The sequence below is a fragment of the Embleya sp. NPDC056575 genome, assembly GCF_042793325.1.
Taxonomy (GTDB): Bacteria; Actinomycetota; Actinomycetes; order Streptomycetales; family Streptomycetaceae; genus Embleya.
On record NZ_JBHTVA010000065.1, the window covers coordinates 1 to 56,708 of the forward strand.

The 56,708-nt window shown below is 70.1% G+C and carries 51 protein-coding genes; 22 read left to right on the forward strand and 29 right to left on the reverse strand.

From position 1 onward, the window contains the following. Window positions 1-72 precede the first annotated feature (72 nt). Window positions 73-1,785: a cytochrome c oxidase subunit I gene (gene ctaD / locus ACFRCG_RS37145; RefSeq protein WP_380039882.1), complete on the forward strand. Its 1,713-nt coding sequence runs from the start codon at window positions 73-75 to the stop codon at window positions 1,783-1,785. Between the two features lie 153 nt (window positions 1,786-1,938). Further along, window positions 1,939-2,139 (forward strand): DUF5988 family protein, encoded by a 201-nt coding sequence (locus ACFRCG_RS37150; protein ID WP_380039783.1) that lies wholly within the window; start codon window positions 1,939-1,941, stop codon window positions 2,137-2,139. 71 nt (window positions 2,140-2,210) lie between these two features. On the opposite strand, the gene ACFRCG_RS37155 is transcribed toward ACFRCG_RS37150, so the two are convergent. The 3 genes from ACFRCG_RS37155 to ACFRCG_RS37165 all read right to left on the reverse strand — a co-directional run bounded on the left by ACFRCG_RS37155 (window position 2,211) and on the right by ACFRCG_RS37165 (window position 4,740). Further along, complete coding sequence (locus ACFRCG_RS37155) at window positions 2,211-3,320, reverse strand: CapA family protein (RefSeq protein ID WP_380039785.1); 1,110 nt, start codon at window positions 3,318-3,320, stop codon at window positions 2,211-2,213. Between the two features lie 330 nt (window positions 3,321-3,650). Further along, the gene (locus tag ACFRCG_RS37160; protein WP_380039787.1) at window positions 3,651-4,190 is read right to left on the reverse strand and encodes a TlpA family protein disulfide reductase; all 540 of its coding nucleotides are present in this window, start codon (window positions 4,188-4,190) and stop codon (window positions 3,651-3,653) included. Between the two features lie 4 nt (window positions 4,191-4,194). Continuing rightward, entirely contained in the window at window positions 4,195-4,740 is a 546-nt protein-coding gene (locus tag ACFRCG_RS37165) for a MauE/DoxX family redox-associated membrane protein (protein WP_380039789.1), read from the reverse strand. Between the two features lie 298 nt (window positions 4,741-5,038). On the opposite strand from ACFRCG_RS37165, the gene ACFRCG_RS37170 reads away from it, so the two are divergent. From ACFRCG_RS37170 to ACFRCG_RS37190, 5 genes are all read left to right on the forward strand, one after another. Further along, a complete protein-coding gene (locus tag ACFRCG_RS37170; protein ID WP_380039791.1) occupies window positions 5,039-5,227 on the forward strand; it encodes a hypothetical protein in 189 nt (62 codons plus the stop codon). After that, the gene (locus ACFRCG_RS37175) at window positions 5,224-5,394 is read left to right on the forward strand and encodes a hypothetical protein (RefSeq protein ID WP_380039793.1); all 171 of its coding nucleotides are present in this window, start codon (window positions 5,224-5,226) and stop codon (window positions 5,392-5,394) included. Before ACFRCG_RS37170 ends, ACFRCG_RS37175 begins: the two co-directional genes overlap by 4 nt. A gap of 181 nt (window positions 5,395-5,575) precedes the next feature. Then, complete coding sequence (locus ACFRCG_RS37180; RefSeq protein WP_380039795.1) at window positions 5,576-7,450, forward strand: ABC transporter ATP-binding protein; 1,875 nt, start codon at window positions 5,576-5,578, stop codon at window positions 7,448-7,450. After that, window positions 7,447-7,989: a S26 family signal peptidase gene (locus ACFRCG_RS37185; RefSeq protein WP_380039797.1), complete on the forward strand. Its 543-nt coding sequence runs from the start codon at window positions 7,447-7,449 to the stop codon at window positions 7,987-7,989. Before ACFRCG_RS37180 ends, ACFRCG_RS37185 begins: the two co-directional genes overlap by 4 nt. A gap of 221 nt (window positions 7,990-8,210) precedes the next feature. Then, complete coding sequence (locus tag ACFRCG_RS37190; RefSeq protein WP_380039799.1) at window positions 8,211-8,975, forward strand: endonuclease I family protein; 765 nt, start codon at window positions 8,211-8,213, stop codon at window positions 8,973-8,975. Window positions 8,976-9,607: 632 nt separating this feature from the next. Here the strand turns inward: ACFRCG_RS37190 and ACFRCG_RS37195 are convergent. Beyond that, entirely contained in the window at window positions 9,608-11,218 is a 1,611-nt protein-coding gene (locus tag ACFRCG_RS37195) for a hypothetical protein (protein WP_380039801.1), read from the reverse strand. A 340-nt stretch (window positions 11,219-11,558) separates the two neighbouring features. Here ACFRCG_RS37195 and ACFRCG_RS37200 point away from each other — a divergent pair, with 340 nt between their 5' ends. Then, window positions 11,559-12,062: a hypothetical protein gene (locus ACFRCG_RS37200; protein WP_380039803.1), complete on the forward strand. Its 504-nt coding sequence runs from the start codon at window positions 11,559-11,561 to the stop codon at window positions 12,060-12,062. Between the two features lie 269 nt (window positions 12,063-12,331). On the opposite strand, the gene ACFRCG_RS37205 is transcribed toward ACFRCG_RS37200, so the two are convergent. Both ACFRCG_RS37205 and ACFRCG_RS37210 read right to left on the reverse strand, forming a co-directional pair. Then, window positions 12,332-13,624, reverse strand: coding sequence for a glycosyl hydrolase family 28-related protein (locus tag ACFRCG_RS37205; RefSeq protein WP_380039805.1), 1,293 nt, complete (start codon window positions 13,622-13,624; stop codon window positions 12,332-12,334). A 360-nt stretch (window positions 13,625-13,984) separates the two neighbouring features. Continuing rightward, window positions 13,985-15,319 (reverse strand): erythromycin esterase family protein, encoded by a 1,335-nt coding sequence (locus ACFRCG_RS37210; RefSeq protein WP_380039807.1) that lies wholly within the window; start codon window positions 15,317-15,319, stop codon window positions 13,985-13,987. Between the two features lie 719 nt (window positions 15,320-16,038). Between ACFRCG_RS37210 and ACFRCG_RS37215 the strand changes: the two genes are divergently transcribed. Then, window positions 16,039-16,488 carry a hypothetical protein gene (locus tag ACFRCG_RS37215; RefSeq protein ID WP_380039809.1) on the forward strand — a complete coding sequence of 150 codons (450 nt, stop codon included), beginning with the start codon at window positions 16,039-16,041 and terminating at the stop codon, window positions 16,486-16,488. Between the two features lie 230 nt (window positions 16,489-16,718). Next, window positions 16,719-17,900 (forward strand): M48 family metallopeptidase, encoded by a 1,182-nt coding sequence (locus tag ACFRCG_RS37220; RefSeq protein ID WP_380039811.1) that lies wholly within the window; start codon window positions 16,719-16,721, stop codon window positions 17,898-17,900. Between the two features lie 112 nt (window positions 17,901-18,012). Here the strand turns inward: ACFRCG_RS37220 and ACFRCG_RS37225 are convergent, their stop codons facing one another. After that, the gene (locus tag ACFRCG_RS37225) at window positions 18,013-18,165 is read right to left on the reverse strand and encodes a hypothetical protein (protein ID WP_380039813.1); all 153 of its coding nucleotides are present in this window, start codon (window positions 18,163-18,165) and stop codon (window positions 18,013-18,015) included. Window positions 18,166-18,500: 335 nt separating this feature from the next. Between ACFRCG_RS37225 and ACFRCG_RS37230 the strand changes: the two genes are divergently transcribed. The 5 genes from ACFRCG_RS37230 (at window position 18,501) to ACFRCG_RS37250 (ending at window position 25,346) form a co-directional block, all read left to right on the forward strand. Next, the gene (locus ACFRCG_RS37230) at window positions 18,501-20,117 is read left to right on the forward strand and encodes a serine/threonine-protein kinase (RefSeq protein WP_380039815.1); all 1,617 of its coding nucleotides are present in this window, start codon (window positions 18,501-18,503) and stop codon (window positions 20,115-20,117) included. A 126-nt stretch (window positions 20,118-20,243) separates the two neighbouring features. Next, window positions 20,244-21,527 carry a serine/threonine-protein kinase gene (locus ACFRCG_RS37235; RefSeq protein WP_380039817.1) on the forward strand — a complete coding sequence of 428 codons (1,284 nt, stop codon included), beginning with the start codon at window positions 20,244-20,246 and terminating at the stop codon, window positions 21,525-21,527. A 102-nt stretch (window positions 21,528-21,629) separates the two neighbouring features. After that, the gene (locus tag ACFRCG_RS37240; protein ID WP_380039819.1) at window positions 21,630-22,079 is read left to right on the forward strand and encodes an RrF2 family transcriptional regulator; all 450 of its coding nucleotides are present in this window, start codon (window positions 21,630-21,632) and stop codon (window positions 22,077-22,079) included. 99 nt (window positions 22,080-22,178) lie between these two features. Continuing rightward, complete coding sequence (locus ACFRCG_RS37245; protein ID WP_380039821.1) at window positions 22,179-23,369, forward strand: globin domain-containing protein; 1,191 nt, start codon at window positions 22,179-22,181, stop codon at window positions 23,367-23,369. Between the two features lie 1,218 nt (window positions 23,370-24,587). After that, window positions 24,588-25,346 carry a DUF2637 domain-containing protein gene (locus tag ACFRCG_RS37250; RefSeq protein ID WP_380039823.1) on the forward strand — a complete coding sequence of 253 codons (759 nt, stop codon included), beginning with the start codon at window positions 24,588-24,590 and terminating at the stop codon, window positions 25,344-25,346. Between the two features lie 101 nt (window positions 25,347-25,447). Here ACFRCG_RS37250 and ACFRCG_RS37255 read toward each other — a convergent pair whose 3' ends face one another. From ACFRCG_RS37255 to ACFRCG_RS37280, 6 genes are all read right to left on the reverse strand, one after another. Continuing rightward, window positions 25,448-26,173, reverse strand: a complete 726-nt coding sequence (locus ACFRCG_RS37255) for a DUF981 domain-containing protein (RefSeq protein ID WP_380039825.1) — start codon at window positions 26,171-26,173, stop codon at window positions 25,448-25,450. A gap of 127 nt (window positions 26,174-26,300) precedes the next feature. Further along, on the reverse strand, window positions 26,301-26,471 hold the full coding sequence (locus tag ACFRCG_RS37260; RefSeq protein ID WP_380010502.1) for a hypothetical protein: 171 nt from the start codon (window positions 26,469-26,471) through the stop codon (window positions 26,301-26,303). A gap of 239 nt (window positions 26,472-26,710) precedes the next feature. After that, window positions 26,711-27,565 (reverse strand): lasso peptide biosynthesis B2 protein, encoded by an 855-nt coding sequence (locus ACFRCG_RS37265; RefSeq protein WP_380039827.1) that lies wholly within the window; start codon window positions 27,563-27,565, stop codon window positions 26,711-26,713. Next, window positions 27,562-29,520, reverse strand: coding sequence for an asparagine synthase-related protein (locus ACFRCG_RS37270; RefSeq protein WP_380039829.1), 1,959 nt, complete (start codon window positions 29,518-29,520; stop codon window positions 27,562-27,564). Before ACFRCG_RS37270 ends, ACFRCG_RS37265 begins: the two co-directional genes overlap by 4 nt. Next, window positions 29,517-29,681, reverse strand: coding sequence for a lasso RiPP family leader peptide-containing protein (locus ACFRCG_RS37275; protein ID WP_380039831.1), 165 nt, complete (start codon window positions 29,679-29,681; stop codon window positions 29,517-29,519). The genes ACFRCG_RS37270 and ACFRCG_RS37275 overlap by 4 nt, the downstream gene beginning before the upstream one ends. Before the next feature lie 308 nt (window positions 29,682-29,989). Next, on the reverse strand, window positions 29,990-31,246 hold the full coding sequence (locus tag ACFRCG_RS37280; protein ID WP_380039833.1) for an ROK family transcriptional regulator: 1,257 nt from the start codon (window positions 31,244-31,246) through the stop codon (window positions 29,990-29,992). Window positions 31,247-31,688: 442 nt separating this feature from the next. Here ACFRCG_RS37280 and ACFRCG_RS37285 point away from each other — a divergent pair, with 442 nt between their 5' ends. Continuing rightward, window positions 31,689-32,906, forward strand: coding sequence for a serine hydrolase domain-containing protein (locus tag ACFRCG_RS37285; RefSeq protein ID WP_380039835.1), 1,218 nt, complete (start codon window positions 31,689-31,691; stop codon window positions 32,904-32,906). Window positions 32,907-33,020: 114 nt separating this feature from the next. On the opposite strand, the gene ACFRCG_RS37290 is transcribed toward ACFRCG_RS37285, so the two are convergent. From ACFRCG_RS37290 to ACFRCG_RS37310, 5 genes are all read right to left on the reverse strand, one after another. Beyond that, entirely contained in the window at window positions 33,021-33,956 is a 936-nt protein-coding gene (locus tag ACFRCG_RS37290) for a PDR/VanB family oxidoreductase (protein ID WP_380039837.1), read from the reverse strand. Window positions 33,957-34,108: 152 nt separating this feature from the next. After that, entirely contained in the window at window positions 34,109-34,975 is an 867-nt protein-coding gene (locus ACFRCG_RS37295; protein WP_380039838.1) for an alpha/beta fold hydrolase, read from the reverse strand. A 53-nt stretch (window positions 34,976-35,028) separates the two neighbouring features. Then, window positions 35,029-35,904, reverse strand: coding sequence for a VOC family protein (locus tag ACFRCG_RS37300; RefSeq protein WP_380039840.1), 876 nt, complete (start codon window positions 35,902-35,904; stop codon window positions 35,029-35,031). Window positions 35,905-35,925: 21 nt separating this feature from the next. Next, window positions 35,926-36,462 (reverse strand): aromatic-ring-hydroxylating dioxygenase subunit beta, encoded by a 537-nt coding sequence (locus tag ACFRCG_RS37305; RefSeq protein WP_380039842.1) that lies wholly within the window; start codon window positions 36,460-36,462, stop codon window positions 35,926-35,928. Next, window positions 36,455-37,750: an aromatic ring-hydroxylating dioxygenase subunit alpha gene (locus ACFRCG_RS37310; protein ID WP_380039844.1), complete on the reverse strand. Its 1,296-nt coding sequence runs from the start codon at window positions 37,748-37,750 to the stop codon at window positions 36,455-36,457. Before ACFRCG_RS37310 ends, ACFRCG_RS37305 begins: the two co-directional genes overlap by 8 nt. Before the next feature lie 326 nt (window positions 37,751-38,076). Here ACFRCG_RS37310 and ACFRCG_RS37315 point away from each other — a divergent pair, with 326 nt between their 5' ends. Further along, complete coding sequence (locus ACFRCG_RS37315) at window positions 38,077-38,940, forward strand: helix-turn-helix transcriptional regulator (RefSeq protein WP_380039846.1); 864 nt, start codon at window positions 38,077-38,079, stop codon at window positions 38,938-38,940. Window positions 38,941-39,119: 179 nt separating this feature from the next. Here the strand turns inward: ACFRCG_RS37315 and ACFRCG_RS37320 are convergent, their stop codons facing one another. Beyond that, window positions 39,120-40,445, reverse strand: coding sequence for a M14 family metallopeptidase (locus tag ACFRCG_RS37320; protein ID WP_380039848.1), 1,326 nt, complete (start codon window positions 40,443-40,445; stop codon window positions 39,120-39,122). Between the two features lie 658 nt (window positions 40,446-41,103). On the opposite strand from ACFRCG_RS37320, the gene ACFRCG_RS37325 reads away from it, so the two are divergent. Further along, window positions 41,104-42,339, forward strand: a complete 1,236-nt coding sequence (locus ACFRCG_RS37325) for a hypothetical protein (RefSeq protein ID WP_380039850.1) — start codon at window positions 41,104-41,106, stop codon at window positions 42,337-42,339. Window positions 42,340-42,375: 36 nt separating this feature from the next. Here the strand turns inward: ACFRCG_RS37325 and ACFRCG_RS37330 are convergent, their stop codons facing one another. From ACFRCG_RS37330 to ACFRCG_RS37360, 7 genes are all read right to left on the reverse strand, one after another. Next, window positions 42,376-44,331, reverse strand: coding sequence for a dynamin family protein (locus ACFRCG_RS37330; protein ID WP_380039852.1), 1,956 nt, complete (start codon window positions 44,329-44,331; stop codon window positions 42,376-42,378). Continuing rightward, window positions 44,328-45,056 (reverse strand): hypothetical protein, encoded by a 729-nt coding sequence (locus tag ACFRCG_RS37335; protein ID WP_380039854.1) that lies wholly within the window; start codon window positions 45,054-45,056, stop codon window positions 44,328-44,330. The genes ACFRCG_RS37330 and ACFRCG_RS37335 overlap by 4 nt, the downstream gene beginning before the upstream one ends. A gap of 4 nt (window positions 45,057-45,060) precedes the next feature. Next, on the reverse strand, window positions 45,061-46,482 hold the full coding sequence (locus ACFRCG_RS37340) for a GTPase domain-containing protein (protein WP_380039856.1): 1,422 nt from the start codon (window positions 46,480-46,482) through the stop codon (window positions 45,061-45,063). Then, complete coding sequence (locus ACFRCG_RS37345) at window positions 46,479-48,500, reverse strand: Hsp70 family protein (protein WP_380039858.1); 2,022 nt, start codon at window positions 48,498-48,500, stop codon at window positions 46,479-46,481. Before ACFRCG_RS37345 ends, ACFRCG_RS37340 begins: the two co-directional genes overlap by 4 nt. Window positions 48,501-48,885: 385 nt before the next feature. Continuing rightward, window positions 48,886-49,398 carry a hypothetical protein gene (locus ACFRCG_RS37350; RefSeq protein WP_380039860.1) on the reverse strand — a complete coding sequence of 171 codons (513 nt, stop codon included), beginning with the start codon at window positions 49,396-49,398 and terminating at the stop codon, window positions 48,886-48,888. A 182-nt stretch (window positions 49,399-49,580) separates the two neighbouring features. After that, window positions 49,581-49,952, reverse strand: a complete 372-nt coding sequence (locus tag ACFRCG_RS37355) for a fic family toxin-antitoxin system, toxin component (RefSeq protein WP_380039862.1) — start codon at window positions 49,950-49,952, stop codon at window positions 49,581-49,583. Between the two features lie 2 nt (window positions 49,953-49,954). Then, window positions 49,955-50,167: a hypothetical protein gene (locus ACFRCG_RS37360; RefSeq protein ID WP_380039864.1), complete on the reverse strand. Its 213-nt coding sequence runs from the start codon at window positions 50,165-50,167 to the stop codon at window positions 49,955-49,957. Window positions 50,168-50,439: 272 nt separating this feature from the next. Here ACFRCG_RS37360 and ACFRCG_RS37365 point away from each other — a divergent pair, with 272 nt between their 5' ends. The 3 genes from ACFRCG_RS37365 to ACFRCG_RS37375 all read left to right on the forward strand — a co-directional run bounded on the left by ACFRCG_RS37365 (window position 50,440) and on the right by ACFRCG_RS37375 (window position 53,598). Continuing rightward, window positions 50,440-51,006, forward strand: coding sequence for a dihydrofolate reductase family protein (locus tag ACFRCG_RS37365; protein WP_380039866.1), 567 nt, complete (start codon window positions 50,440-50,442; stop codon window positions 51,004-51,006). 226 nt (window positions 51,007-51,232) lie between these two features. Beyond that, a complete protein-coding gene (locus ACFRCG_RS37370; RefSeq protein ID WP_380039868.1) occupies window positions 51,233-52,576 on the forward strand; it encodes a radical SAM protein in 1,344 nt (447 codons plus the stop codon). After that, window positions 52,573-53,598, forward strand: a complete 1,026-nt coding sequence (locus ACFRCG_RS37375; RefSeq protein WP_380039870.1) for an aspartate aminotransferase — start codon at window positions 52,573-52,575, stop codon at window positions 53,596-53,598. Before ACFRCG_RS37370 ends, ACFRCG_RS37375 begins: the two co-directional genes overlap by 4 nt. Window positions 53,599-53,666: 68 nt before the next feature. Here ACFRCG_RS37375 and ACFRCG_RS37380 read toward each other — a convergent pair whose 3' ends face one another. The 3 genes from ACFRCG_RS37380 to ACFRCG_RS37390 all read right to left on the reverse strand — a co-directional run bounded on the left by ACFRCG_RS37380 (window position 53,667) and on the right by ACFRCG_RS37390 (window position 55,383). Beyond that, a complete protein-coding gene (locus ACFRCG_RS37380; RefSeq protein WP_380039872.1) occupies window positions 53,667-54,482 on the reverse strand; it encodes a hypothetical protein in 816 nt (271 codons plus the stop codon). A 159-nt stretch (window positions 54,483-54,641) separates the two neighbouring features. After that, window positions 54,642-55,040 (reverse strand): hypothetical protein, encoded by a 399-nt coding sequence (locus tag ACFRCG_RS37385; RefSeq protein WP_380039874.1) that lies wholly within the window; start codon window positions 55,038-55,040, stop codon window positions 54,642-54,644. Between the two features lie 199 nt (window positions 55,041-55,239). Next, window positions 55,240-55,383 carry a hypothetical protein gene (locus ACFRCG_RS37390; RefSeq protein WP_380039876.1) on the reverse strand — a complete coding sequence of 48 codons (144 nt, stop codon included), beginning with the start codon at window positions 55,381-55,383 and terminating at the stop codon, window positions 55,240-55,242. Window positions 55,384-55,550: 167 nt separating this feature from the next. Between ACFRCG_RS37390 and ACFRCG_RS37395 the strand changes: the two genes are divergently transcribed. Continuing rightward, on the forward strand, window positions 55,551-56,540 hold the full coding sequence (locus ACFRCG_RS37395; protein WP_380039878.1) for an ArsR/SmtB family transcription factor: 990 nt from the start codon (window positions 55,551-55,553) through the stop codon (window positions 56,538-56,540). Window positions 56,541-56,708 lie beyond the last annotated feature (168 nt).

Here is a 56,708-nt window from a genome sequence, read left to right on the forward strand (position 1 = left end):
GAGCGGACCCGCTCCGGGCCCTCGCCGGTCGGGAGGACTGACGTGAGTGTGAGTCGGGAAGCCGAACGCGACGTGGCATCGCTCCTGCCCCCGGGTGGTGAACGGGCGGGCGTCGGGGCCCGAGTGGTCGGCTGGTTGACCACCACGGACCACAAGGTGATCGGCTACATGTACATCACCACGTCGTTCGGGTTCTTCCTCGTCGGGGGAATCCTGGCGCTGTTCATCCGCGCCGAACTCGCCCGACCGGGCAGCCAGATCCTGTCCAACGAACAGTTCAACCAGGCGTTCACGCTGCACGGCACGATCATGTTGCTGCTCTTCGCGACACCGCTGTTCGCCGGATTCGCCAACGCCGTCATGCCGCTGCAGATCGGTGCACCCGATGTGGCGTTCCCGCGCCTGAACATGCTCTCGTACTGGCTGTACCTCTTCGGCGCCCTGATGGTCCTGGCAGGTTTCCTCACCCCGCAGGGCTCGGCGGCCTTCGGGTGGACGGGCTATGCGCCGCTGTCCGGCGTGATCCGATCGCCGGGTGTCGGCGCCGATCTGTGGATCATGGGTCTGGTCCTGTCCGGATTCGGCACGATCCTCGGCTCGGTCAATTTCATCACCACGATCATCTGCATGCGGGCGCCGGGCATGACCATGTTCCGCCTGCCGATCTTCTGCTGGAACGTGCTGCTGACCGGCTTCCTGGTGCTGATGGCGTTTCCGATCCTGGCCGCCGCGCTCCTCGTCCTGGAGGCCGACCGCAAGTTCGGCGCGCACGTCTTCGATCCGGTCAACGGCGGACCGCTGCTGTGGCAGCACCTGTTCTGGTTCTTCGGGCACCCCGAGGTGTACATCATCGCGCTGCCGTTCTTCGGCATCATCAGCGAGGTCCTGCCGGTGTTCTCGCGCAAGCCGATCTTCGGCTACCTGGGCCTGGTCGGCGCCACGATCGCGATCGCGGCGCTGTCCTCGGTGGTGTGGGCGCACCACATGTTCGTCACGGGCGCGGTGCTGCTGCCGTTCTTCTCACTCCTGTCGTTCCTCATCGCGGTGCCCACCGGGGTGAAGTTCTTCAACTGGATCGGCACGATGTGGAACGGCTCGCTGTCGTTCGAGACTCCGATGTTGTGGTCCCTCGGCTTCCTCGTCACCTTCTTGTTCGGCGGGCTGACCGGGGTGATCCTCGCGTCGCCGGCGCTGGACTTCCACGTCTCCGACACGTACTTCGTGGTGGCGCACTTCCACTACACGGTCTTCGGCACCGTGGTCTTCGCGATGTTCGCCGGCTTCTACTTCTGGTGGCCGAAGTGGACCGGGAGAATGCTCGACGAACGCCTGGGCCGGGTGCACTTCTGGTGCCTGTTCGTCGGCTTCCACACCACGTTCCTGGTACAGCACTGGCTCGGCGTCCAGGGGATGCCCCGTCGGTACGCCGACTATCCGGCCGGCGACGGCCTCACGGCCCTGAACTCGCTGTCCTCCATCGGGGCGTTCCTGTTGGGCGCTTCGACCCTGCCGTTCCTGTACAACGTGTGGCTGACCTACCGGACCGGCCGCAAGGTCGCCGTCGACGACCCATGGGGGTACGGGCGTTCGTTGGAATGGGCGACCTCGTGTCCGCCACCCCGGCACAACTTCACCGCGCTGCCGCGCATCCGCTCCGAGTGCCCGGCCTTCGACGCGCGGTATCCGGAGATCGTCATGCTCGGCGTGCGCGGAACCCCGACGGTGGGTGACGAGATCGACGGCTCGAATCCGAGCCCCGGATCGGACTCGGGCCGGGGCTTGTGAGGATCCGGCGCCTCCCGGGCACACCCCCGCCCCGTCGGCGGGCGGGCCGGGGCGGTGTGGTCGTGGCCGGTGGAGGTGGCGCGGTCCCGGGGCGCGCGAGCCCCAAGACCGACGCCGGGGATTGGAACCCGGAGTACGTGGGATAGGCCGGACATGAGCCAACGCGCATACCTCGAGGGTGGACCGGACGACATGCCGGAGCGGATCGTCACGATCACTCCGCCCGGAATCGAGCTGAAGATCCCGTTCCGCAATGGATACGAGCACTTCAAGAGCACCTCGCGACACCAGGAGACCCCGGAGGGCAGGTTGCCTGTCTACGAGTGGTGGGAAAGGACCGAGGTCGCCGACTGACCACGGCGAACGGAAGCGAGTGGCGACCGACGACGGCTCGCTCCGACGGCCACGGCCGCGAACGCGTGCGGTCAGTGGTGGAGCGTGAGGCGGTTGTCGGGCTCCGGGGTCACCTCGGTCCCGAAGGGGCGGCCGGCTCGGGTCAGCGTGGCCGCCAACCACTCGGCATCGACGCGTGAGGCGCGCCCGAGACGCATTTTGACGGCCCGCAGGGGTGCCATGCGCAGACCGGACAGTTCTCCCGTATCGCGCGCCACGGTGGCGAAGTACAGGAGTCGCAGGTCGTCGCGGTAGAACTCGTAGCCGCGGATGCCTTCGTAGTCGTCGACGCAGTCGCCGCAGCCGTACAGGATCAGTTTGTTGCGGTACACCTCGATCGCGCGCGGATGGTGCGAGGAGTGACCGTGCACGACGTCGACGCCGCCGTCGATCAGGCGGCGCGCGTACCGAATCCGCGATGCGGGGACGTCGTAGCCCCAATTCGAACCCCAGTGCATGGACGCGACCACGATGTCCCCCGGGAGTTTCGCCCGACGCACCCGTGCGACGAGTTCCTCGGCACCTCGCTCCGACGTGTCGTGGGTGAAGTCGACGCCGGCACGGTTCTCGGTCGCGGCCCAATCGGGCGGCACTCCGCTGGAGGGCGCCCCCTGGGCGAAGACCACCACCCGCCCGCCCTCCCCGACGGGCACCACCGCAGGACGCCGGGCCTCCTCGATGCCGCCCCCCGCGCCGGCGGTGCGCAGCCCGGCCCGGTGCAGCGCGTCGAGGGTATCCGCCAGGCCGGCACGGCCGAAGTCGAGGACGTGGTTGTTCGCCAGGACGCAGACATCTGGCCGGATCGCCTCGAGGCACGGGATGTTGTCGGGGTGCATCCGGTAGTGCACCGCCTTGAACGGTTCGAAGTCGTCACTGGTGGTGATGCCGGTCTCCAGGTTCAGGACCCGGACGTCGGGTGCCTCGGCGTCGAGGATGGCCGGCGCGTCGCCCCAGGGCCGGCCGAATCCCACCGGTCGAGGAATCGGCCCGTTGGCCTCCTCCGCCAATCGCACGTATTCGCCGGCGTCGCCGACGAATGCCTCCCGCAGCGCCGGATCACCCGGGTGCGGAAGAATCTGGTCGATGCCGCGGCCCAGCATCACGTCTCCACACAGGCACAGCGTCACGTGGCGTTTCTTCATACTTCCAGGGTTCCACCGCGGGCGCGGGTGTGATGTCGGCTCCGCCCCGAGCGCGCCGGCCACCCGGGCGCCCGGCCCGGCACGCGGGTGGCGGGGGCGCCCGGGGTCGGGCGGTTCGATGATGGGCCGACCGCGGCCTCCGCGTCCCGGAGCGGGCGGTGGGAGTGCGCCGAAGGTGGCGAGGAACAGGTCGTACGCGGCGAGTGACAGGGCGACCCGGGAGACGTGACCGGCGGCCGGCGGCGAGCCGGTTGAACCACGCGGTCGGTCGTCCGATGCGCATGCGTCGATGGTGAGCCGACCCGGGCCCGGCGCCGCGGTCGTGTCCGGTCAGGTCGTCGAGTGGTCGGGCGTGGTGAGTCGTTCGGGGTCGAGGCCCGTCGCGGTCACCGTTCCGTGGGCGTCGATCAGCCCGAACGCGGGATAGCCCGTGATCGCGAAGGCGGTGCCCAGCGGTCCGTCGGGTGACGCCTCGACCACGACGCGGGCGACGTCGCGTAGGGCCGCCGCCTGTGCGCGGGTCGCCGCGTCGTCGCCGTGGAGCACGGCAAGCACGGCGAGCGCCCTGCGACCGCTCTCGCGTCGGGCCGCCTCGACGAACCGCGGCAGACGCTCGGTACACGCGGGGCAGTTCGGCGAGAAGAACCCGAACAACGTTTCGCCCAGGCCCTCTCGCGTGATGGTCTCTCCGGTCGTCGTCACGGCGGAGAAGTTCGGCGCGGTCGAGCCGACGGGCAACACGAGAGCGGCGGGCCCGGGGCGCGAATGGTCACGCTGTGCGCGGAGTTTGCGGACGATCCCGAACGTCAGCAGCAGATTCAGCAGGCACAACACGGTGAGCACCACGACGGCGGCGATCAGGAACGGCATGGCGTTACCTCCCTGGAGAGCCGGGCGCGGAGCCGAGATCGAACAGTTCGGCCAACTCGTCGGTGGAGATCACCACGAGTGCTCCGATCACCGCGCACGACACCGCCGCCAGGGCGCCGGGGAGGTGCGTCGACGTCGCCGCTCCGGCCGCGCCGAGGGCAAGTCCGGTTGCGGCGACCGTGATCAGCACGGCGTTGCGCACCACGTGCCGGCGGCCGATCGGTGTCGCGGACGCGCCGAAGCACGCGCACGACGCGGTCGTTCCCCGGCGCAGCGCGCCGAGGATGGCGATCGTGAAGACCCCCAACAGGGGCAGGGCGACGGCGAATCCCGCGAGCCCACGCGGTGTCGCCGCGAGCGACAGCGCCGCGGCGATCTCGCCCGCGACCACGGCGATCGCGATCGAGCGCGCCCACGGGGCCGGCACGCCGAACTCCCTCGTGGCGGCGACGAACGCGCGAAATGCCCTGCCACCGCGTAGCTTCCCGCCTGCGGAGGCCACCAGTACGAGGCCCAGGAGCACGCGGCACGCAAGTAACGCGTATCCCATCGATCGCCCTCGCTTCCCTCCACCGGACCGACCGATCGAGGCAATGTAACGCGTTGGGCAGCGTTCCCGACAGGGTCGGTGAACGCCGTGTCCGGGTGCCGGCCGAACTGCTCGGCGATATATCAACTCGCTTGTGTGGCAGGTGAGTTCGTGGCATACGCCGTTCCGCTACAGGGCCGCGGCGGGGCGGCGCGGCCGCGGGCCCGCCGTACTCGTCGGGCCCGCCGGGGCGCTCGCGAGCATACGTTCGACGGCCCTATTGCGGTCCGCCGACCGCACGCCCTAACGTCTCGTTCCGGTGAAGTCGCTTGCCGACTCTCCCGGTTCCACCCGCGCCGGAACGTCCGCGATCAACCGTGTGATCGAAACCCCGGGTGATGAAACCGGCGTGATCGCTTTTCGGAACGACCGTTCGGGCACGTCCCCGATCACGATCGGCGTGGTCGCGTCGATCGACTGGACGACGGACTTCGGAGGTTCACGATGAAGGGCACCATCGCAAGGCTCGGCGACCGGCTCCTGGAACTCGCCCTCGGCCGGGAGCGCGCCGGCGCCTGCTACGACGACATGGGCCAGACGTGCGCGTGTGTCGACGGCTACGAGTATCGCTACGACTGCTGGGACCGCTGCCTCCCGACCCGCTTCCCCTGCTGAGGGCGGGCACGGTGGGGGCGATCGTGGCAGGGCCCGGCGACCGGCTCCGGGAACTCGTCCCGGGAGGTGAGCGGACCGGCGTGTGCGTCGTGGACATGGGCGAGGCGTGCGCGGATCGGGGCGGCGAGGAGTACCGCCGCAACCGCCGCGGAGCCCGCGTGGCAACCGGATTCCCCCGCTGATGTCGACCTCGGCCGGCGCCGGCGAGGGTGACACGTCCCCGGCGGCCCGGCTGCGGCCCCGGGCGGTGAAAGTCGCCCTGACCCTCCAGTTCCGGGCGGCGCCGGTCGGGGCGACGCTCCTGTTCGCCGCGACGGTGGCGGTCGGCATGCTGCCGGCCACCGCCGCGTGGCTCACCAAGCTCCTGTTCGACGAACTCACGCGCGGCGATCGCATCGACAACAGTCGTGTCGTCGCGCTCGCGGTCACGCTTGCCGGGATCGGCGCGGTCACTGCCGCACTCGTGCAACTCATGGGCTATCTCAACGAGTTGGTGCGACGCAGACTGGTCGCGGCGGTCGAGCGCGACCTGTTCGCCAAGGTCGACGAGTTCCGGGGCCTGCGCCGGTTCGAGGATCCCGCGTTCCACGATCGCCTGCGGCTCGCGCGGCAGGCGTCGGAGGACGCTCCCCACAACATCACCATGTTCACGCAGGAGGTGCTGCGCTCGGTCGCGTCCCTGGGCGCGTTCGTCGGCGTGCTCTTCGCGGTGTGGCCGCCGATGGTCGGGTTGCTCCTGCTCTGCGGCGTCGCCGCGCTCCTGGCCCGACTGTCGATGGCACGGCGTCAGGTCACGGTCTGGGAGATGACGGCCGGGCGCCAACGCCGGCGGTTGTTCTACCGATCGTTGCTGATCGACCCCCGCGCGGCCAAGGAGATCCGGCTGTTCGGGCTCGGCGGCTTCCTGCACGCGCGGCTGGTGCGCGCGCTCGCCGACGCCACCGACGCCGAGCTCGCGGTCGCGCGCCGCACCGCGCTCGTGCAATCGGGATTCGCCGCGCTGAACGCGCTCGTCGCGGGTCTCGGCCTGGTCGTCGTCGTGGTCGGCGCCGCCGACGGCCGATTCGGCGTCGGGGACGTGACGCTCTTCGTCGCCGCGTCGGCCGGCGTGCAGGGCGCGTTCACCGGGGTCGTCATGCAGGCCGGCCCGGCCGCGTCGGGAGTCCGTCTCCTCGGCCATTACCTCGCGCTCATGGACACGCCCGACGACCTGCCCGGCGGCACCGGTCCGGTACCCGCCCTGCACGACCGCATCGAGTTCCGCGACGTGTGGTTCCGCTACGACGCCGACGGGCCGTGGGTGTTGCGCGGCGTCGATCTCGTCGTCCCGGCCGGCCGCGCGATCGGCCTCGTGGGGCGCAACGGCGCCGGCAAGAGCACACTGGTCAAACTCCTGTGCCGGTTCTACGACCCCGAACGCGGCACGATCCGGTGGGACGGTGTCGACATCCGCACGATGAGCGTGGTCGAACTGCGCCGCCGCGTCGGCGCGACCTTCCAGGACTACATGGCGTACGACCTGACCGCGGCCGAGAACATCGGCGTCGGCGACATCGCGCACCGCGACAACCGCGAACGGGTGCGCGAAAGCGCGAACCTGGCCGAGATCGACGCCGACCTCGCGCGCCTTCCCGACGGATACGACACCCAGCTCAGCCGCGTCCATCGCGACCGGGACGACGCCGGGGACGGCGTCACGCTCTCGGGCGGACAGTGGCAGCGGGTCGCGCTGGCCCGGTCGCTGATGCGCCGAAACGCCGACCTGCTGATCCTCGACGAGCCGAGCGCGGGTCTGGACCCGGAGGCCGAACATCGGGTGCACCGCATGCTGCGCCGGCATCGTCGGGGCCGGACGAGCCTGCTCGTGTCGCACCGCCTCGGCGCCCTGCGCGACGCCGACACGATCGCGGTGCTCGACGACGGCCGCATCGTCGAACTGGGTTGCCACGAAGAGCTGATGGCGTTGCCCGATGGGCACTACGCCCGGCTGTTCGCGCTCCAGGCCGCCGGATACGCGAACCCCGTGGGACCGGCGGTCGCCGAGGAGACGCGGTGATCGGGAGGGGACGGGAGACGACGAGCGTGCGGGCGACGCCGGGCGGCGTGGGGGTGTCGGCGGTTCTCGCGGCGGTGATCCTGGTGCTCGCCGGAGTGCGCGCTTCGCGCTCGCGCCTCGCACTCGTCCGGGTGACCGGCACGAGCATGGCGCCGACCTTCGCCGACGGCGAACGACTCCTGGTCGACCGCGCCGGGGCGGTGCGTCGGGGGGACGTCATCGTGTTCCGCAACCCGACGGCGGCCCTCGGCGCCGATCGGGATCCGCACTGGCTGGTCAAGCGGGTCGCGGCGGTGCCCGGCGATCTTGTGCCGGCCGAGGTGCGCGATGCCGTACGCGCCGCGAACGACGCCGTCGTGCCCGCGGGTTCGCTGGTGGTACGCGGGGATGCGCCGCGTTCCCACGACTCACGCCACTTCGGGTATGTACCGGCGTCCACCGTCCTGGGCGTGGTCGGGACCGGCGCTCGAACCCCCTGGCGCGTGTCCCGCGCGGGCGCGGTCGGCGCGCGGTGCCCGCGGTGGCGGCGATGGGGTTGATGGAGGCTCGCTCGTATCCGCCGGGCCCCGCTGCGGGATCTCGTCACGAGATGTTCACCCGATGGCCGGTCCCGTCGACGGGAAGGGCCGGTCACGCTGGACCGGTCGGATTCCTCTCGACCGACGACCGCACGACGCGCGCCCCAACGACCCACGTCGCCCCCACCACCCGTGGAGCCCTCATGCGTCTCGGACCGCCTGTCGCAATCGCGCTGAGCGCGATGCTGATTTCCCTCGCAACCCCCTCGACCGCGCGGGCCACCCCCGACGAACCACCCATCGGTGAAGACGTGGCCGCGGCGGCCGACTACTACGCGTCGGCGCTGGGCCTGACCGGGCCGGCGTTGAAGGCCGCCCTGCACACCATCATCAGTCGCGGTACCTCCGCGGTGAACTACGACGGAGTCTGGAACGCGTTGCGCGTGACCGACGAGGATCCCGCCGATTCGTCGCACGTGATCGAGCTCTACACCGGTCGGTCGATCGCCAAGAATCGGTCGGGCGGCGGCAGCGGCGATTGGAACCGCGAGCATGTGTGGGCCAAGAGCCACGGCGGTTTCGGAACCGCGACCGGCCCCGGTACCGACCTGCATCACCTGCGTCCGGAGGACGTCTCGGTCAACGGCATTCGAGGCGACAAGGACTTCGACAACGGTGGTTCCCCGGTCGCCGGCGCACCCGGCAGCCGCACCGACGGCGACTCGTTCGAGCCGCGCGACGCGGTCAAGGGCGATGTCGCCCGCATGATCCTCTACATGGCCGTGCGCTGGGACGGCGGCGACGGCTTCCCCGATCTGGAGCCCAACGACCGTGTGGGCAACGGATCCGCCCCGTCCATCGGACGCATCACCGTGCTCAAGGCCTGGAGCAACCAGGACCCGCCCGATGCCTTCGAGCGGCGTCGCAACGACCTCATCCACCGGGACTACCAGCACAACCGCAACCCCTTCATCGATCATCCCGAGTGGGTCGACGCCATCTGGTAGCCCGATCCCACGGACGGCGATCGCCCCCGAAGCGCGGAAACGAGCGAGGGGGCGAGCGGATGCGCGGGTGGCGTCACCGCCATCGATCCCGCAACCACCGGTTCCTGCGGCTCTCTTCGGCTTGGACAGGGCCGTCGACGGCGTGGAGGCACGGCGGCCGTCTCCGTCGCGGCACGACCCAACCCGGCATGCGTGCCGCGGGTCGTGCTTCCGGCGCGCCGATCGCCGAAATCCGCGCCCCGGTTCCGCATCCCGGGTGACGCACCATCCGGGGCGGCAGGCACCGGCAATGCGGCGTAATACCGCGCCGGTAAAAGCCCGGGCGCCGAATTTTCCGTCCCGGTGGACGTCGACGCATTCCCCGCCGTCCCCCGAGCGGTCGCGATACCGGGCGGTCGCGAATAGGGCGCGACGGCCCACGCCGTCGTGGCTGCCGATCACGATCCCGTGCCGCGTACGAAAACGCCCGGTGGCGGGGGCGCACCGGCCGGCATCCGGCCGAGTCGTCCCGCACCACCGGGCGAGTAAAGCGGCACCGTCTCGAAGCGTCGACACCCGCACATCCCGACGCGTCGAGTCGGTGTCGACCGTCTCGAGTTCGGTCGACTCGAACTCGGTCGATTCCCGCTCGGCTAACTCAGGCTCAGCGTGAGCGCCCCCGAATAGGTCCCCGGGCGAACGAACGCCGGGGTCGTCAGCGTCAGGGCGGCGTCCGCCGAAACGCTGCCGCCCGTGGCTCGACCCTCGACCGGCGTCTGCGTGCACAACTGGGCCTGGGTCGCCCCGAGCGGCCCCGGAGTGCCGGGGGTGACCGTTCCGGGCGCGCCGTCGGCCGCCACGCACGCGGGCGTCCAGGTCACGCTCCCGGCCGGGAGCTTGTCGGTGCCGTTCTCGGCCGTCAGCTCCGACATCGTGCCGGTGAGCGACCACCCGAGGTCGGTTCCTCGGGCATCGACCACGGTGACCCGGTTGAGCGCGGCGTTCAGGCGCAGCGGTTTGCCGTCGATCGTCGCGCTGCCGAAGTCGATCCGGTCGCCGGCCTGGGACATCGTCAGGCCGCCGGGCTTGATCTGCCCACTGACCGATTGGGTCAGCTGGGCCGGGCCCTCGCCCACCGTGTACGGCGTCCGCGTACCGATCGCGGGGTTGCCGAACTCGTACGCCGCGACCGCGGCGGTGGTCGCGGCGGTCACCGTGAACGTCGCGGTGAACGAGCCGTTCGCGTCCGCGGTGGTGGTCACGGCGTCCTCCGTCGGCGCCCCGGGCTCGTCCTGGGGTTGGACGGTGATCTGGGCGTTCGGCGAGAACGCGGTACCGGTGACGGTCACCCGGGTGCCGATCGGACCGGCGTTCGGACTCAGCACGAGCCCCCGCCCGCCGACCGGTACGGACACGACGGTCAACGGCGCCTCCAGGGCCACCGATCCCGATGTGACCTTCAGGATCGCCGCCGTACTGGGAACCGCGCCGGCGACGTGCACCCACCCCGACAGCACACCGTCGACGACCTTGACGTCGCTCGCGGCGATGGTCGAGTAGCCGTTGTCGCAGAATCCGCCGAACTCGGGGAAGCACATGGTCAGTCCCACCGGACCGGCCGGCCAGTGCGCGCCGGACAGCGTGACCCGGGAGTTCGAGTCGACGGTGCTCGGCGTCGCGGTCAGCGTGGGCGCCTGACTGCCCTGCTCGACCGTGTACGACGCGACGACGCCGTTACCGGAGATCGGCACGCACGTCGCCGTCGCGAGCAGGTTTCCGCCGACGATGGTCTGCACCACGATCGACTTCAGGGTGAGGTCCACGGTGGATCCGGCCGCCGCGCCGACGATCGTCGCGGGCACGGTGAACGGGGGCGGCACGATGGGCGTGTTCGCCTCGATCGGCGTTTCGAACGACGGCGGCGCCACCGAAAGGTCCCCGGTCGTGCCGCCGGATGTGGCGAACGTGTAGACGGACTTGATCGTCGCGAGCGGAATCGGGATCGGGCTGGTCGCCGGACTCCCACCCGCCACGACGTGCATCGAGGTGGCACCGTCACCGTGCGTCGGATCCAGGGTCACCTCGAACCGCTGCGGCCCCTCGGGGGCGCCGACCGGGGTCGTACACCGCATGACCGGGGTCACGGTGCCCGCGCCCGCCGACGGCGCGAGGGCGACCAGGCCGCCGCCGAGGGCCAGGGCGGCGGCGGCCACCGAGGCGGCCCAGCGATGGTGGGTCAATCTTCGGGAAAACCGTTTTGACACGTTGCTCCTTCGTGTGGACGGCCGGTGCGGACGACCTGTTCGGAGCCTGTCGGAAACGAAAGGCGTAGCGAACCATTCGCACATTTGGATCATCCATAGTCAAGAGCGGGATGCGACCCGATTCATTCGACACGTGTCACCATGATCGAGAAATACCCGGGCAACCGAATATTCTTTGCCGATATGAGTGGTCATGAATTGCGATCATGAATTATCGATCTTGAATTTTGCCGTCGGAGAATTGCGTTCCGATCCTGCTTGACGGAATCCGAAACTTCGGATTCACTCCAAATGCGCCGACAGGAACTTTCCGCAGTATCTGTCGAAAGGGGCACCTTCCATGTCACGATCCAAGGCCCTCGCGGCCGGCGCCGCCGTCTTCGCCGGTGCCATGGCCGCGACCGTCGGCCTCGGCGGCACAGCCACGGCCGGCGGCCCGTCCACCGCGAAGTACGACTGTCTGACCTCGATCGGGGTCAGCTACACCGGCAAGAGCGCGACGTTCACCACCAACGCGTCGCACCAGATCTCGGCCACCATCGCGCTCGCGCCGCTGATCACCATCAACAACGGCGACCTGACGATCACCGCCAACCTCGGGGGTCCGAGCGGCACGGTCACGTTCAGCGGCACCGCCGGCACGTCCGGCCCCTTCGGCCCGGTCAACCTGGGTCCGCTGAACAAGACGGCGGGCACGATCTCCGCCGGTCAGGCCCTGACCGTGATCCAGTCGGCCAGTGCGCCCAGCGCCACGAACTGGTCGGTCAAGCTGCACCACAATCCCAACAACGTCGACATCTGGTGTGTCGGCAAGAGCGCGTTCAGCCCGGCTTTGACCTACTGATCCACCAGCCCCGCCCTCGGCGCGGCGGGGGGTCGTTCGGCAGGGGTTCGACGCCGCTTCGATCGTCACGTATGGGCCGGCCAGGCCCGAAGTGCCGTCGAACCCCGGTGCGCACAACCGCGCTACGGCGAACGCGCCCGGTCGAGGTCCGGTCGCGGCGGGTCCGGCGACGCGCACGCGCCCGCGCAACGGGCTTGCCGAACGCGGCAGTTCGGCAGGTTGCGGCGCGGGCGCGTGATCGGCGGCCCGGTGTCGGGCCGCCGGAGGGCTCATGCCCGCAGTTCGGTCCACGTCCAGGTGCCGCCGACGCGTACGTACAGGCGCTTGTCGGCGATGTCGACGGCCATCGTGCCGTCGAGCGGGGGGTATTGGAACGATGCGTCGGTGACCGGGCCCGCGACCAGGCGCAGCGGTGGATTGGGCTGGTTGCGGGTGGGGACGGCGCCACTGGCCTGTCCGCCGGTGTTGCCGTAGGAGTTCTCGACACGGAAGTCGCCGGTGGAGCTCTGCTCGTAGTAGATGTGTGTGCCGGCGGGTTTGGTGCCGTACAGGCCGTTGACGTTGCGCAGGACGCCGGTCTGACCCTTCGTCGAGTACAGGATCACGCCGGAGTTGACGGTCGTGGTCGTGCCGCACGCGATGAGGGTGTCCTCCAGCGCGCTCACGGAGGGGGCCCAGTCGATGATGTTCTGCGGAGTGCCGTATCCGGTGGCGAAGTTGCCCGCGTACGCGTAGATGTTGCGGGCGAACACGTGTCGGCAGGACGCGTCGACCCTGAAGTGTGGTCCGCCCTTCATCGCGGACGTCTCGAACTTGCAGTCGGTGACGTGGATTCCGTTGGGGTTGTTGGTTCGCGCGGTGCCCTGGGTGACCCACAGCGCGCCGGTGCCGAAGTTCTCCAGGCGGCAGCCGGTCAGGTGGACCTGGTTGACGTTGTCGGTGCTGTAGCCCCATTCCCAGGTGTTCGCGGCGGAGGAGTTGCGCAGCCAGACGTTGGGGTGTCGATTGCTGTCCGCGGGGCCCGTGCAGGATTCCACGACCATGTCGTGGAACCGCGAGTCCCACAGTTCGACGGCGTCGACGGCGATGTCCGCGTTGCTCGTCAGGTATACGTCGCGAATGTGGGTGTTGTTGTTGTAGTAGAGCTCGAGCAGCAGGCCCGATCTGCCGTTTCCGTTGAGGCCGAGGTTCTCGATCGCGCAGTAGCGGCGGTGCGTGGTGCCTTTCGCGTCGAGTGAGGGGCCGGTGCCGGAGATCCGCAGGAGGATGCCGTCGGCCTTCTTGACCAGCATGGCCGCCTTGCTGCCGGCGCCGATCAGGCGTACGCCGTCGCCGTTCACGGACAGCGCGGCGGCGGGTTTGCCGGCGACGGGCACCGGGGCCACGAGGTATCGGCCGGCCGGGAAGTAGACCGTGCCGCCCGGCTGCGCCGCGGCGTCGATCGCGGACTGGACGGCCGCGGTGTCGTCCGCGACGCCGTCGCCGATCGCGCCGTGTGCCTTGACGTCGTACCAGTCCGCGGCGTTGCCCGCCGCGGTCGCCGGAGCCGATGTCGTCGCCACGAGCCCGGCCCCGACCGCGGTCGCCGTCACCGCACCGGTCAGGAACGCCCGACGGCCTCCGGCTCCCCGCCGCCTTGTTCCGTTCTCCCCATCCCGCTGTCGTGCTCTTTCGTCGGACGAGTGTTCGCCGTTCATTGCCGTACCCCCGTGGAAGCGCCGGACGGATCACCCGGCTTCGGTGGATGATGCCACGGCGCTTCCCCTGCCGTTGTGTTCGCGTGAAGCGGCCACGCGAAGCCCGCGCGTACCGGACACGTCGACGTCCGGTCGACGTCGTGGTCTGCTGCGCGGGCCGCGCCCCCCGTGGAATCCGGCGCATGGGGAAGGGCGCCGGGGCGGCCGCGCGCCGTGACTCGACGGTCAGCGCATGTGGGTCTCGGTGACGCGGTGCAGGTGGACGACGACGTCATACGTCTGCGCGAGACGGATGTTGTTCGTGATGTGGGGATCGGGCCAGGAGGCGCCGATGCTGCGGGTGGCACGACGCGTGCCGAGCCAGTCGCGGGCGGCGCGTGGGGCGGTGCGCGTGTCCAGGTAGTAGTCGCGCGTCGAGACCTTCTCCAGCGTCTCCTCGTTGCCGCCGGCCGCTGTCGGCCCGACCTCGCGGGGACGGAACGGCGACGTGGGGTCCTGGGCGTCGACGGCGTTGAACCGGCCCTGACCGAACGTGAATCCGACGGCGACGTAGCGCGAGCCCAACTCGTCGCGGAGGAACTGGCCCTGGACCCTGGGGTACAGGTCGGTGTTGTCGGGTTCGGTGCCCACGTGGGTGTTGTGGGCCGAGAGCAGCACACGTTCCCCGGTGTACCGCTGCCACCACACGGTGTTGGCGGCCATGCTCTCGTCCCGGTGCAGCTGTGCCTTGGCGCCCTCGGAGCCCATGAAGTCGAAGCCCTGGGATGTGCCGACCTGGGCGATGGACCTCGCGTGCTGCAATACCAGTTGGTACTCCTTCGGATTGCCGCCCGGTCGCTGCCGTTCCAGCAGGTCGTAGGCGCTGCGGACGTCGTCGCGCATCCGCCGGCGGGTGTCGAGGGGGAGCGTGCGGCGTTGCATCATGGTGTCGCTGACGCCGGCGGTGGGGCGAGACTCCCGGTACAGGCGCCGGAACTCGGGCAGCAGGGCGGGGTAATGGCGGGCCACATAATCGGTGACGGCGTCGAACTGCACCGTTCCGGCGTAGTTGACGTCGTTGCCGACGACACGCAGGGGGCGGCGGTCGGGGTGGCGTTGGTTCCACTCGCGCATCCAACGGAACTGGGCTGCCATCTCATGGGTGTTCCACAACGCTCCGCCGTTTTGGAGTTCGTCGGACATGAGGGTGTCCAGGTTGCCGGCGCCGCCGCGGACCCAGGTGTCCAGCCGCAGACCCGCACTCCAGTGCATCTCGAACGCGAAGGTGGTGAAGCCGCGGCGTTCCACGAGGTGGCGCAGGAGTCGGTGCTTGATGTTCTGGAACTCGGCGGACCCGTGCGTTGCCTCGCCCACCCCGAGTACCTTGGCGTCGCCGACCATGCGGTCGAAGGCGCGCAGATCGGCGTCCGGGGCGGCGGGGTCCGTGGAGCCCAGTGTGTGCGCGGCCGCGGCGAGGGCCCGTACGGGGTTGGTGTCGGTTACCGATCCCGCGTGTGCGGTGCCGATCGCGCCCGCGCTCGCACCCAGGCACAGCACGAGCGGTACCAAGGGGCGCAGCATCCGCCGCATGGCTCGAGACTGCGGGCAACTGTCGTGCGTCACTGAGGAGTTCACGATTGCGCGCGGTATACGCGGAGTTTCGTTTCGCATGCGCCCAGGCTAGGAATCCGTCCCCTCGGCGCGCATCATCCGCCGGCCCGAGGACCGGAGTCCTCCCGCGGCTCATCCGGTTGGTACTCGGGTCCGTGTTCGAGGGCACCGGGCGAACCTACGTACTGGGTGGCCGAGTTCGTACGCGGTGTGTGATGTGCCGTGCCGAGCGGGAATACACCGAAGTCCTGCCGGAGCGCCGATGCTCAGACAGGACTTCGGGTTGTGTCAGGGGCCGCCGGGAAGCCCACCCAGTGGTAGCCGCCCCCGTAGCCGGCCGAGCGCGTTTGGCACGAACCGTAGCCCTTGGTGACATGGACCGGGTAGTGATTGCCCTTGGAGTCCGAGACCTGCAACTCTGCCGGCTTGCCGTTGGAGGCCGAATCGAAGACGGAGATGATGTCCCGTGTTCCTCGACGTAGACCGTGACGCCGGGGGCCTTGTACACGTGAAGGGCGGGCCGTCCTCGTCGTGCGGTCGGCCCGACGGAACTCGGCCGGACGACATCACCATCGTGCCGTCGGATCGGCGCTCTGCCATTGGCACCGCGCGCCTTGTCGTGGGCATGGAGCGCACGAGGAACCGAGCCCGGCGCGCGCGGCGGTCGCCGGGCCGGCACGATCGCGCGCATGAACATCATCCCCGGGCGCGGCGTAGCCCTGGTCGAGATCGGTGACGCGCGGTCCGAGGTCGAGGCCAGGACCGGCGAACCGGTCCACGGACCGGGTCGATCGAAGGCCGTCTACCGCACCGACCCGTCGCTGGTCATCAGCTACCTGCCGGACGACACCGTCGAGTTGGTCGAACTCGGTCACTCGGCCGGGAGCGGTACCGAGGTGTACCTCGACGATGTCCGGTTGACCTGGCGGTTCCTGGACGACGTGGTCGCCGATCTGACCGCCCTCGGTCACACCGGCACGGAAACCGACATCGGCTATGCGTTCCGGGCCGGATTCGCGATCTGGTCGATGGGTTCCCGCCATGCCTGCGAGCTCGACCCCGACGCGGACGAGGACGACGAGCGCGAGATCGTCGAGGGCGTGTCGGTCGCCCCGTACGCCTACTTCACCGAGAGCTGACACGGCGGATTCGAGCGCGTGGGAAACGCGTGTGTGGTGGCCGGGGACTACGCTGCCTGGTCGGCACGGGTGGCAGGCGGTGAGGCGGTCCCGGGGAGGGGCCGTCGGGGGGAGGCGTGGTGGGTGTTCGGGTGGAGGGTTCCGATCGGGTTCGGGCATGTCCCGACTGTGAGGCGGATGTCCCGGCGGAGGAACGATTCGTCGCCTGGTGTACGGAGTGCGGGTGGAACGTGGATCCCGCCGGTGCCGAGGAGCCCGCGCCGGGACGCGTCGAGGCGGCTCGACGACGGCTCGCACACCGCGACGGGGAGCGGCTGCTCGCCGAGGTCGAACGCGGCGGGGACGCCCGGCCCGCGCGCGACGCGAAGCGGGTGCTCACCTACGCGGTGGCCGTGCCGGTGCATGCCACGACGCTGGTGCTCCTCGTGCTCGGCGTGTTGCTTCCGATCGTGGCCTGGGGCACCGTGTTCGGGCCGGTTCTGGGTGGGTTGTTCCTGGCGATGGCCTGGGTGCTGCGACCGCGGCTCGGCGCGCTGCCGAAGAACGCTCCCGTGCTCGAACGGGCATCCGCACCGGCGCTGTTCGCGCTGATCGACGAGATCGCGACGGTCGCCGGCACGACCGGGGTGGACGCGGTGGTGATCGACGGGCGGTTCAACGCGGGCGTGACCACATACGGTCTGCGGCAGCGACGGATGCTCCATCTCGGGCTCGGCCTGTGGGAGGTGCTGACGCCGCGACAACGCGTCGCGGTCCTCGGCCACGAACTCGGGCACTACGCCCACGGCGACACGCGGCGCGGCGTCGTGGTCGGGAGCACGTTGCGCTCGTTGCGGGTCTGGTACTACCTGCTCGCTCCGTCGCGGCGGCCGGGGCCGGGCAGCGTGGTGGTCAACTCGCTGATGTTCCTGCCCCGATGGGGCGTCTACGGGGTGTTGGCCCTGCTCGACCACCTGTCCGTGGGCGCGGCGCAGCGTGCCGAATACCTCGCGGACCGCACCGCCGCCCGGGCCGGATCCAGTGCGGCGGCCGTGGAGCTCATGGATCGGCTCCTGATCGGTGCCTCCGTCGACGCCGAGCTGCGGCGGCAGGCCGTGGTGGCGAACACCCGCGTCGGGCGGCCGGTGTCGCGCGCCGAGCTCGAGGCGGGCCTGTGGGCGAACCTCGCGGCGCATGTCCGAGGCATCCCGGAGCGGGAGTACGAACGGCTGCGTCGGGTCTCCGCGTTGCGCGGGCACAGGGTCGACGCCACCCACCCGCCGACCCATCTGCGTCGGCAACGGGTGCGCAACGACGAGCAGTACCCGGGCCTGGTCCACCTCGACCACGACCGCGCCGCCACGATCGGCGACGAACTCGCGGATGCGCGGCGCCAGTTGGCCGGGGAAGCACTCCGCGACACGACCCGCTGAGCGGTCGCGAAATCGGGGGCCGCCAGGCCCCCGGGGCGAAGCGCGATCAGGTCGTCGTGCATGGTCCGTGGCGTGGCCACCGCCGCGGGCGCCGGCCTCGTGAGAGGTCCCGTCACATCAGGATGCCGAGCACGACGATCAGCACGGTGGTGACCATCACCAGGAGCATCCCGCCGCACCCGTCGTTGGCCTGGCGTTTCCTCGGCCGCGATCCGCTGGGGCGTTTGCCGCCCATGTGGGCGGCGCAGTAGCGCTTGCCCGACACGGTCGGCTTCCCGCAGGTCGTCCCGCCCCGCCCGCGCACCGTCGATCGCTGACACCTGCCCACGTGAGCCTCCTGAATCCGACGGATGGTCACCCCATGCTGTCGAACTCTCGCCGCCCGTACCGGCGGTTCGCCGAAACCGGCTCCTGCTCGAGCAGGCGCGGGAATTCGGAATCCGGCACGGATTCGTGAACCGCCCGTCACCGCTCTCCCGTGCAGCCCGGCCCGGGTCTTCGACCTGGACTTTCGGTGCGCGACGCGTCGAACTCGGCCCGGCCGCACGGTGGTTGGAGTCGGATACACTGCCGGCTGTTCATTCGGGGGAAGGGGCGGGCATGTCCGGACCGGGCATCGAGCCGTTGCACGACGACGATCCGACGTGGATCGGGCCCTATCGACTGCTCGGCCGGATCGCCTCCGGCGGGATGGGCCGGATCCATCTCGGTCGCGGCACCGACGGTGGTCTCGTCGCGATCAAGACGCTGCTCGCCGACGGCGAGGTGGGCGCGGTGAATCGGCGTCGGTTCGCCCGCGAGGTCAAGATCGCCCGGCAAGTGCGCGCCGAGCACACGGCGCGCGTCCTGGCCGCCGACCCGGACGCCGAGCGCCCGTGGATGGCCACCGAGTACGTCCCCGCCCCGTCGCTCGCCGAACTGGTGAGCCATGCCGGGACGTTGTCCGGTTCGGCGGTGCGCTGGGTGGCCCGCGGCACCGTGGAGGCTCTGGTCGGCCTGCACCGCCAGGGCATCGTGCATCGGGACGTCAAGCCGCAGAATCTGCTGCTGCCCGCCGAGGGGCCGTGTCTGATCGACTTCGGTATCTCGCACGCCCAGGACCTGACCCGGACGTCGCTCTCACTCGGGACGATCGCGTTCACCTCCCCCGAACAGGCCCGCGGCGAGGAGTCGACCGCCGCGTCCGACGTCTACTCGCTGGGGGCCACGCTCTTCCACCTCGCGGTGGGCCGTGCGCCCTACCCGGTGGGCGAGGACATGATGCGGCTGCTGGCTCGGGTGGCCGAAGCCGACGTGGATCTCACCGGTCTGCCGGCCGAGTTGGCGCCGGTGATCGGACCGTGCCTGGCCCTGGAGCCGGCCGATCGCCCCACATCGGCGGAGGTGCTGGCGAGGGTGTCGGTGGACCTCGCCGAGGCACCCACGGCCGAACGGATCGTCGGGTGGTTGCCGCCGCGATGGTCGGCGTTGGTGACGGAATACGCCCGGTACGGGCGGGACTTGTCGGCGTGGTCCTGGGACGGGGACGCCACCCACGCCGATACCGACGGCGACGCCGACGCCACCACCGACGACGCCGGCACCGCTGCCGACCCACCGGAGCCCGCGCCCGGAGGGCGGGCCCGGGTGCTCGTTCGAGCGGTCCGGGTGCTCATGGTGTCCATCCTCGTCGCCATCGCCGGCTTCCTCGGGATCGCGTACTGGCACGGCGAGCAGGCGAAGAAGCCCAGTGCCACCGATCGGGCCTTCGAAGCACTGGCCCCGGGTGACTGCCTGGGTTCGACGCCGGTCTCCGGCGAGTGGGCGAAGCGGGCTCCGAGCGTGGTCGACTGCGCTCTGCCGAACGCCTACGCACGCGTCACCTCGGTTCCCGGCGTGAACGGTGGATCCTGCCCGAGCCGCCCCGAAGTCATCGGCTGGTTGCGCGCGTTCCCGCAGGGGGAAACCTTCGTGCTCTGCGCGGAACGCCTGTACCGGGTCGGTCAGTGCACTGTGGGCAAACGCGAAGGGCGGCACATCACGAGTGTGCAGGTACACGAGGTCTGGGACTGCCGGACGGAGCAACTTCCGTCCGGATATGGCGAGTTGCTCAAAATCACCGAATACCCGGCAATCGGACAGGACTGCCGCGGAGACGACCGGGACACGGCGGCTTCCGACGAGTACGTCCGCTACGTGGTCCGGACCGGTGAGGTCGCGTGTCTGGCCCGGGTGTGAGCGGTTGCCGGCGGCCCGCGCCCGTCAACCGACACCCGCCGATCGGCACCCACCGATCGGCACCCACCGATCGGCACCCACCCGAGGTACGGCCTTCGATGAACGGCACCCGATGAACGGCCTGCGATGAACGCCCCGGACACCCCACCCCCCACCGCGATCCGCCTCGGCCCGCTGAGCCGCGACGACCCGGATCGCCTCGGCGACTACCGCCTGATCGGCCGACTCGCCTCCGGTGGCATGGGGCGCCTGTACCTGGCTCGCTCGACCGCGGACGGCAGTCTGGCCGCCGTCAAGACCCTGCTCGCCCGGGGCGAAGTCGGCGAGGTCGAGCGTCGCCGGTTCGCGCGCGAGGTCGGGCTCGCGCGGCGCGTACGCGGCGAGCACACGGCGCGGGTCCTGGCCGCCGACCCCGACGCGGCCCGTCCGTGGATGGCGATCCGGTACATCCCGGCCCCCTCGCTGGCCGAACTCGTCGCCTCCCGGGGCACCGCCGACGAGGCGTGCGTGCGTCGACTGGGCGCGAGTTGTGCCGCGGTATTGCTGGATCTGCACGAGGGGGGCATCGTGCATCGTGACCTCAAGCCGCAGAACGTGCTGCTGCCGAACGCGGGGCTGCGGTTGATCGACTTCGGCATCTCGCACGCCGTGGACGTCACCCGGACCCACCTGACCCTGGGCACCATCGCGTTCACCTCCCCCGAACAGGCTCGGGGCGAGCCGTCCACCGCGGCGTCGGACGTCTACTCGCTGGGGGCTACGCTCTTCCACCTCGCCGTCGGGCGTCCGCCCTACCCGGAAACGGGAAACGACCTGCGGCTGCTGGCCCTGGTCGCCCGCGCCCGGATCGATCCGGCCGATCTGCCCGCCGGCCTCCGCGAGTTGATCCTCCCCTGCCTGGCCCTCGAACCGGACGACCGGCCACGGACCGCGGATCTGCTCGGCGCGTTCACCGAGCCGGGGCGGTCGCCGGGCCTGCCGCACGCCGCCGACCTGCGGATCCCCGACCGTTGGCGCTTGCTGATCGACGCGTACGAACGTGAGGGTCGCCGACTCGCGGCGGCCGAACCGCACTTCGCCCACCCCACAGTCGTCACGCCGCCGCCGGGGCCGACCTCGCCGGTGCAACCCGCCGCCACCCGCGTCGATCACACCGTGCCCGAACCGGCGCACCGAGTACGTCCCGGCGACCGGCTCACCGATGGGCCCGGCGGGCCGGGCCACCGGCACGACCGTCGGCCCGGCCAACCCATCGACATCCCACGCAGGTTCGCGGGCCTGTCCGCTACCGGTTGGCGGGCCGCGGCAAAGGCCGGTAGCGCGCTGACCGTGCTCGTGGTCTACGCCCTGCTGCTGCTCGCGGTCCTGGCCGTGGTGGTCGTCATCGTCGTCGCGGTCGCCCGCGAATGACACGCGGTGGCTACGCGCGACCTCGATCCGCGCCGCCCGGTCGGGGCGGTCCTCGGGGACATTAACTTGCATTCACGATGCGTATTAAATAGCGTGCCCCACATGCGACTGGCCATGTTCACCGATGTGGCGCTGCGGACACTGATGTGTCTCGCGGCCACCCGGGACGAGTCCCTGACCACCCGCCGGGTGGCCGAGGCGATCGACATCCCGTACACCCACACGGCCAAGGCGGTCGCGCGCCTCCAGCACCTCGGCCTGGTCGAGGCGCGACGCGGTCGTGGCGGCGGCCTGAGCCTGGGTCCGGGCGCCGCGTCCGCGTCCATGGGGACCCTGGTCCGAGAACTGGAGGGAGCCGGCGACGTGGTGGCCTGCGAGGGTGACTCGCCGTGTCCACTCGCCGCGAACTGCCGTTTGCGCGGGGCGCTTCGGCGTGCACAGGAGGCGTTCTACGCCTCGCTCGACCCGATCACCCTCGCCGACCTGATCGCTTCACCCACCGGCCCGACACTGATCGGCATGATCGCCCGAGCGCCCGTCGAGTCCGGCTGAATCCTCCCGACCCGACCCTTCGCGTCGTGCCCATCTCGCACCCCTCTCTCGCCTCTCTCGCCCTTTAATGCGCATCTGATATACCAATTAGGAGTCGTCATGTTGTCCGAACAGGCCACAACAACCGTCCGCGCCACACTCCCGACGATCGGCGCGGCCATCGGCGACATCACCGACCTCTTCTACAAGAAGTTGTTCGCGGCCCACCCCGAACTCCTCCGTGACCTGTTCAACCGCGGAAACCAGGCGGACGGTTCGCAAAAGCAGGCGCTGGCCGGTTCGATCGCCGCGTTCGCCACCGCGCTCGTCGAGCACCCGCAGGTTCGCCCCGACGCCCTGATCGCCCGCATCGCCCACAAGCACGCGTCGCTCGGTGTCACCCGTGACCAGTACGTCGTCGTCCACACCCACCTTTTCGCGGCGATCGTGGATGTACTCGGCGAGGCCGTCACACCCGACGTCGCCCGCGCGTGGGACGAGGTCTACTGGCTGATGGCCAACGCCCTGATCGCCGTCGAGGCGCGCCTGTACGCCGAGGCCGGCGCCGTCGACGGAAGCACCTGGCGCGACTGGGAGGTCGTGGAGCGCTCGCGCGAGACCGCCGACGTCGCCACATTTCGGCTGCGGCCGGTCGACGGCGCGGACGCACCGCGCTTCCGGCCGGGGCAGTACGTCTCCGTTCAGGTCGAACTCGCCGACGGCGCGCGGCAGATCAGGCAGTACAGCCTGTCCGCGGCGCCCGCCGAGACCCTGTCGATCACCGTCAAGCGCGTGCACGGCACGGTCGACGGAGAGGTATCCAACCACCTGCACGCGCACGTGCGCGAGGGCTCGCGACTGACCCTGTCCGCCCCGTACGGCGACGTGCCGTCCGTCGACGCCGACGCGCCGCTGCTGCTGATCTCGGCCGGCATCGGCTGCACCCCGATGGTGGCGATGCTCGACCACCTCGTGAGCGTCGGCCACGCCGGACCCGTCACCGTACTGCACGCCGACCGTTCTCCCGCCGAGCACGCCCTGCGCGCGCGACACACCCGACTGGCCGCCGAACTGGCTCCGGCGGCGGCGCACTTCTGGTACGAATCGCCCGACCCGGAGGGCACATCCGAGGCCCGCGCGGGACGCATGGATCTGACGGACATCGCCATCCCGACCGCCGCGCGCGCCTACCTGTGCGGCCCGCTGCCCTTCATGCGCGCGATACGCGCCCGGCTCATCGAACGCGGTGTCCCCGCCGCCGACATCCACTACGAGGTCTTCGGCCCCGACCTGTGGCTCGGCGGCGAATAGCCGGTACGCCTCCCGGGCCGTGGCCATGATCACTTCGACGACGAGGCGGGGTGATCCGGCGAGTTCGTGCACTCTTGCCGAACGGGCGGTCGTCATCCATCCTCTTGTACCACCTTGTGGGTGACCGGATTGGTGAGTCCCTACGAGACGAACATGTCCGCACCGGACCCGATCCCCCCGGGTGCAATGCGCCAGAAGCGTGAAACATAACGAGCCTTATGCTGCCGAGAGGACATTCCCAGTAGCATGCTCCGCGGCGGCGTTCACCACCGTGTACCGGCGTCGCCCACCGACCCTGCTCTCGGGCAGGCGTCAAGCCACCGATTCGAAATCCCACGGTTATACGCGCGGGACACCGACGAGCCCTCACAAACGATCACCGACGTCCGAAGGATTCGCGATCGAGGAAATCCGAAAGGAAGACTGGACCACCCGGGATTCACCGGGCACGGGCCGGGGACATGGGACCGCGGGCGGAAGTCGAATCGCGACGTCACCATGCGCCGCCTCCATGATCCGTGATGCCGCGAAGGCTCGCCGACCTCACGACCCGGGCTGCGGCCGGCCATATCACCGGGAACTCCCGGGGTCGCGCGCCGGGCGCCGGGCGTGCCTGTGGCGTGCGTATCACCGCGACGGCCGCGATTCGTGAGCCGACGTAATGTCGAATCCGGCGGAAACGGATTCGACGCGGCGGCACACCCTGCTCGCGATTCACGGCATCGTGGCCGACTCTCCGTCCCGACAACACCGTTCGAACGGAACGCCGTTCCGTGATGGGAGACACCTCTCGTGGCCGTATGCATCCAAAGGACGACACCCGAAAACGTAGAGGTACCGGAGATATTTCACTCCGACGGCGCACATCCGCTCCGAGGGTGAGCGTCGTTTCATCGAATGTGACCCTTCATGAATCCGCCGCGCTCACACCCCCCTTCGCAATCACCAGGCGCTGCTATCAATTGGGAGACTGGGTACTCGTCCCCCGCGCGGCCACATTCCTCAGCTGGTCGCCGAACGCGCACCTCAAGCGTGGCGGAGAATGCGTTCGGCTTCGGCACTGCTCCGCCGACATGGAGCGATTCGCCCTGTCCATGGCTTTGACCGCAGCCACGTTCTCGCGCCGCCTCGACGACATCGTGGTCCACCTTCGGTCGTGACGCCCCGAAGTCCTCGGGGGCACGGGACCCTCATCGCACACAGCAACGAACGAGGCACATGTACGACGGCATCGGACACGAACTGTCCTCCTCGCCCATCATCCCGACCTCGCACGACAGCACCACCCCGCCCCGCCGCCTCGACGCGTGGTCGGCCTTCGACACGGGCGTTCCGCCCGACCCACCCTTCTCGTCAGAGACGACGCAGGAGTGGCGATTCGAGAAGGAACTCGCCCGGCTTCTGCAACAGCCCGCTCCGGGGACCCCCACAACCACCACCGACGGACTTCCCGACAGACCCTCCACACACCGGGACAGCGCTCCCGCCGCCCACCGACGCCGCACCCCGACGACCCCCAAGCCCGCCCGGCAGACGGTCACCGGCGCACCGGTACTCGATCGGCTGAGCTACACCATGGTCGTGACCATCGTGGTCCTGGTCGCGACGATCAGCCTCCTCGGCGCGGCCGTCACCTTGGAACCACTGCGCCACGCCGCCGCCACCGAGCACGGCCTGGCGGCCCGATGGTGGCCGGTCCTCGTCCACGGCCCCTGGATCGTGGCCTGCCTGTCCATCCTGCGCTCCAGCCTCCACCACCACAGAGCGGCGCACTCCTGGATCGTGTCCGTCACCTTCGCCGGACTGTCCATGGCACTCGCCGTCGCCGACGCACCCAAGAACGTCCACGGCGTCGTCGTCGCCGCCCTCCCCGCCATCGCCATAACCGCGTGCCTGCATCAACTCGTGCGCCAGATCACCCTCACCCGACCACCTCGGCGAACCAACCGAAGCCCACGGCGCCACATCCCCCTGTGACCCGCCGCGTCGCGACCACCAGCCGGCAATCGACGGCTTGCAACGGGAGTTCGGCGTGTTGCCCGGTCGGGCCCCCGACGGGGCAACACGCGCGGCGGGTGTCACATCGTATTGACGATCAGGCCGATGTGGGTGAAGTAGTTCAGCCCGCCGAAGAACAGGAAGGCCAGTCCGGACAGGGTCCAGACCACACCGACCACGCGTACCGGCCAGCCCCTCGGGCGGAGCAGGGCGAGCGGGAACAGAATCGCGCCGAGGCCGACCAGGACGTACAGGCTGGAGATGAAGCTCGCCTCCAGCATCGGATGATCCGCGAACTCGCCCGAGATCGGCTCCTCGGGAGGCGCGGCGAACAGGGTGTACTTCCAGCCCGCCGCCGCGATCCCGAAGCAGGCGAGGCCCATGCCGAACACGAAGACCGAGATGGGCGACGCCAGTCCCGCCGTGCGGATCAGCCGGTCCGGATCCTCCGCCAGGGCGGCTCCTCGTTTCCAGAGGTACAGCGACGCGCACGCGAGCAGCACGCCGAAGCCGAGCGACGGCTCGCCGAACACGATGTTGTCGAACGGGAATCCCTGACCGGCCAGCGGCCACGTGAGGGTCATGTGCAGACCGGTCGTGATCAGGACGAACGCCAGGGCCCCGAAGGCAAGCGCCCACGCCTCCGGGACGATCCGGCGTCCGGGTGAGAGGAGTTGCCAACCCAGCGCGACCACGAGCAGCAGCCCGGCTCCGGCCGCCACGGACATGATCGTGTTGTAGGTCGGCATCCGGTTCCAGTCGATCTTCAAACCGGAGGCCGCGAGATTGTAGACGTTTTGTCTCATATTCGGACAATAGTCACCACATGGCGCCACTCACTCGATCCCTCGACGGCCGACGCCGGCATTCACCCGATTGCGACCCGTCCGGCGCACCGGCACCGGACGGTCCCCGAGCGGGTGGGGGCGGGATTCAGGGCAGTAGGCCCAGGCCGCGCAGCAGGATGGGCAGGGTGGCGACCAGCAGGCCGCAGAGGATCTTCGCGGCGCGGATGATCTGGCGCCTGCCGATCGTGAAATCGGCTTCGACGGCGATCGTGATCCAGGGCTTGCGGCGCCCTCGCCCACGCTTGTTCTCGCTCATGTGGCCTCACTCCTCCGAGTACGCGAGCCGGTGTTGTACCGACCTGTGTGGGGAGCGTAGGGACGGCGTTCTGGTGCGAGGTAGGCATGATCGGGCACGAGAAATCGTGCCGAGCGACTTCGGATTTCGCATGGTCGGACGTGGTGGGTGGAATTCGGCGGGACTGCGGATTCGATGGTCGACGGCATCACCGGGTCCGTGGAACGGCCAATCCGAACCGTGCGGCGATCAAAGGGCGTTCAGACCGTCAGGACCGCGCGGTAGGGCGGCGGCTCGTCGTCGTCCTCCGGCGCGGAGAGCGAGGCGGCGACCGCGGCGCCGTCGCACGCGACCCAAGCGTGGAACCGGAACGGATCGGGGGCCGCTCCCAGGCACCAGTCCAGGCGACGTCGGTGTGCGGCGGACAGCAGGACGGCGGCCAGCGAGATCTCCAGGCATGCGGCACGCCCCGGGAACCGGCGCGCGGTGCGGCGCAGGGCCGCGAGGTATTCCTCGGCCCGACGCGGATCCTCCGGGGCCGAGGCCCATCGGCCCCGGGTCGCGCGCACCGCGCCGTGTACGACGGCGAAGGGCAGCCGCACGGCGAGCGCGGCGCCCACCAGGGCGACCGGTGGGCCGAGTGCCGGGCGTCGTGGGCCCATCGGGTGTCGACGGGATATCGCGCGTCGCCGGGCCATCGGCCGTGCGCGGGCCGCATCGTCCGGAACGGCGCCGGCCCCGTCGCTCCGAGAGGGGTCCACCGCCCGCGAGGGGGCTTCGCCGAACCCGAATTCGCCGAACCCGAAGCGGGCGGCCCACCCCCGGGTGCTCGACCTCGACCCGACCCGCGCCTCGCCTTCCGCCTCCACCAGGCCGAGCGCGGTCAACTGACGTAGCAGCGCGGTGCCGTCGGCGGTGATCCGCTCGCGCGGCAGGTCCGGGTGCCGGTCCGCGACGGCCGCGACGCTTTGCGCGAGGCTTCGTCCCGACGACCAGCACAGCCAGAAGTCCCGGGCGCCGGAGTTGAACACGTACCACTGGCCGTCGGCGCAGTCGAGCACGACCACGCCGCCGTCGGGCATCGTCTCGTGGCGCACGTGCGCGGGAATCCTCACGGTCGATCCTCTCGCCGGGCACGCAGCCACACTTCCGTGGCCACGAGTTGCCGGAACGCGCCGAGCGGTACCGCGACGCCCGCGGTGAACCGTGCCAGGCTCCGCAACACCGCCGCCGGTTCGACGATGCCGGCGTCCGCCAGGGCCGAATCCGCCCACAAGGCCCGTAGCCACGGCTCGGCCCGCCGCGCGCCCAGGTATTCCTCGCGGGTGTAGTCGCCCTTCGATCGGCGGCCGAGCACGGCGGGCGGAACCGTGCCGCGCAACGCCGCCGTGAGCAACGGCTTGCCGCCCGCGGGATCGACGCGCTCCCCCGGCGCGACCGCGAGACACGCCCGCACCACCCGGTCGTCCAGGAACGGCGCGTGCACGTCGACGCCGTGCCGGTGGCCGAGTTCCCGCAGGTGCCGTTGCGCGTCCGCCGAATGCCGCAATTCGGCGGCGCCGGCGACGTGCACGGCCGCCGCGGCGCCGTCGAGGTGGTGTGTACCATCGCACGCCGCCCGCTCCGCGCGGTCGGCGAGCGCGCGACGTGTCGTCGGTGTCAGCCACGACACCGCCTCGCCGACGGGCGGCCACCACGTCACGCCGTCGATCCACGAGGTGGGGCCTTCGGCGATCGTCCCCGCCCGCAGCGCCGCGGCGAGGTGTACGAGGGCTTCGGCGCCCGGTGTCCCGGCCGTCCGCAGCGCCTGCGCGGCCAACGCCGCGGCGGAGGTGTCGTGGCGTCGGGCCTGCGCCAGGCAGTGCCGGGCGAACGTACGCGCATGCCCGCGGCTCGCGACATGGGCCAGATACGCGGGGGACGCGCCCAGAACGGCGTCTCCGCCCTCACCGGTCAGATGGCAGGCCGTCGGCCCGACGGCGGCCAGGCGCAGCAGCGACCGACCGCGGGCGAGCATGCCCGGTACCGGTTCGTCGTCGTCGGGCCGCCCGATGGGCGCCGTGTGCGTCCGTTGTTTCCGGGCGGCGTCCAGGTCGAACGGCAGTGTGTCGTGACGGCCTTCGACCACGATGTGACGCAGCCGGTCGTCGAGACGGGCGAACCGCCGGGCGTGGGCCAGGTCGCCCGCCGGGGCGTCCGGGTGGTGGTATGTCACCGCCGCCACCGGCCCCTGCCCGGAGCGTGCCGCCAGGAACGCCAGCGTCGTCGAGTCGAGTCCGCCGCTGAAGTCGCTTGCCACGGCGCCGGCGGCACCGCGGGCGGCCACGGCCTCGGTCAGCGCGTCGTGCAGCGTGTGTGCGCCGCGCGCGAGGGGGTCGATGCCGAAGAGGGTCCCGGTGCGGCCGACCACGGGCGGCGCACCGGGCCGTAGTCGAAGAACCGCGCCGCCCGGCACGCGCGCGACGTCGTGGAACGGTGATCGGTCCGCCCACAGTGGAGGCACGTGCGCGCAGGCGATCCGCGCGGCGGCGGTGACGGCGTCGGGCTCGCGGCGGTGCAGCCGAGCGAGCAGGCGCGCGTGCGACGCGGCGACGGCCCATCCGTCCGCGCGCGAGACGAACACCGGGTATTGTCCGGCCAGATCGGATCGGATGCGCACGCCGTCGCGGGCGGCCACGATGCACACGTAGGCGCCTGGCAGGTCGAACCCGCGACCCCCGCGGTCCTCGCGGCCTTCGATCCCTTCGGCCCGGATCCCTTCGCGCTCGATCATGTCGCGAAGCTCGCGCGCCAGCCGGTCGTCGGACGCCAGGCAGTGTCCCAGTACCACCATGCGCACGTCGCGGTACACCACCGAGCGCACCTGCCCCGGCCGCCATGCCCCGTACACGCGCAGCCCCGGCAACGCCGACCACACGGGGTCACCGGGCAGGCCCAACGACGCGGGATCGGCGGAGGGTTCGGCCGGCGAGCGTGCGGGTCGCTCCCGGATCGCGACGACGAACCCGGGTGCCACGCCGACCTCGGCGAGCCGCGCGCGGCCGGGCGCCGTCGCGGAGGACGGGTTCACCAGTAGAACTGCGAATTCGCGTCCGCCTTGCCGCTGGCGGCACTGCCCTTGGTGGCCCGGCGCACCGAGCCGACGGCGACGACCATCGGGGGCCGGTAGGCACCGGCTCGGGGGTCGCCGAGGGACGGTGCTTCGGCGGACTCCACGGGGTCGGCGGACACCGCGTCCTCGGGTGCTTCCGGTGCTTCCGGTGCTTCCGGCGCTTCCGGTGCCTCGGGTGCGGAAGCCTCCGGTGATTCCGGCATGCGAGCGTCGCCAACCCTGCGCATACTCCCCTGCCTTCGACTCGTCACCGCGGCGGCCACGAAACGTTTTCTCCACCATACAAGCGGTGGTCGGCTTTCGACCCCGCCTCGACGGGACCCGGAAATCGGGGGTGTCGGACCCCGGCGGGAACCTTCCGGAATGAACGAATCGAGCACCACGGACGGGCGACAATGCCCACCATGAAACGTGATCCGCCGCACTATCAACGGTTTTCGGCGAAACCCGCGCCCTGAATGCCCAGGATGAGCGCGCCGCGGGCGATGGCGTCGGGGAGCCGGCTCGGCTCCAGGCGGAAGCGCGGGTGTTTCGCCTCCGGATCGCCGGGGCCCGTCAGTTCGGGACGGGAGGCGTCGAGACGGACCGCGGCGAGCGCGGTGCGGTCGATCGCGGCCCGGCAATCCGCCAGGATCAGGTCGTGCGCGGAACCCAGCGCCCCGCCGAGCAGGACGAGACTCGGGTTGAGCACGTTGCAGACGTTGCCGAGGACGAGGCCGAGGTGGAACGCCGCCTCGCGCAGGACCCGCAGGCACACCTGATTGCCGGCGCGGGCCTTGTCGGCGATCTGGTAGAGGTCGGTCGGCTGCGCGGCGACGGGCAACTGTCCGAGGCCCGAACGCACGTTGCGGATCAGGGTGTTCGCCCCGATCAGGGTTTCCAGGCAGCCGCGTCCGCCGCACTGGCAGTAGTCGCCTTCCGGATCGACGACGATGTGGCCGATCTCCGCCGCCGAGCCACTGCCGCCGCGGATCACCTGGCCGCCGACGACCAACCCGCCGCCCACGCCGGTCGATCCCTTGATCCACAGCAGGATCTCCGCGTCGGGGTGGCAGTGCACGCTCTCCGCGAGCGCGCCCAGCGCGCCGTCGTTGTCCATGGCCACGCGCAACTCGCCACGCAGCGTGCCGGGACGTGCCTTGTCGCGCAGCAGCCGCTCCAACTCGGCGCGCGGCTCGGGCTGGTCGCGCCACAGCGGGAACACCGGAGGGGTCAGCAGCCCGGAGCGCGGATCGACCGCGCCCGGGACGGCCAGCCCGACCGTCGCCATGTCGTCGAGTGATTCGCCCAGTTCCTCCGCGAGTGCGGTCACCGCCGCGAACACCGCGTTCGACCAGGCCTGGACACCGTGCCTGGCGCCCACGTCGTCCTGCCTGCCGACCGGCGCCAGGTGCGGGCTGTCGACACGCCGGGCCACCACCGACGTGCGTTGGAAACCGAGTTCGATGCCCACCGCGACGCCGGTCAGCGGTTGCAGGCTCACCTGCTGCTCGCGTCCGGACGCCTGGCGCCGCACCACCCGCTCACCCTCGAGGGCGTTGAGGATGTTGCCGGCCGTCGCCGCCGCGATGCCGGCGTACTTCGCCACGTCGGTCTGGTTCCCGCCCCGGATCATCAGGGCCTGCAGGACCCGGCGGCGATTGCCGGCATCGCCCGTCCTGAGCAGGGTACGGAGATCGGCCACGAATTCCCCCGGTGGGTCGGCGAACGAGCGAGCGCGTCGGCGATCGTTCACAGTAAAGGAGCTTGCACCCGAAACTCAGGCTAATACTTCATTTCGTATCCGGCGGGACTTCGGACCGAATCGTCGAACCCCCGGGAATGAACGCCGTCACTCGGCAGGCAATGTGTCACAAGTCATACCCGACGAGCGACCTCACGCCCGCCCACACGGGCACCGCCGCGTCCGGGACGCGCCGCCCAGGTGGCGACCGAGCGAACCACCGGGCGCAGTGGCCGCGTTCGTTCTCCGGGTATTCCCCTGGGGGAAGTCCCCGAGACGAGCGCGGTGTTCGTGCGCAGCGTCTCGGGGAGTCCCCCTCCCTCACGAGCACGATGACGCGGCCCACGGTCGAACGGGAGGTTTGGGTCCGTCAAGCCACCCTCTGATTTCGGGAGGCACAAGCGTGCCCGCCTCTTCGCGCGCCCTCGGCGCACGGCTCGTTCGGGTCGCGGTCGGCCTGTCCGCCGCCGTGTCACTCACCCTCACCACCGCGAGCGCCGCCGCCGCGGACGCCGTGGCCCCGACCCCACCACCACCGCCGGGCGTCGACACCATCGGCTTGGCCGCCGACCTCCAGGCCCTGGTCGCCGGCGACATCTCCACCGCCGCCGCCATCGAGGTCCGCCGGGACGGAAACGTCGTCTGGCACGGCTCCGCCGGTGTCCGCGACCGCGACACGAACGCGCCCGTGCGCCCCGACGGCCGCTTCCGGGTCGGCAGCACCACCAAGTCGCCGGTCGCCACCGTCGTCCTACAACTGGTCGGCGAGGGCAGGCTCCGTCTCGACGACCCGATCGACGCGTACCTGCCGGGTCTGCGCATTCCCCATGGGCCGGCGGACGAACCCGTCCGCCTGCGCCATCTCCTCAACCACACCTCCGGCATTCCCGACTACGCCGACGACCCGGCCCTGTTCCCGGACTTCACGAACGAAGCCGCCGTGCGAACGTGGCTGCGCACGGGTCGATGGCAGACCCGAACCGCGCGCGAACTCTCGATCGTGTCCCTGCGCAGGGCGATGACCACCACACCGGGAAAGGACGACTTCCACTACTCCAACACCAACTACCTCCTCGCCGGAATGATCATCGAACGGATCACCGGAAGGACCTACGCCGAAGAGGTGGAACGCCGCATCCTGCGTCCTTTGGGCATGCACGACACCGGCTTCCCCGGTGACTCGCCGGAACTCGACCGCCCCTACGCGAAGTCCTACCTGCGCAACGGGGGCCGGGTCTTCGACGTCACTCGACTGAACATGTCCGGGGCGGGCGCCTCGGGGCAGATGATCTCGACGACCCGGGACCTGGCCCGCTTCGACGCGGCCCTGCTCTCCGGCAAACTGCTGCGCCCGGCCGAACTCGCCGAAATGAAGAAGACCGTCCGCGGCGGCGAGGACGGATACGGACTCGGCCTGGGCAACTGGCCGCTGACCTGCGCCCCCGATCCGTGGGGCCTCGGCGGTACGGCGATCGGCACCCGCACCGGCATGTACGCGAGCCCGGACGGGCGTACCACGGTCGTGGTCGTCTTCAACCCGTACGGGCCGAACGTGACGCCGGCCCACGGCAGGGCCGTCGACAACATCATGAAGCACACGTTCTGCGGCGGGTCCGGCTGACCGGAGCCCGTGCATGGCCGGGCGGGCCCTCGTCACATCCGTGATGAGGGCCCGCCCGCGATCCGTCCGCGAAGGACATGGATCCGATCGGCATCGTCGGTGCCGCACGCGAACTCAGATGTCGAGGACGATCCGCTCGGTGCGGGCGCGCGAGACGCAGATCATGATGTACTCGCCGCCTTCCTTCTCCTCTTCCGTGAGAACGTGATCGCGGTGATCGGGCCTGCCCTCCACCACGTGGGTCTCGCAAGCCCCGCATATCCCTTCGGAGCAGGAGCTCTGCGTGCTCACGCCGGCGGCTTCGAGTGTCTTGAGGATGGTCCCGTCGGCGGGCACGGTCACCGTGATACCGCTGCGCTCGGCCACGACCTCGAACGGTACGTCGCCGGCCGCGGGCACGGCGGGGGGTGGAGCCGAGAAGCGCTCCAGGTGCAGCGCGCCCCGCGGCCAGGAGGAGGCCCGCTCCTCGACGGCGTCGAGAAGCCGGCTCGGGCCGCAGGTGTAGACCGCGGTGTCCCGGCCGGGGTCACCGAGTGCGGTGTCGAGGTCGATCGGCCCGGCCTCGTCCGCGGGATGCACATGCACCCGCAAGGAGTCGAGTTCGTCGAGGAACGCCATCGAGGCCCGACTGCGGCCGCCGTAGGTGAGCTTCCAGTCCAGTCCCCGGGACTCCGCGGCCCGGATCATCGGTATCAGCGGGGTGATGCCGATGCCGCCGGCCACGAAGCGGATGCGGGTGCGGGAGGGCGGGTCGAACGGGAAGTGGTTGCGAGGACCCGACACCTCGATCAGCGCGCCGACGCGCAACCGGTCGTGGATGAACCGGGAACCGCCGCGGCCGTCGGCCTCCCGCAGGACGCCGATGCGATAGCACTTCCGATCGTCCGGGTCACCGCACAGCGAATACTGCCGGACCGAGCCGTCGTCGACCGTCAGGTCGATGTGGGCCCCGGGTTCCCACCCGGGCAGGTCCTGCCCGATCGGATCCACCAGGATGAGGGAGACGACCCCCGCAGCCTCCCATCGGATCTGTCTCACCAACAACTGCATGATTTTTTCCTTCGCTTCCCTGTTCGGAAGGCCGCACCGATGGGATCGAGCCGCCGTCGACACGCAACGCGGAAGTGCGTGATACGGCCCGCGCGCGAACTCGCCGGAGAGGCAACCGCCGAGGGGAGCCGGTCGGTGGTCGGATGCGGTGGTCAGGCGCGGAGGAACTCGGTGACGACCGCGTCGTGCTCCTCGGGCTTCTCCCACTGCGGCCAGTGGCCGGCGTCCGCGATGCAGGAGTACCGCGCATCGGGGATGAGCGAGGCGAGCTTGCGGCCGAACTCCGGGCCGGTGCCGGGGTTGTGGTCGCTCCAGAGCACCAGGGTCGGCTGTCGGATCCGGCCGAGCATCTGCGGGGTGACGCGGTGTGGAGAGTCGGACCGGAAGCTGTTGCGCATGACGTCGGTAAGGCTCTCGCGGGTCTCGGGGCGCTGGTAGAAGAACTGCCGCAGCGTGACGAGTTCCTCGGTGACGCGGTCCGGCTCGGCCATCAGCCACTCAAGGCGTTTGCGGACCGTCTCGCGGGTCGGGTCGCCGATCGCGGCGAGCGAGCGCGCCCTGAGGGCGTCGCCGGCCGCGAGCCGCTCCGGCGTGACGGGCCCTTCGTCGACCTCGGCGCCGGCGGTCGTGTTGAGGATGATCCTTCCGACGCGGTCGGGGTGGTGCAGTGCCATCCACATGCTCACCCAGCCGCCCAGGGACTCGCCTTCGAGGTGGGCGGTGTCGGCGCCGATCGAGTCCATCAGGTCGACGACCTGTTCGGCGTACGTCGGCACCATCTCGGTGGTGAAGGGTCGGCCCGAGGAGAAGCCGTGCCACAGCAGGTCGATGGCGATGACGTGGAAATGCCTGCTCAGCCGCATGATGTTGCGGCTGTACGCCTCGGCGTGGCCGCCGTTCCCGTGCATAAGGATGAGCGGCTCCCCCTCGCCGGCTTCGATGACACGGGTCTTGAACTCCCTGCCCCGGTACCCGATCGAGGCACCGACCAGGTCGTTCCACATGCTGTTCACGGACATCGGTCCGCCTCCCTTGCTGCGAGAATTCGACGATCGACCCGCCGTCGAGTCGGTCAGTGACTCTGGTGTCCCCACACCTTGTCGCCCGTGTGGTTGGTGGAGACGTGCGTCGCGGGGTCGATCAGCAGACCGCCGGCGCCGTATTCGAGCCTGAAGCCGGACGGCGTCTGGAAATAGCAGGAAATCATCCGGTCGTTGACGTGCCGACCGAGTCCGACCAGGGGCTTGGCACCCGAGGCGTAGACACGATCCATCGCGCGGCCGACCATGTCGACGTGCGTCGGCTCCAGCATCAGGTGGCTGACCGAGGGCGCCGCGGGGTCACCCTGGATCAGGGCGAGACTGTGATGGCGCTCGTTGACGTGCAGGAAATTGATCAGCCGCGGCGGCATGATCACGTAGTCACTGAGCCCGAATCCGAGAATGTCGCGGTAGAACTCGTTGCAGGCGTCGAACTCGACGGTGCGGAGCACGATGTGGCCCACCCCGAGCGCGCCGGCGACGAACTCCACTCCCGCGGGTGAGTGGAACGGATCCGGATCGGCGCTCGGGCCCCAGTAGAACTCCAGCCGGTTGCCGTCCGGATCGTGGCTGCTGTAGAGCTCCGTGACCCCACGGTGCCGAGCCGACTGGGGCGTCTCCTCGATCACGTCGAAGCCGTGCGTCGCGAGATGGTCGACGAGCGCCGCGAGGGCGTCGGGTGACGCGGTCTCCCAGCCGAGGTACGCGAGCCCCTCTCCGGCGCCGGCTTCGACGGCGATCCGCCACGAGCGCTCGTCCATGCGCAGGCGCAGTTCCGTCTCCGCCGCGTCGGCGGCGGATACGTCCTGGAGTCCGAGAACGCCGGTGCCGAACGTTCGCCAGTCCTCGACTCGGGCGCTGGTGAATCCGACGTAACCGAGCGCGCGAATATAGCGGTCCTGTTTCATGACGGGTTCCCTATCCAACGATCAGACGATGTCGGTCATGTCATAGGGCTGCACGTCGGCGTCGAGCACCACCGCATGGCGGAGAATCTCGAAGCCCTCGCCCTTCACGGCCAGGAGGTCGTCGTACGTGCCGGCGGCGTGGACCCGGGAGTGTCCGTCGAGGCCGGTGCGCACCATCACCACACTCGCCTTCACGTTGAGAGTGCCGTCGCTCTCGACGAAGACGCGCGGGTTGCCGATCAGATGGACTCGGGGCTTGCGCTGCATGCGCCAGTACCCGGAGAGGTAGGCCGCACGGACCTGGAGCGCGACGATCCCTCGCTCCTTCGTCAGGTACAGGCCCGTGTCCGCATTCTCCCGATCCGTCACGGAGTACTCGGCGTTGTGGTGGAAGAGCCCCAGCCAGTCGCGGTAGCGGTCCTCGTCCAGGCACGCCGCCCAGTCGGCGTAGAAGGCGCGCACCCGCTCCATCAGGGCCGGGTCGTATGTGCGGGTGCCACTGGTCGGCGCCGTCCGCGCCTGCACGACCTCATGCTCGAATACCTGCTGCTCACTCATGAACGAACCCCTTCTCCAACTCGATGGGCTCTTCGTTGATGTAGGAATTCCAGAGCTTGTGGAAGCACCGCAGCGAGTACTCGTCGAACTTGTCGCCGACCTTGCCCGGCTTGAGGCCGCGGCCCATGTGGGAGGTCGCCAGGCTGGTGCCCCGCAGTCCGCTCTGCGCGCGTACCGCCGCCTCGAGGTCGTCGGCGGTGATCTTGCCCCAGGAGCCCTGGGAATCGGCGCCGGTCTCCAGGCGTCGCTTGCGCTCCGCCGCCGACTCACCGATCTTGCCCAGGATGATGAGCTCCACGATCGTGCTGTCCAGACCGAGGGGGGTCGCAACCTCCAGGAAGATGCTGCTGCCGTCCGCGTCGTACTGGAGGTCGAAGTTCGGGAAGACCGCGAAGATCGTGTTGCCGTGCCGGACGTCCCGCTCCCACGCCGCGAGTCGGGCTTCCTGTTCCTGGGCGGTATGGCCGCGACTGGCGGAGTCCTCGACCGTGAGCGTGAGGTTCTCACCCAGCTCGGCGGAGAGGCCGGCGGCGTACTTTTCGATGTTGAAGCCGCCGTACGCCGGGAACGTCAGCATCGAGTGGCCGCTGGCCAGCTCGTAATTCCTGCCGGGCTGCATGCCGCCGCGGCCGTCGGCGATCATGCGGTGCAGGAACTGCGGGTGATAGTTGTCCCGGAAGTTGTCGGTCCAGAGCTTCCAATTGCCCGGGTAGTCCCATCGGGCGCGGCCGATGACCTCGGTATCGGCCATGAATTCCCGGAGGTATCGCGCCGCCTCGCCCAGGTATTCCTCGAAGTTCTCGACGGCCGGGTCGATGGCGGCGAAAACGAGTCCGGCGAACTCCGCGACCTTGACGGGTGTCAGGCCGTACTCGGATTTGTCCAGGCCCTCACCATAGGCCCGCGGGAACGGCACTCCGATGAGGTCGCCTTTGTCGCTGAACGCCCAGGCGTGATACATGCACTTCACCGAACCCGGGCACGTGCCCTTGGCGCCGAGGAGTACCTCGACACCGCGGTGGGTGCACGCGTTGTGGAAACCGCGAATGACCCCATCGGTGCCGCGCCACACCGCGACCGGTTCTCCGGCGATCCTGGCCGTGCGGTAGCTACCCGCCTCGGGAAGCTCCGAGGTATGGCAGATGAGCTGCCAGGTACGCCGGAAGATCTTGACCCGCTCCTCTTCGTAGAGGCCGGGATCGGTGTAGTTCCTCCGGGGCACCAGCATGGGCGAGGTCCGCGTGTGCTCGTCGAGGGACGGCGTCGGACGTTCTGCCTGCGCGGTCATGGGTTTGTCTCCCTTCGAGACGCTCGCATCGGGCCGTCGTTCACGAAGTCCGCCCGGAGCGGGTCGACGTTTTTGAACCGCCGCGCGCGAAGTGCGACGAACAATTCACGCTGTGCTCGAGAATTTCTGCGGCTGATGTCATGTGTGCTCACTTCAAGATCTCGCTCGGCGAAGACGGTGCCGTTTCCGCACCGGAATCACCGGGAACCGGGTGGCTTCAGTGTGGAGCGAATTGCCCGCCGCGCGGCAGAGCCGGTCGTTACGCGGTCCGGGTAACGCGTACCGGCAGTACATGTCAGGCCATCCCGGGCGTACAGTTTCGGACCATGGCACCTGAAGACAGCGACCTGGGAGGTTTCCTCCGCTCCCGCCGTGCGCGCGTGAATCCGACAAGGTTCGGCGGTGCGCCCGGCATCGGGCGGCGAGTACCCGGGCTCCGACGGGAAGAGGTGGCCGCGCTTGCCGGCATCAGCGTCGAGTACTACGCCCGCCTCGAACGCGGCCGGAAAGTGCGTGTCTCCGAGGCCGTACTGGACGCCATCGCACGCGCCCTCGACCTCAACGATCTCGAGGCCACACACCTCCGCGACCTCGCGCACTGCGTGGCGAAGAGTCCGACCGCCGCCAGGGCACAGGATCGCCACGGCGATGCCGTACGCCCGGCACTACAGGTGATCACCGACGCGCTCAGTCCGCTGCCGGCGTGGATCAGCAACTACCGCATGGACTTCCTTGCCGGGAACCGCGAAGCGCGCGCGATCTACGCGCCGCTGCTCACCAACCCCGAAGACAAGGGCAACCGGGCGCGCTTCATCTTCCTCAACCCGGCCGCTCGAGCCTTCGAGTGCCGATGGGAGGGTGTCGCCGACGAAACAGTGGGAGCGCTCCGGTGGTACGCCACACGTCATCCCGACGATCGCGAACTCTCCAAGCTCATCCTCGACCTCAACGTGCGCAGCACGGAGTTCAGGTCTCGCTGGGACGATCACAACATCAGCCACCATCGCTCGGGCGACGTGCATGTGAACCCTCCGGCCATCGGCGACCTCAAGCTCCCCTACGAGCGCCTCGACGTCACACACGACCCGGGCTTGAGCCTGTTCATCCACGTGGTGAAAGCCGATTCACCCCTCGCACAAAAGCTCGCCACCGTCGTGGCCGACGACTTCGCGGCACCCCCGCGTATGTAGGTGGACCAGACTTGATGGCGCGCCGAGGTTCCGGCTCGCCCACGGCTTCCCGGCCCGGACTCCGATCCCCGGGACGATCGAACGCCACGTCGCCCGGAGTCCGTGTCCGTTGGGGGTTCGGCGGGGGTGGACTCCGGGCGACGTGTCGTGTCATCGAGCCGACGATGTACCCGACCGCGCTAGCCGCAGGGCTTGCCGATGGCGCGCGGCGGGCAGTCGGCGTAGTCGAGCAGGTGCAGCACCGCGTTCTTGTTCCGCGTGGTCTCGCGCGGGATCACCTCGTCGGGCGGATAGAAGCCGCCCCCGCCGGAGCGGGGGTACATCTCGAACGTGTAGGCGTATATTCGCTGGTCGCCCCAGAGCCAGTCGTCGATCGTGCCGTCCGTGATGTAGAGGTCGGACGACTGCTCGGGTGTGTAGCCGTTGGTCGCGGCCATGGCCTGACCGATCGTGGCGAACGTGTTGTACTCGTCGAGCGACATGCCCGGTACGACGTTGGTGTAGGTCCAGCCGAACGGCCACAGCACCAGTTCGCTGTAGGTGTGGAAGTCGATCGCGGCCGTGATCTGCTGCTTGCCGCCGATCCTGCGTCCGCGCACCCAGTCGGCCATCGCCTTGACCTCCGGCGACGACTCGGCTCGCGGACCTCGATAGGTCTCACTCGACGGGACGGGCGAGGAACCGTTGCAGCAGCCGAACTTGTAGTTCCAGTTCCGGTTCAGGTCGGTGCCGACGTTGCTCGAACCGGCGTTGGGCTGACGGTTCTTGCGCCAACTGCGGTACGCGCCGGTGGCGATGTCGAACTCGCCGCCGTCGGGGTTGACGTCGGGCATGATCCAGATCTCGCGACTGTCCACGAGCGACTTGATCCGGGCGTCGTTCGCGTAGCCGTCGCCGAGCATCTTGACCAGGTAGAGCGCCATCTCGACGGTCAGGTGCTCACGGGCGTGCTGGTGGGCGGTGAACAGCACTTCCGGCTCGTTCTCGTCCACGGTGGGGTTGTCGGAGATCTTCAGGACATACAGGTCGCGCCCCTGATAGGTGCGGCCGATCACCTGTTTGGTGATGATGTCCGGATGGTTCGCGACGGCCTTGTCCAGCTCGGTGACCATCTCGGCGTAGTTGTGGTAATTCGAATCGGACGGCGGGAAGTCGAACGCGTGCGCGTCCTGCTCCGGCGCGCGCGTCGACGAGGAGTCGACGCGGAATCCGAGTGCCCTGATCCGACGGACCTCGGACGGCGTCGCGGTGATCACGAGTCGACTGTCGTCGACGCCGTCGATCGAGGCGCCGGTGCCGGCGATGGCGGTGCGCTGCTCTGCCGTGCGCACCCCGACGACCTGGTATTCGGCCCCGGACTCGACCTTGTCGGTGCTCGAACTACCTTGCCCTACCGCTGTGTTCGAGGTGGCGCTCAACAGCACGACCGCGCCGGCGAGCGCGCCGGCCAGTGCCGAAAGGCGCCTTCTCCTGCCGTTCGATGTCCGTGTTCGTGTTCTCTTCACGCATGCCTCCTGAGGGCGGCGTCGGCATTCCCCGACACCGGAGGGGGTTTCCTCGCGTGCGGACGACCGCCGCCTCGATGGGACCGGGCGGCAGCCGAGAATGCGTCTCCGAACACCGGTGGGGCGTCACGGCCCGAGGGCACAGCCGAATCGACGTGGGGACGAGGACCCGGTGAGCATCGGCTGCCGACAACACGGCCGGAAGCCGAACACGAACGCGCGACCGAAGGTCGGAGGGGACGAACGCGCGCTGTACGGGAAATCGACCGTCGGGCGGTCACGTCGCATTGTGTCCGATACGCGACGCATGGACAGCCATAAATCGAGCCGAACCCGCGACCGGGATCACCGGCGCCCGCAGCGGCGGCCCCGCTTACTCAGCGGTGGCAAGGCGGATGCGGACCGGCCACCCGAATCCGCCCCGTGTGCCGTGCCCTGCGGCGATGTCGAGGCCGACGCCGAGCGACGTCACGCACGGCCACCTCCACACCGCACGCGCACCCCACGGCGCACCCGCCACACGGCGAAACCACGTGTCCGTTTCCCACCGGCCGAACGCGTGCCCGGCACGCACCGGGCGCGACCTTCTCCTCGGTTCGGCGCGGGCCGGCCGGTTCCACGGAGCCGGACCCGGGGGGCGTCGCGATAAACTCCGGGAATGGACAAGCGTTTCGATCTTGGCCTGGTCATCGCCACTTCCGATGAATTCGACTTCGCCCGTGAATTGATCCCGTTCGGCGAATCGATCAAGGACGGGATCGACTACTTCTATACCTTCCGGGTGCCCGGTACCGATCGCCGGGGGATCGCGGTGGTCCTCTTCGAGATGGGAATCGGTGCGGCCGTCGGGGCCACCACCTCGTTTCTCTCCCGGTTCGACGTCTCGGTGCTCGCGATGGTCGGGATCGCCGGGGCGCTGCACGACGATCTGCTGCTGGGCGACGTCGTGGTGGCGTCCGCCGTCGACGAATACCTCTACGCGGCCAAGGCGCGGCCGGGGGCCGACAAGGACGCCTTCGAGCTCGAAAGCGGCGGCAACTCATGGCAGTTGGACCGGCGGATGCGGAACTTCGTCAACCACTTCCGCTACGCGGACAACGGGAGCGAGTATCGGCGCTGGCGCGCCGCCGCGGCTGCGCGCGGTCCGGCGATCGACGCCGCCGCGTCGTGCGGAACCGCGTTGTCCCGCGGCGAACCCGACTACTTCCTCAAGCCGATCGCCACGGGCGACGTGGTCGTCGCGGCCGAAGGATTCTCCTCGTGGATACGCCGCGGCAATCGCCTGCGCGGCGCCGTCGAAATGGAGGCGGGCGGAGTGGCCCGGGCCACGTGGGCGGATCGTACGACGGACTTCCTCGTCGTACGCGGTATTTCCGATTTCGCCGACGATCGAAAGACCCTGCTCGATCGGACGGTCGACAGCGGGCAGGCCGGCGTCTGGCGGCGCCGGGCGACGCAGAACGCGCTGGATCTGCTGATCAGGCTCGTCGCCGACCCGGATTTCCCCTGGCGGGAGAAACCCGTACCCACACCCGGCGTTGCCGAACGTCTGCGGTCGTACCGCTCCCAGGCCACCACGATGGCGGCGGTAGCCGCGGAACTCGCGTCGCTCGCACCGCCGGCTCCGTCCTCCTCCGACTCCACCGCGCCCACCGGCGTCGGCGGCGACGGGCACGTGGACCCACACGGCGGCAACCCGCACGGCATGCCCCAGCACGGCCACGGACATCCGCCCCTCGACGAAGGAGGGCACGTCGACGACGGGAGCGGCGACCACGACGGCGATTCGTACGATTCCCATGGCTCGTACGATTCCCATGCCGCGGACGGTTGGGGCGGCACCGGTGCCGACGGCGGCGCCGACGACGGGAGCGCGGGAGTCGGGGGGATCTGAAGGCCGCCGTTTCGCGGACGCACCGTCGCCGGCGCCTCAGCCCGCCTGAGCGCGTAGCTCCGTGAGCCTCGCGAGCAGGTCGTCGGCCAGGCGCAGGTCGTGTTCGGCCTTGGTGATGGCGGCATCCCTCTCGTCGTTGCCGAGCGTGGCGCTCTGCGACAACTCCCGGCGGTCCCGCCGGATGCGTTCGCGCTCCTCGCCGAGCGCGGCGTCGATCTGCGCCTCGACGTCCGCTCGCGCCTTCCTGGCGGTCTCCTTGGCCCTGCGGACGGCGGTGGTGCGGATCTCCGAGCACACGATGTCGACGACTTCCATGGCCTGCTCGATGGTCTTGTTCCGCCTGCGCCGCAGGTAGCCGACACCGATGAAGAGCGTCGCACCGGCGAGGAACGGCCAAAAGACCGGCGCCGCCGCTCCGAGGGTCATCCAGCCCGCGTTCTGCGCGACACCCGCGAGGACCGCCGTCGTTCCCACGGTGACCATCCCGCCCTGCATGATCTTCAGGATGTCGTCGGGGTCGAACACCGACGATGCGTCCACCTTGCCGTCCGGCAGGCGATTGAACACCGCCTTGGTCTGCTCCATGCGGGTCAGGACCTCGCCGAGCCCCTCGCTGTCCAACGCCCGGAGCGTACGCTTGACCTGTTTCTCGGTCCCGGTACGCACCAGGTTCAGCATCTCGGCCCACGCGGTCTCGGGTTCGCGCAGGAGCGGCTCCAGTTGGCCCTCGATCTGCGAGGTCCTCATCTTGGTGAACAAGTTGCGGTAGTCGCGCCGCAGGTTGTTCGCGGTCGTGATGCCGAGATCCTCGACCTCGACCAACAGGCGTTTTCCGGCGGCGCGATACTCCTGCCGCCAGTAGTCGCCGTTGCGCTCGACCCAGCGGGCGATGCGGCGCTCGCGTTCCTCGATCGCCCGCGTCGCCGCCGCGTCGCCGCGCAGCATGGCCAACCACTGGGTGAGCGGCTTGCGGACCTCCTGGATCAGGGATTCGATGAGTCCACAAATGTTCTGACGGTGGATCAGGTGAGCTCGGGCAACGATCGTGTCGTCGAGCAGGTCACGCAGTGCACCGATGTTCGACGCGCTCATGAGTCGGTCGCGGAACGGGCCGGGCTCCATCGTCTCGGCCGTCAGCGCGTTGCGCGCGGAAACGAGGACCGCGTCGACGCTTCGGAAGCGCTCCGCCAACCGCTGCGCCTCTCCGTCGGGGGCGTCCTCGTCGAGCACCGAGGCCCATTGCGCGGGGTCGCCGAGTGTGCGCAGGTCCTGGCGTACGACGTCGTCGATCTCGGCGCCGGCGACGAGATCGCGATGGGTCTCCACGATCAGGCAGGCCGACACCCGATGGACCGCCCGGGCCAGGAACCGGCGTTCGCTCAGGCTCACCGGCTCTCCCGGCCGCTTGACGAAGACCACCGCGTCGGCCTCGGTGAGCGCGGACAGGGTCGCCCGTAGATGGGCCATCTCCAGACCACCCACCCCGGGCGTGTCGATCAATTCGAGGCCGGACTCCAACAGCGGTGAGGGAAAGTCCAGTTGCACCGCCAACACGCGGGCGGCCTCGCCGTGCCGGTCCTCGAACCCGGTACGTCCCGCCAAGGTCAGATAGTTCTCCAGATCGGCCCCGACGGCCACCTCGACCGCTTCCGGCGAACCGTCCTCCTTGCGGATGAACACCGTGGCCCGCGGCCGGTGTCCGTGCCTGACCCGGACCCAGGTGGACGTCCAGGCCCGGAAGTCGGAAGGGAGCACCTCCTTGCCGAGGAGGGCGTTGATCAGGGTGGACTTTCCCCGGGACACCTCCCCCACCACGACGACGGGTATCTGCGGCGACTGCCAGCGCTCCACCAGGCTGTCGAGGGCCGCGCACGCGACGTGGTCGGCGCCGTGCGATCGGGCCAACGTCGCGGTGGCCTGGGCGAGTTCGCGCAGGGCGTCGTCCGGGGACGGAGGTGTCGATCCCGGTGCCGGTCCCGATGCGGCTGTCATGTCGCCTCCTTGGGCTCGTGGTGAACGCTCACCCGGGCCGGCCGGATCACCCGGCCCAGATGGTCGGTCAGTCCCGGAGCCAACGTCTCCGCGACGGTTCCCACGTCGGAGGGTGTGGGCGCGGGCCTGCCGGAGGCCCATACGTGCAGATCCGGATCGAAGGGGGTGCCGGGATCGGGCATGACGATCCCGATGTCGGGCAGCGCGGCGAGCGCGGCTCCCAGACGTCGGCGCAGCGCGGCGCTGGCCACCTTGTCCCCGACCGACAGGATCTGCTCGGCGACCTGCCGGTCGAGGCCGACGGCGCGACGGGGGCGGGCACCGGGGGGAGCGAGGTGATCGGTCGGGTCGGTCGGGTCGGTCGGGTCGGTCGTCGGTACGGGTACCGGTGCGGAGTCGGGAGGCGCCGGGAAGGGTGGCGGTTCGGTTCGGGTTCGGGATTCCGGTTCCGGGAAGTCGTTTTCGGGTCGGGCCGTGAGTGCCGGCTCGGACTCGGCAAGAGTGGTCGACGGGGCGACGGGTACGGGCGCCGCGTCCGCGACCGGCCCCGTCCGTGACTCGGTGTCGGGTTCGGCGCGTACGTCGGCCGGTTCTTCGCTCCGCTCCCGAGGTTTCGTTCCGCTCGTCGGCCCCACGCCCGTCGGCTCCACCGGCTCGCCGCCGGTACGCGATCTCCCGTGCAGCGCCCGCCGGACTCGGCTCACCCACCGTCTGGTCCCGCGCATTCGGCTACTCCCTCCGTCGGACCGGGTCACCCTCGTCGAGGGTCGGCGTCCTCTCGGGCTCCGCAAGGCACACGTGCACGACGATCTCCGCGACGTATCGGGCCAGGACGGATCGCTGAGGCAGCAACGCCCGCTCCTGCCACGCCTCCGCGACGGCATCGCGCGAGACCCCGGTCGGCTGCCCGCGCAGCACCCGAATCGCGGTGTGGCGCTCGTTCGGCGGCACATGCGCCAGCGCCGGGCTGTCCAACGCCAGTGCGGCCACCGACCGATCGACACGCGCGAACGCCTCGCTCGCGGTCAGTTCGGCGAGCCCGCGCCGTACCCGGCGTACCTGTGCCGCGCCCCACGCGGGAGCCATTCGCAGCAGCCGGGCCGTGACCGCGTGCACGGTGAGCGCGTCGCCGTGCGCGACCATACGATCGAGCAGCGCCTCCAACGCCTCCAGGCCGGACAATTCCTCCCACACGCGCGCGAGGTCGGCGACCCCGGTCACGCTGCCCGCCCGGATCGCGGGCAGCGCGGCGACCACGCCGAACGTCGTCGGCACGACCGCCTCCAACGTGTCCAGTTCCCACCGTTCGCGTCCCTGGTCCGCCCACATCGCCCGAAGCATGTCCCAGCCGTACGGGGCGGCCGCGGTCAGGATCGGATCCGCGGCGACCGCCGCGAGCACGTCGAGGTGCGCGGTGTCGAGCAGACCGCAGCGGGCGGTCTCGGCCAGTTGCTGACTCACCGCCACGGCGCACGCGCCCGGCAGGCCCGCGTCGTGCAGGAGGTTCTCCTCGATCCGCGGGAACGGCACATCGACCTCGTCGGCCTTCGAGCCGATCAGCACGACGTTGAGCCCCCGCGTGACGTCTCCGCCGGTGAGGTCGGCGAACCGCTGGAACCGCTCCCTGGCGCCGGCGCCGACCGTCGCCCCGCACAGGTACAACACGACGGTCGTCGACGCGGCGGCCCCGGTGGCTCCCCGCAACATCTCCTCGGTGCACTCCTGGGCGCCGGAGCCGGTGTTGACCCCCGGGGTGTCCACGAGGATCAACCGATCGGCCAGGGGAAACAGGATCGCCTCTTCGTGGCGGGATCGATCCGGCACACGCGACGGAGCCAGTGCCGGATGGCGGTACCACGTGACCCGAGCGGTGGTCTCGGCCCGGGCGGTCGCCGCGCGCTTGTTCCGCAACAGGGCGTTGACCAGGGTCGACTTCCCCATCGAGACATCGCCGGTCACCGCCACGCGCAGCGGCTCGCGGCAGTGCGCCGCCAGGTCGGCGAGGCCGGCGGCGGGCGCGCCGTGAAAGCCCGGCTCCCGGGCCAGCGTGTCGCACAGGTCGGCGAGCATCGTGCATGCGGCACCGGGCGGCCCGGGGCCGTCGGCGTGGATCCGCGGCGACCGGAGGTGCGCGGTTTCGGGCCGCGTCACGGCGTCAGTACCAACCGATCGAGGGCACGGCCGCGCCGGACGAGGAAGACGCCGTCGTCGGGGGTCGCCACCAGCTGATCGGGGGCACCACCGCCACCGGTGGCCAGTCGCGCCACGATCGCGCCGGTTCGGCCGTCCAGTGCCGTGAGGCCGCGGGCGTCGGTGTCGTGCGCCAGGACCACGGGGCGTCCGTCCAGGGTTCCGCAGCACAGGGTCGCGTCGTGGCCCGGGATCTCGGTGCGCCAGGACTCGGCGAAGAACTCCGGTGCGATCGTGTGGCCGCGTACGACGCCGTCGGCACGCACATGGATCATGCCGGCGGCGGGGTGTACCGCCACCGAGTGGGCATGCGGCTCGTGGGCGGCGGCGATCCGTCGCCCTTCGGGGAAGGTGTACCGGACGATCTCGTCCGGCCCCCAGACCACGAGCCCCGCGGGGGCGTCGACGAAGGCCATGCCCAGCACGGGGCCCGCGAAGCGGGGCATGGGGCGGCGGTCGCCCCATGAGCGGTGGAATCCGCGCAACTGGGTGCCGCCTTGCGCGAGTCCGTTCGACGACTCGGAGCCGGCGGCGACGGCCCACGCCTCGCGACTTCCCCGGATCGCCGCGGCGGTCACGTTCGGTCGATCGGGTACCCAGCGCGAGTGTTCGCACGCGAGTACGCTCCCGGTGCGTCCGTACGGAGACGACACGACGGGGTCCACCCGCCATCGTTCGACCAGTCCGTGCTCGGTACGGGAAACGATCCGCTGCCCGTCGGTGGCCAGGTGTCGATGCACGTCCGGCGGGCCGCCCGCGTCGAAGACGCCGAGTTCCCGGCCGTCGGTGTCGAGGACCCGGATCAGTCGCGATCGGCCGCTGTAGGCGACGCGTCCACCCGCGAGCGCCACCACGTCCGTCGGCAGGGCGATCGTGCCCCACGAGCGGGCCACGAGGCGAGGCGGCCGGATTGCGGCGGCCGCGCCCAGCGCCACCGTGTGGCCGGGTCCGACGGGCCCGTCGAAGGTGACCGGTTCGGCGCCGGCGGCCCGCGCGATGTCCAGCGCCAGTTCGCGCACTCTGGGGACCTTCGTCGAACCACCGGACAGGATCACCAGTTTGACCGGCGTCGTGGCGGACACCGCGTCCACGGCTTCCCGCAGGAGACTCACACACGGGCGCAGTACGGGGTTCAGCGCCTCCTCGAACCTGTTTCGGGTCAGGACCACGTCGGGCACCAGCGGGTCGTCGAACGCGAACTCCGCGCTCTCGTCGGTGGAAAGCGTCTCCTTGAGCTCGCGTGCCGCCGAGGCCATCCCGTACGGCTCGCTCACCCGCAGTGCCTCGACGCGATCGCGGGCGGGCTCGTCGAGCCGGGTGGCCAGGGCGGTGAACACGGCGTCGTCGAAGTCGTCGCCGCCCGTGGACAGTCCTCGGGAGAACACGGTTTCGAGGGTTCCGCTCGGCGGTCGGGAAAGTACCGCCAGGTCGAAGGTGCACGCTCCCAGGTCGAAGACCGCGACCGGCTCCGGGGAGCGTCCGGTGTGGCGGAAGTGGAAGTGGGCGACCGCCTCCGGCTCGGTCATCGTCGTCAGCGGGGACTCGATCCCCGCGTGACGCGCCGCGGTCGTGAGCGCGCGCACCTCGGGCTCGGCCCAGGAGACCGGGTGCGTGAGCACCAGCCGGGAGGGCGGCGACCCCAGTGTGGCGCGCACGGCTTCGTACGCGTGCCCGAGAATCGCGGCCATGCCGTGGACCAGGGGGAAGCGGATCCCGCGCCCGACATGGACGGTGCGCTCCGCGGGCGGCACGGGACCGGCGGCGAGCACCCGGCGCTTGAGTTGGGTCACCAGTCGCAGCGGATCCTGTCCGCCGATCGCGAGCGCTCGCGCGCCGACCTCGAAGGTGCCGTCGGGCATGAGGTATACGGCGCTGGGGAATTCGTGGAAGATCCCGAACGCGAGCAACCGCGGTGCGGTGTCGCCGATGCGTACGGCCGCCTTCGTGGCGGATGCCCCGAAATCGATGGCGGCGATCACCGTCGTCCCCCTCCCGAGGAGGTGCGCCTTTGCCGGTGGCCGGGTCCGCGCCCGTGGGTGTGGCGGTGCTCGGGAAGGCGCTCGTGTCGATGCCTCCTCGGGCCGCGGCGGCGCGCGCGGCCGGATCCGATGTCCTTGGCAGTGCCGTGCACTCGGCCCCCCACCCCTGCACCCGTGGGCGTTCCTTGCCGGGAACGACCGGCCCCACGGGCGCAGCGAAGCGACAACGATGCGGATCTCCCGGCCCGAAGGCACGGGTGTCCCGAAATGACGGTAGCCCTCGAACGGAGGGAATGTGGCAACTCCCGCCGACATGCCTCGAATCGGCGGGCCCGGGTGTCGGCCCACCGCGTGTGGCGGCGGCGGCCGGGGCGGAGTCGGGGAGTCAGGGGCCGCTCTTCAGGTCCGCGTACAGCACGATCTGCACGGCCAGGACCGCGACCGCGACCGCCTCGAAGGCCGATGCCACCACGAGCGCCGCATGCGTCGGCCCCGAGACCCAGTACACGATCAGGGAGACGAACGACGGTATGCAGAAAGCGAGTTGATCGACTCCGAGCTGGAGCAGCTTGCGGGACGCCCGGCGTGGATCGCTCCGGTGCGCGGTCTCCCAACCGAACACGGGGTCCCGCGTCCCCGCCGCGGCGCCGAGCCGGGGCCCCAGATCCTTGCGCACATAGCGCCCGATCGCCGAGATCTTCTCGTCGTTGATCAGGTAGGTCCATCCGAGCAGTACACACACGGGCGGCAGCAGCAACAGCACGTCGGTGCGCCCGTCGCCCTTGAACGCCGCGGTCAGTACGGCGGCCACCGACACCAGCGTCGCGTAGAGCAGGTTGTCGCGAAACCCGATCCGGGCGCGCTGCTCCTCTTTGACCGCCTCGTACTCGGCGACCATCAAGGCCCCCGCGCCAATGCCCTCATTCGCCAACGCAGCCCCCCTCGCCGCCGGCAACGAACCACCGCGAATGACCGTTGCCCGGGCGCGAACCCGGCAAAACCGAACCGCCGCGGCCGCGGCCCCGGGTTCGCCGGCCGCGGCGGGTGCTCCGGACGTCGGCCCGGTTCCGGCCCGTGGGTTCAGTCGGTGGTTTCCCAGGTTTTGAGGACCGCGGCGACGCCGGCGGCGGTGGAGGAGGCGCGGGTCAACTCGTCGGCGAGCGCGGTGACTCCCGTCTGCGTGAGCTTGACCGACACGCCGCACGCCAAGAGGTAGCCATGGGCCACCGCGACGGCCACGCGCAGGTTCGAGCGCTCCAGCCAGCGCATGCGGCCCAGGCTGTGCGCGAGCGCCGCGGCCTTGGCGTAGGGGCCGTGGTAGACGTCCTGTCCGGCGATCATCGCCCGATGCCGCTCCACCGCCGCGACCGGCACCCCGTAGTCGTCCGGGGCCGGATCGTCGTGCCCCGCGCGACGTGCCACCTCGAGGATCCACGACAGATCCACGCTCACGCTCACCCGCGCGCCTCGATCCCGTCGAGGAGGTCGCCGTAGCCGTCCAGGACCTCCTGCGCACCCGCGAGGAACACCTCCCGCAGCCGCTCGTTGTCCGTGCGGATCAACTGCTCCACGTACTCGTTCACCGCCATGTGCCGGGTCTGTGCCGCCTGCCGCGCCATCTCCGCCGCGGACTCCTCCAGCCGGAGATTCACCTGCGTCTTCGCCATACCGGCAAGCTACCACCTGATAGCAACCCGGGGAATCGAGACGAACTCCCGCGACGGCACCGTCGGCCCCCGCGCCTTTGCGGGCCGGTGGCGGCAATGGCGATCCGCACCCGGCCGGGCAATGGCGAGGTCGGCGGTTTGCCCGAGTCGGCCGGGTGCACCACGCTGGGTCCGGGGCACGAGGGTTGCCCGCGAGTCCGGATCACGTACCGACGAGTTCCGCGCGCCGCGGCGGTCCATACCCCGGACACCCACGAACGGAAGGCCGCGCCGTGCGAAAACTGATCTACGGCATGAACCTGACCCTGGACGGCTACATCGCCGCGGCCGGGAACGACATCGGCTGGAGCGGACCGCCGAGCGACGAGTTGTTCCAGTGGTGGCTCGACCACGAGCGGGCGAGTGACCTGTCGCTGTACGGGCGCAGGCTGTGGGAGACGATGAGCTCCTATTGGCCGACCGGCGACCAGCAGCCGGGCGCCACCCCGGCGGAGATCGAGTTCGCGCGGAACTGGCGGGACACGCCGAAGGTGGTGTTCTCCTCGACGATCCAAACGGTCGACTGGAACACCCGCCTGGTCACCGGCGACGCGATCGCCGAGATCACCCGGCTCAAGGCCGAGGACGGCGGCCCGATGACCATCGGCGGGGCGACGCTCGCCGGGGCGGCCATGCGGGCCGGGCTGATCGACGAGTACATGATCGCCGCCCATCCGATCCTGGTGGGCGGCGGCACGCCGTTCTTCACCGCGCTGGACAGCTGGGTGAACCTGAAGCTGGTGCAGACGCGGACGCTTCCCGACGGCGTGATTGTGACCAGGTACGAGACGAGGCGCTGAGCAGCACCGGATGCCGGGCGAGGCGGCGCGAGCCGGACGGTTGCCTTGTCGTTCGAGAACACGGTACGTGGTGTGAGGGGTGCCGGGCGGTCATCGGATCCGGGACAACAAGGCGCGCCGGTGGTGGGCCGACCCGTACGAGCTGTGTCACTTGCCGGCCTCAGGACGTTCCCGCGGTAAAAAAATCCACCCGGGTCAGGCGGCCCCGTTCATGCATGATGACCGGATGAACCACAGCGACGACCAGCGCTTCCACGTCATCGTCTTGTCGAACTTCGCGAAGGGCTTCGACAAGTACGCGTTCGCCTACGGCAAGGCGGGAATTCCGGAGAGTACCCATCCCGACCGGTTCCACCTGCTGACCCGTACGGAGTTGGAAATCGGCATCGGCAAGGCGCGACGCCTGTTGGACCGTCTGGCCATTCCGGGCGATCGGCTGCTGGTGCTGGAAACCACGGTGGCCCCCGACACTTTGGTGCCCAACGTGTCGACCGGCCTCGGCATGGAACTGCACGAGCCCCGCATCCGGTTGTCGGCGGTCCACGAACTCGACCAGGCGGGCGACGAGTTCACTCTGCGTGCGACAACCGTCGAGGATGCGATGGCGGCCTCCCTGCACCTGCACGGTTCGACACTGCGTCGCTACGCCGACATACGACCGCGCTCGGTTTCGTTTCTGCCGGTCGCATCCGCCTGCCAAGCCCGGTGTTCGTTCTGCTTCTCCGCGGCTTCGATCTCCAGCGATCAGGCGCCGGCACGGGTCCCATGGGACGCGGTCGAGCACTGGCTGGCGCGTGCCCGTACGGCGGGTGCCGAGCGTGCCGTGATCACCGGCGGCGGGGAGCCCACGCTCATACCGTTCGAACAGCTGCTGCGACTGATATCCGCCTGCTCGGCGGCCTTCCCCAAGGTGGTCCTGATCACCAACGCACACACCCTGGCGAAGGGCCCGCACGCCGACCGGGCCGACCGTCTCGCGGCCCTGAGCGCGGCGGGCCTGAGCGTGTTGGCGGTCTCCCGACACCATCAGGACGACACCGTCAACGAGCGGCTGATGATGCTGCGCACGCCGGTGAGCTCCCTGATCGACACCTGGTGCGAGGGACGCGACCGATGGCCGGGCCTGCGGATGCGGTTGATCTGCGTGCTCCAGCACGGAGGCGTCGCCGACGAGGCCGACGTCGCCGACTACCTTTCGTGGGCCGCGGCTCTCGGTGTCGACGAAGTCTGCTTCAAGGAACTCTACGTATCCACCAGCACCGAGTCGCTCTACTTCGACCGCGCCGCCAACGTCTGGAGCCGAGAGCACCAGGTTTCGCTGTCCGTTGTCACCCGCTTCGCCGAGCGGCACGGCCTCGAACCGGCGAGCCGCCTGCCCTGGGGCGCGCCGGTCTACCACGGCGGCTGGGACGGACGGCCCATGCGGATCGCCGCGTACACCGAACCCAGCCTGCTCTGGGAACGCGGCAACGGGATCGCGCGCAGTTGGAACGTCATGGCCGACGGACGCTGCTACGCCTCCCTGGAAGACCGGGCCGGCGAGATCGTGGCGGAAGGTGCGACGGCATGAGGTTCGACGTGTTCCAGGAATTCCGGCAGCGGCAACTCCGGTCTTTCTCACCGCTGTTGGATGCCGCCGAGACCAACGTGTACCGGGCGCTCGCTCCGCTGCGACCACAACCGCCGACCGACACGCGTACGGTGCACCGGTGCGATCTCGCCGGTGCCTGGCTGCGGCGCTTCGAGTTGCCGGAGGAGTGGTCCGGCCACGCCATGGTCTGTCGAGGGGTCCGGCACGGGCTCGATGCGGTGTTCCATCGGCTGCGCGCCGTGCAAGCGCGGTTGTGGCTGCCCGGAGACGTGTATCCGGTCTACTTCGAACTGGCCCGCGCCGCCGGGCTGGCGCCCGCGTCCTACCCGACGCTACCGGCACCGGTTCTGCCGGAGTCGCCGGCGGACCACCGGCCCGAATACCTGCTGCTCGCCAACCCCGCCAAGCCGCTGGGCCGATACCTGTCCGATGCCGAGTGCGCCGCGGTGATCTCCTGGTTGCGGGTGTCACCACGCCGCCGGCTGCTGATCGACAGCGTCTACGACCTGGGCGCCCCGTTCGCCGCCGGTACACGGCGATTGCTGGAGACCGGTCGTGCGGTCCTGCTGCATTCGGTCACCAAGGGATGGTTGTGGCCGCGGACGTTCGGCGTGGTCCTGCTGGGCCCCGCGCACGCCGACCTGGCCGAAGCGGCCGAGGCGTTGCGGGCGGATCCGCCGACGCCGGCACAGCTGAGGCTCGCCGACCGTTTGCTGACCGAGCACGACGACGTACCCCGGCTCGTCGTCGACGAACTGACCGCACGCGCCGAGCGGTTGTTCGAACGACTGCCGGACGAAGTGCTCGGCGCGATTCCCCCGGCGAGCCGGACCTGTCCCGGCAACTACTTCTTCCCGGTCGACATGCCGGCGCAGACGCTTCGGCGCGAGTACGGCGTGCTCGCCGTGCCGGTCGGCGTGTTCGGGGAGAGCGGTTGGCCCGGCTCCGTCCTGACCAGCCTTGCGGACACGTTCGGCCCGACGCCGGCGGTGACACGATGAAACCCCCTGCCCGTCTCGACGTCGTGCAGCGGTACGGAGACTAGGCCGTGCGAGGCGGTGTGTCGTCGTCAACCGTTGCGGTCCAGGTACTCGAGGAAGATGGACACGTAGGTGCGATCGGTGACCTGTGAGCAGCCGAACGTGGCCGTCGCGGCGTCGACTTCGGCCTGGTGGAATCGCTGCCACCCGGGACTCCTGGCCGCCTGCGCCGCCAATCGATCCTGCGGCAACGTCGGGCCGCCGCCCCGGACATCCGTCATCACCGACGCATAGTCCTTGCGTAGGGCTTCGATGAGCGAGAGACGGGATTCGGCGGGGTGTCCGGCCGCCGCCGCACACGCCCTCCAGTCCCCGAGCGCGGATCGATAGCGCGGATCGTGTTGCACCGCGTCGTCGATTCGCGCCCATTCGGCGTTGGCCCGTGCGATGCCGTACTCCCTGTTCGTCGTACGCTGCGCGTGGTCGACACACCCCGACAGGCGGGCGTCGTAGGCCTTGAGATCGGCGGTGGACAGGGTCTTCAGGTACGCGTCGTCCGCCGTGGCCGGGGCGAAATGGGGGAAGACCGAGATGCCGAAGCCGCGCTCTCGCGCGTAGTCCGAACTCGAGAAGTCGGACGCGTCCTCGATGTCGACCACGCTGCGCGGGTCCTTGGGGGTGTACCGCAGGTGGTGTGAGGCCATGCAGGCGGAGGTCAGCGCCTCCGTGCGGGCGGCGACCTCCACCTCGAACCGGTCGGACTCCGACTGATCGGAGGCGTGCGCCAGGATCAGTACGAAGCGGCGGGTCTCGGCCTTCGCCTGTGCGCTCTGGCCGGGTTCGTCCGACGGCCGCAGCACGAAACCCGCCGCGACCATGGCGACCACGCTCGCGGCTGCGGCCACCGGAAGAACTTTGCGTATGCCGGGCATTGTTCCCGTCCTCGCCTTCCGAAGAGGATGTGCCCCGGTGCGGTCCGCGCGGGACATGCACCGGGGCGTCCGCTCACGCGCTCACGCGGGCACGTGCTCACGCGGGCACGTGTTCACGTGCTCACGTGCGTTTCACCAGTTGCCCAGGTCGACGGCCACCTGGTCGAAACCGCGGTTGTAGGTGCCGTTTCCGGAGCAGTCGTAGTGCGAGGAGTTCGTACCGTTGCGGGCGACGATCGAGGACTCGTACCAATTCCCGGTGCCGTTGCCCCGGAGGCAGTGGGCCATGTCCTTGCCGCCGAGCCCGCCGCTGACCCACACGAACGACTGCTGGTAACGCTGGTAGCGGCTGTCCCAGTTGTTGGTGGTGAACTGGTATTGCCCGGTCTTGCCTTCGACGTCGTAGGAATTGTGTTCCTCGACGCTGTCGGCGTAGATCACCTTCGCCTCCGCTGTGCCGGCGGTGACGCCGATGGTGGCGCAGGAAATGGCGAGCGCCAGCACGCCGAGAATCTTCCGGTTACGAGACATGGTTGATCGGTACTCCTTGTGTGATGTCGGATTGCCGATGGGACCCGGTGCGGTGTGCCCCCCGCGCCTTGTGGGGCAACGGATTTGCGACGTCGGTCCGAAGGATCGGCGTCTTCCCGAGCGCGCCGGTACCGTGGCATCGAACGCGGGCGGGGAGCGTGCGCGGGAGCGGGGGCGGGCGTGGAAGTGGTCGGCCCGCCTACAGGCCGTACTCGATGGCTGTGGCGGCGATCGTGTGGGCGAACCCGTACTCGATCGTCGTCGCTCTCGGAGAGGCGGTGGCGCAGGCCACGGCCACGGCGAAGGCGAGGATGGCGCACACGATCCATCGACCAGGATTCATGACCGTCCTTCCGATGCCGGCGGCACGATCACGTCGACACCGGGTGGGTATCGGCCGTGCCGCCTTCGAGAGAGCCCGTTCGAAGAGATGGTGCGCCGCCGGCCGCGGCGGTGCCCAACGATTCGACAGGCATCGACACTTGCCCCTCGACGACCCGGAGAGGTGTCATGATTCGTATCGATCTGTCGGCGGACGCCCTGGCGCGCAGCCGCTTCGCCATCTCGCCCGTCACCGTCACCGCCGACCTGCTCATGGCCCTGCACGAGTACCCGGCCGGCGTGCCGCGGGGGATCCGGGAGCGGGCCGTGGCGGCGCTGACCGGGGGCGGGTTCGGGACGCTCGCCACGCTCGGGGCCCCGGGTGCGCACGGCTATTGTCCGGACTTCCTGCGTCCGCTGCCGGCGGCGCACATCGGGGACCTGGACGAGGAGTTGCACACGATCACCTCCACCGGAACCGATCGGATCCGGCATGAGATCGCCATCATCTCCGGTGGGGGGAAGTTACCGGGCAGGCTCGCCCGCGCGACGGAGCAGGGCGAAGCGGACCTGATGCAGACCGCCGCGGATCAACTCGCGCGGCTGTTCCGGCTCGTCGTCGCGCCCGATTGGCCGCGGATCCGCGACCGCCTGGAGGCCGACATCGCCTCCCGGGCGCGTGCGGCGGCAGGCGGCGGGCTCGTGGCCGCGATCGACAATCTCGACGCGTGTGTGCTCTGGAACGGCGGTGGGATCGACATCGGGTTGCGGTATCCGCATCCGCGTGGGGCGCGTCTCGCCGAGCCGCGCCTGATCTTCCAACCCTCACCGTGGTTCCGTCGCACGCGGTTCGCCATCGATCCCCCGGGATCTCCCGATCGGCGCAGCCCGATCATTCACTATCCGGCCAGGCCCGATCGGCGCACGGGGCGCGACCAGCGGGGCCGCAAGCCGGCCGCGACGGGACTCGGCGAGGTGATGGGGGAAACGCGCGCGCTGATCCTGGCCGAGACGACCGTCGGTGCCACGACCGCCGAGGTCGCCGTCCGACTGGGCGTGGCCCGCTCGACCGCGTCGCATCACCTGCAACTGCTGTACCGCGCGGGGTTGGTCGATCGACGGCGCGACGGCAAGCACGTGGTGTACCGGCGGGAGAGGCTGACGGCGATCGACGAGTGACGGCCGGGGAGATGCGACTCGGAGTCCGCGAGTGCTCGTCCGTGGGGCGGCGGTGCGGCTGCGGCTACCCTGCGGGAATGCCGTACGAACTCAGCGCACTCGTCGGGGGTTTCGACCTGCTCAGGAGCCGGACCCCTGGGATCGGGGAGGCGGTTGTCGCCCCGCTCC

What these genes read in the sequence shown, in the direction of transcription:
- ACFRCG_RS37150 (WP_380039783.1), top strand. Translation starts at nt 1,939, where the DNA reads ATGAGCCAACGCGCATACCTCGAGGGTGGACCGGACGACATGCCGGAG.
- ACFRCG_RS37155 (WP_380039785.1), bottom strand. Translation starts at nt 3,320, where the DNA reads ATGAAGAAACGCCACGTGACGCTGTGCCTGTGTGGAGACGTGATGCTG.
- ACFRCG_RS37160 (WP_380039787.1), bottom strand. Translation starts at nt 4,190, where the DNA reads ATGCCGTTCCTGATCGCCGCCGTCGTGGTGCTCACCGTGTTGTGCCTG.
- ACFRCG_RS37165 (WP_380039789.1), bottom strand. Translation starts at nt 4,740, where the DNA reads ATGGGATACGCGTTACTTGCGTGCCGCGTGCTCCTGGGCCTCGTACTG.
- ACFRCG_RS37175 (WP_380039793.1), top strand. Translation starts at nt 5,224, where the DNA reads ATGAAGGGCACCATCGCAAGGCTCGGCGACCGGCTCCTGGAACTCGCC.
- ACFRCG_RS37180 (WP_380039795.1), top strand. Translation starts at nt 5,576, where the DNA reads ATGTCGACCTCGGCCGGCGCCGGCGAGGGTGACACGTCCCCGGCGGCC.
- ACFRCG_RS37190 (WP_380039799.1), top strand. Translation starts at nt 8,211, where the DNA reads ATGCTGATTTCCCTCGCAACCCCCTCGACCGCGCGGGCCACCCCCGAC.
- ACFRCG_RS37200 (WP_380039803.1), top strand. Translation starts at nt 11,559, where the DNA reads ATGTCACGATCCAAGGCCCTCGCGGCCGGCGCCGCCGTCTTCGCCGGT.
- ACFRCG_RS37210 (WP_380039807.1), bottom strand. Translation starts at nt 15,319, where the DNA reads ATGCTGCGCCCCTTGGTACCGCTCGTGCTGTGCCTGGGTGCGAGCGCG.
- ACFRCG_RS37215 (WP_380039809.1), top strand. Translation starts at nt 16,039, where the DNA reads ATGAACATCATCCCCGGGCGCGGCGTAGCCCTGGTCGAGATCGGTGAC.
- ACFRCG_RS37230 (WP_380039815.1), top strand. Translation starts at nt 18,501, where the DNA reads ATGTCCGGACCGGGCATCGAGCCGTTGCACGACGACGATCCGACGTGG.
- ACFRCG_RS37235 (WP_380039817.1), top strand. Translation starts at nt 20,244, where the DNA reads ATGAACGCCCCGGACACCCCACCCCCCACCGCGATCCGCCTCGGCCCG.
- ACFRCG_RS37240 (WP_380039819.1), top strand. Translation starts at nt 21,630, where the DNA reads ATGCGACTGGCCATGTTCACCGATGTGGCGCTGCGGACACTGATGTGT.
- ACFRCG_RS37245 (WP_380039821.1), top strand. Translation starts at nt 22,179, where the DNA reads ATGTTGTCCGAACAGGCCACAACAACCGTCCGCGCCACACTCCCGACG.
- ACFRCG_RS37250 (WP_380039823.1), top strand. Translation starts at nt 24,588, where the DNA reads ATGTACGACGGCATCGGACACGAACTGTCCTCCTCGCCCATCATCCCG.
- ACFRCG_RS37255 (WP_380039825.1), bottom strand. Translation starts at nt 26,173, where the DNA reads ATGAGACAAAACGTCTACAATCTCGCGGCCTCCGGTTTGAAGATCGAC.
- ACFRCG_RS37260 (WP_380010502.1), bottom strand. Translation starts at nt 26,471, where the DNA reads ATGAGCGAGAACAAGCGTGGGCGAGGGCGCCGCAAGCCCTGGATCACG.
- ACFRCG_RS37290 (WP_380039837.1), bottom strand. Translation starts at nt 33,956, where the DNA reads ATGCAGTTGTTGGTGAGACAGATCCGATGGGAGGCTGCGGGGGTCGTC.
- ACFRCG_RS37295 (WP_380039838.1), bottom strand. Translation starts at nt 34,975, where the DNA reads ATGTCCGTGAACAGCATGTGGAACGACCTGGTCGGTGCCTCGATCGGG.
- ACFRCG_RS37300 (WP_380039840.1), bottom strand. Translation starts at nt 35,904, where the DNA reads ATGAAACAGGACCGCTATATTCGCGCGCTCGGTTACGTCGGATTCACC.
- ACFRCG_RS37305 (WP_380039842.1), bottom strand. Translation starts at nt 36,462, where the DNA reads ATGAGTGAGCAGCAGGTATTCGAGCATGAGGTCGTGCAGGCGCGGACG.
- ACFRCG_RS37310 (WP_380039844.1), bottom strand. Translation starts at nt 37,750, where the DNA reads ATGACCGCGCAGGCAGAACGTCCGACGCCGTCCCTCGACGAGCACACG.
- ACFRCG_RS37315 (WP_380039846.1), top strand. Translation starts at nt 38,077, where the DNA reads ATGGCACCTGAAGACAGCGACCTGGGAGGTTTCCTCCGCTCCCGCCGT.
- ACFRCG_RS37325 (WP_380039850.1), top strand. Translation starts at nt 41,104, where the DNA reads ATGGACAAGCGTTTCGATCTTGGCCTGGTCATCGCCACTTCCGATGAA.
- ACFRCG_RS37330 (WP_380039852.1), bottom strand. Translation starts at nt 44,331, where the DNA reads ATGACAGCCGCATCGGGACCGGCACCGGGATCGACACCTCCGTCCCCG.
- ACFRCG_RS37335 (WP_380039854.1), bottom strand. Translation starts at nt 45,056, where the DNA reads ATGCGCGGGACCAGACGGTGGGTGAGCCGAGTCCGGCGGGCGCTGCAC.
- ACFRCG_RS37350 (WP_380039860.1), bottom strand. Translation starts at nt 49,398, where the DNA reads ATGGTCGCCGAGTACGAGGCGGTCAAAGAGGAGCAGCGCGCCCGGATC.
- ACFRCG_RS37360 (WP_380039864.1), bottom strand. Translation starts at nt 50,167, where the DNA reads ATGGCGAAGACGCAGGTGAATCTCCGGCTGGAGGAGTCCGCGGCGGAG.
- ACFRCG_RS37370 (WP_380039868.1), top strand. Translation starts at nt 51,233, where the DNA reads ATGAACCACAGCGACGACCAGCGCTTCCACGTCATCGTCTTGTCGAAC.
- ACFRCG_RS37375 (WP_380039870.1), top strand. Translation starts at nt 52,573, where the DNA reads ATGAGGTTCGACGTGTTCCAGGAATTCCGGCAGCGGCAACTCCGGTCT.
- ACFRCG_RS37385 (WP_380039874.1), bottom strand. Translation starts at nt 55,040, where the DNA reads ATGTCTCGTAACCGGAAGATTCTCGGCGTGCTGGCGCTCGCCATTTCC.
- ACFRCG_RS37390 (WP_380039876.1), bottom strand. Translation starts at nt 55,383, where the DNA reads ATGAATCCTGGTCGATGGATCGTGTGCGCCATCCTCGCCTTCGCCGTG.
- ACFRCG_RS37395 (WP_380039878.1), top strand. Translation starts at nt 55,551, where the DNA reads ATGATTCGTATCGATCTGTCGGCGGACGCCCTGGCGCGCAGCCGCTTC.